General features: G+C 34.7%; 54 protein-coding genes and 1 other annotated feature (2 of these 55 cut by a window edge). Of the genes, 6 read left to right on the top strand and 48 right to left on the bottom strand.

Translation table 11 applies throughout. From position 1 onward, the window contains the following. The 4 genes from pheT to CW357_RS00510 form a co-directional block, all read right to left on the bottom strand. Nucleotides 1–681, bottom strand: the beginning of a protein-coding gene (gene pheT, locus CW357_RS00525) for a phenylalanine--tRNA ligase subunit beta (RefSeq protein WP_124217068.1). The gene continues 1,725 nt to the left of window position 1, outside the view; only the first 681 of its 2,406 coding nucleotides appear in the window; the start codon lies at nt 679–681; its stop codon lies beyond the left edge, outside the window. 12 nt (nt 682–693) lie between these two features. After that, the gene (pheS, locus tag CW357_RS00520; protein WP_124217200.1) at nt 694–1,731 is read right to left on the bottom strand and encodes a phenylalanine--tRNA ligase subunit alpha; all 1,038 of its coding nucleotides are present in this window, start codon (nt 1,729–1,731) and stop codon (nt 694–696) included. A gap of 125 nt (nt 1,732–1,856) precedes the next feature. Continuing rightward, nucleotides 1,857–2,089: a binding site (T-box leader), on the bottom strand. 51 nt (nt 2,090–2,140) lie between these two features. After that, nucleotides 2,141–2,911 carry a TrmH family RNA methyltransferase gene (locus CW357_RS00515; RefSeq protein WP_119415580.1) on the bottom strand — a complete coding sequence of 257 codons (771 nt, stop codon included), beginning with the start codon at nt 2,909–2,911 and terminating at the stop codon, nt 2,141–2,143. A 21-nt stretch (nt 2,912–2,932) separates the two neighbouring features. Then, nucleotides 2,933–3,913, bottom strand: coding sequence for a zinc-binding dehydrogenase (locus tag CW357_RS00510; RefSeq protein WP_124217067.1), 981 nt, complete (start codon nt 3,911–3,913; stop codon nt 2,933–2,935). A 117-nt stretch (nt 3,914–4,030) separates the two neighbouring features. Here CW357_RS00510 and sspI point away from each other — a divergent pair, with 117 nt between their 5' ends. Further along, nucleotides 4,031–4,237 (top strand): small acid-soluble spore protein SspI, encoded by a 207-nt coding sequence (gene sspI, locus CW357_RS00505; RefSeq protein WP_119415582.1) that lies wholly within the window; start codon nt 4,031–4,033, stop codon nt 4,235–4,237. Nucleotides 4,238–4,384: 147 nt separating this feature from the next. After that, complete coding sequence (locus CW357_RS00500; protein ID WP_124217066.1) at nt 4,385–5,767, top strand: FAD-binding oxidoreductase; 1,383 nt, start codon at nt 4,385–4,387, stop codon at nt 5,765–5,767. A gap of 98 nt (nt 5,768–5,865) precedes the next feature. Here the strand turns inward: CW357_RS00500 and CW357_RS00495 are convergent, their stop codons facing one another. The 16 genes from CW357_RS00495 to hmpA all read right to left on the bottom strand — a co-directional run bounded on the left by CW357_RS00495 (nt 5,866) and on the right by hmpA (nt 21,563). Beyond that, nucleotides 5,866–6,588: an ABC transporter ATP-binding protein gene (locus CW357_RS00495; protein ID WP_124217199.1), complete on the bottom strand. Its 723-nt coding sequence runs from the start codon at nt 6,586–6,588 to the stop codon at nt 5,866–5,868. Further along, nucleotides 6,581–7,354, bottom strand: a complete 774-nt coding sequence (locus tag CW357_RS00490) for an ABC transporter ATP-binding protein (RefSeq protein WP_119415585.1) — start codon at nt 7,352–7,354, stop codon at nt 6,581–6,583. The genes CW357_RS00495 and CW357_RS00490 overlap by 8 nt, the downstream gene beginning before the upstream one ends. Continuing rightward, a complete protein-coding gene (locus tag CW357_RS00485) occupies nt 7,344–8,297 on the bottom strand; it encodes a branched-chain amino acid ABC transporter permease (protein ID WP_119415586.1) in 954 nt (317 codons plus the stop codon). Before CW357_RS00485 ends, CW357_RS00490 begins: the two co-directional genes overlap by 11 nt. A 4-nt stretch (nt 8,298–8,301) precedes the next feature. Next, entirely contained in the window at nt 8,302–9,186 is an 885-nt protein-coding gene (locus CW357_RS00480) for a branched-chain amino acid ABC transporter permease (RefSeq protein ID WP_124217065.1), read from the bottom strand. 83 nt (nt 9,187–9,269) lie between these two features. Beyond that, nucleotides 9,270–10,421: an ABC transporter substrate-binding protein gene (locus tag CW357_RS00475; protein ID WP_124217064.1), complete on the bottom strand. Its 1,152-nt coding sequence runs from the start codon at nt 10,419–10,421 to the stop codon at nt 9,270–9,272. Between the two features lie 364 nt (nt 10,422–10,785). Then, nucleotides 10,786–11,754, bottom strand: coding sequence for an ornithine carbamoyltransferase (argF, locus tag CW357_RS00470; protein WP_119417168.1), 969 nt, complete (start codon nt 11,752–11,754; stop codon nt 10,786–10,788). A gap of 195 nt (nt 11,755–11,949) precedes the next feature. Then, nucleotides 11,950–12,270, bottom strand: coding sequence for a heme oxygenase (locus CW357_RS00465; RefSeq protein ID WP_119417167.1), 321 nt, complete (start codon nt 12,268–12,270; stop codon nt 11,950–11,952). Between the two features lie 81 nt (nt 12,271–12,351). After that, nucleotides 12,352–13,029, bottom strand: a complete 678-nt coding sequence (locus tag CW357_RS00460; RefSeq protein ID WP_119417166.1) for an ABC transporter ATP-binding protein — start codon at nt 13,027–13,029, stop codon at nt 12,352–12,354. Beyond that, a complete protein-coding gene (locus CW357_RS00455; RefSeq protein ID WP_119417165.1) occupies nt 13,030–14,145 on the bottom strand; it encodes an ABC transporter permease in 1,116 nt (371 codons plus the stop codon). Between the two features lie 99 nt (nt 14,146–14,244). Beyond that, complete coding sequence (locus CW357_RS00450) at nt 14,245–14,820, bottom strand: TetR/AcrR family transcriptional regulator (protein ID WP_124217063.1); 576 nt, start codon at nt 14,818–14,820, stop codon at nt 14,245–14,247. Nucleotides 14,821–15,200: 380 nt separating this feature from the next. Then, complete coding sequence (locus tag CW357_RS00445; protein WP_119417163.1) at nt 15,201–16,289, bottom strand: M42 family metallopeptidase; 1,089 nt, start codon at nt 16,287–16,289, stop codon at nt 15,201–15,203. A gap of 68 nt (nt 16,290–16,357) precedes the next feature. Next, a complete protein-coding gene (gene dut / locus CW357_RS00440) occupies nt 16,358–16,795 on the bottom strand; it encodes a dUTP diphosphatase (RefSeq protein WP_119417162.1) in 438 nt (145 codons plus the stop codon). Nucleotides 16,796–16,892: 97 nt separating this feature from the next. Next, a complete protein-coding gene (locus CW357_RS00435; protein WP_119417161.1) occupies nt 16,893–17,162 on the bottom strand; it encodes a DUF1294 domain-containing protein in 270 nt (89 codons plus the stop codon). Between the two features lie 80 nt (nt 17,163–17,242). Then, entirely contained in the window at nt 17,243–18,691 is a 1,449-nt protein-coding gene (locus tag CW357_RS00430; protein WP_119417160.1) for a DUF5776 domain-containing protein, read from the bottom strand. Nucleotides 18,692–18,898: 207 nt separating this feature from the next. Continuing rightward, nucleotides 18,899–20,182: a DUF5776 domain-containing protein gene (locus CW357_RS00425; RefSeq protein WP_119417159.1), complete on the bottom strand. Its 1,284-nt coding sequence runs from the start codon at nt 20,180–20,182 to the stop codon at nt 18,899–18,901. A gap of 193 nt (nt 20,183–20,375) precedes the next feature. Beyond that, nucleotides 20,376–21,563, bottom strand: coding sequence for an NO-inducible flavohemoprotein (hmpA, locus tag CW357_RS00420; RefSeq protein WP_124217062.1), 1,188 nt, complete (start codon nt 21,561–21,563; stop codon nt 20,376–20,378). Between the two features lie 169 nt (nt 21,564–21,732). Between hmpA and CW357_RS00415 the strand changes: the two genes are divergently transcribed. Next, nucleotides 21,733–22,173 (top strand): Rrf2 family transcriptional regulator, encoded by a 441-nt coding sequence (locus tag CW357_RS00415; RefSeq protein WP_124217061.1) that lies wholly within the window; start codon nt 21,733–21,735, stop codon nt 22,171–22,173. Between the two features lie 96 nt (nt 22,174–22,269). Here CW357_RS00415 and CW357_RS00410 read toward each other — a convergent pair whose 3' ends face one another. The 22 genes from CW357_RS00410 to parE form a co-directional block, all read right to left on the bottom strand. Further along, nucleotides 22,270–23,316, bottom strand: coding sequence for a serine hydrolase (locus CW357_RS00410; RefSeq protein ID WP_233548156.1), 1,047 nt, complete (start codon nt 23,314–23,316; stop codon nt 22,270–22,272). A gap of 320 nt (nt 23,317–23,636) precedes the next feature. After that, nucleotides 23,637–23,996 (bottom strand): 50S ribosomal protein L20, encoded by a 360-nt coding sequence (gene rplT / locus CW357_RS00405; RefSeq protein WP_119417019.1) that lies wholly within the window; start codon nt 23,994–23,996, stop codon nt 23,637–23,639. A gap of 50 nt (nt 23,997–24,046) precedes the next feature. After that, a complete protein-coding gene (rpmI, locus tag CW357_RS00400) occupies nt 24,047–24,247 on the bottom strand; it encodes a 50S ribosomal protein L35 (RefSeq protein WP_119417020.1) in 201 nt (66 codons plus the stop codon). 33 nt (nt 24,248–24,280) lie between these two features. Beyond that, nucleotides 24,281–24,787 (bottom strand): translation initiation factor IF-3, encoded by a 507-nt coding sequence (gene infC, locus CW357_RS00395; protein ID WP_119417021.1) that lies wholly within the window; start codon nt 24,785–24,787, stop codon nt 24,281–24,283. 374 nt (nt 24,788–25,161) lie between these two features. After that, nucleotides 25,162–26,298 (bottom strand): ISL3 family transposase, encoded by a 1,137-nt coding sequence (locus tag CW357_RS00390; RefSeq protein ID WP_124217060.1) that lies wholly within the window; start codon nt 26,296–26,298, stop codon nt 25,162–25,164. Between the two features lie 189 nt (nt 26,299–26,487). After that, nucleotides 26,488–27,210, bottom strand: coding sequence for an amino acid ABC transporter ATP-binding protein (locus tag CW357_RS00385; protein WP_119415866.1), 723 nt, complete (start codon nt 27,208–27,210; stop codon nt 26,488–26,490). Beyond that, on the bottom strand, nt 27,203–27,865 hold the full coding sequence (locus CW357_RS00380; RefSeq protein ID WP_119415865.1) for an amino acid ABC transporter permease: 663 nt from the start codon (nt 27,863–27,865) through the stop codon (nt 27,203–27,205). The genes CW357_RS00385 and CW357_RS00380 overlap by 8 nt, the downstream gene beginning before the upstream one ends. 21 nt (nt 27,866–27,886) lie before the next feature. Then, nucleotides 27,887–28,675, bottom strand: coding sequence for a transporter substrate-binding domain-containing protein (locus CW357_RS00375; protein ID WP_119415864.1), 789 nt, complete (start codon nt 28,673–28,675; stop codon nt 27,887–27,889). 331 nt (nt 28,676–29,006) lie between these two features. Then, nucleotides 29,007–30,071, bottom strand: a complete 1,065-nt coding sequence (locus tag CW357_RS00370) for an SLAC1 family transporter (protein WP_369973786.1) — start codon at nt 30,069–30,071, stop codon at nt 29,007–29,009. Nucleotides 30,072–30,218: 147 nt separating this feature from the next. Beyond that, nucleotides 30,219–31,001 carry a transporter substrate-binding domain-containing protein gene (locus CW357_RS00365; RefSeq protein WP_124217198.1) on the bottom strand — a complete coding sequence of 261 codons (783 nt, stop codon included), beginning with the start codon at nt 30,999–31,001 and terminating at the stop codon, nt 30,219–30,221. 19 nt (nt 31,002–31,020) lie between these two features. Continuing rightward, nucleotides 31,021–32,328, bottom strand: coding sequence for an aspartate aminotransferase family protein (locus tag CW357_RS00360; RefSeq protein WP_124217059.1), 1,308 nt, complete (start codon nt 32,326–32,328; stop codon nt 31,021–31,023). A 332-nt stretch (nt 32,329–32,660) separates the two neighbouring features. Beyond that, nucleotides 32,661–33,521 (bottom strand): agmatinase, encoded by an 861-nt coding sequence (gene speB / locus CW357_RS00355; RefSeq protein ID WP_124217058.1) that lies wholly within the window; start codon nt 33,519–33,521, stop codon nt 32,661–32,663. A gap of 46 nt (nt 33,522–33,567) precedes the next feature. Further along, complete coding sequence (locus tag CW357_RS00350; RefSeq protein ID WP_124217057.1) at nt 33,568–35,055, bottom strand: aminotransferase class I/II-fold pyridoxal phosphate-dependent enzyme; 1,488 nt, start codon at nt 35,053–35,055, stop codon at nt 33,568–33,570. A gap of 737 nt (nt 35,056–35,792) precedes the next feature. Continuing rightward, complete coding sequence (locus CW357_RS00345) at nt 35,793–36,494, bottom strand: arginase (RefSeq protein ID WP_119415859.1); 702 nt, start codon at nt 36,492–36,494, stop codon at nt 35,793–35,795. A 197-nt stretch (nt 36,495–36,691) separates the two neighbouring features. After that, a complete protein-coding gene (locus CW357_RS00340) occupies nt 36,692–36,940 on the bottom strand; it encodes a hypothetical protein (RefSeq protein ID WP_124217056.1) in 249 nt (82 codons plus the stop codon). A 270-nt stretch (nt 36,941–37,210) separates the two neighbouring features. Next, nucleotides 37,211–37,933: an exonuclease domain-containing protein gene (locus CW357_RS00335; protein ID WP_119415744.1), complete on the bottom strand. Its 723-nt coding sequence runs from the start codon at nt 37,931–37,933 to the stop codon at nt 37,211–37,213. A 2-nt stretch (nt 37,934–37,935) separates the two neighbouring features. After that, the gene (locus CW357_RS00330) at nt 37,936–38,919 is read right to left on the bottom strand and encodes a DUF294 nucleotidyltransferase-like domain-containing protein (RefSeq protein WP_371683562.1); all 984 of its coding nucleotides are present in this window, start codon (nt 38,917–38,919) and stop codon (nt 37,936–37,938) included. A 38-nt stretch (nt 38,920–38,957) separates the two neighbouring features. Continuing rightward, nucleotides 38,958–40,256 (bottom strand): ammonium transporter, encoded by a 1,299-nt coding sequence (locus CW357_RS00325; protein WP_124217055.1) that lies wholly within the window; start codon nt 40,254–40,256, stop codon nt 38,958–38,960. A gap of 397 nt (nt 40,257–40,653) precedes the next feature. Further along, a complete protein-coding gene (locus tag CW357_RS00320) occupies nt 40,654–42,231 on the bottom strand; it encodes an ABC transporter substrate-binding protein (RefSeq protein WP_124217054.1) in 1,578 nt (525 codons plus the stop codon). A gap of 97 nt (nt 42,232–42,328) precedes the next feature. After that, nucleotides 42,329–43,540, bottom strand: a complete 1,212-nt coding sequence (locus CW357_RS00315; RefSeq protein WP_119415741.1) for an MFS transporter — start codon at nt 43,538–43,540, stop codon at nt 42,329–42,331. A 98-nt stretch (nt 43,541–43,638) separates the two neighbouring features. Next, nucleotides 43,639–46,077, bottom strand: a complete 2,439-nt coding sequence (gene parC, locus CW357_RS00310) for a DNA topoisomerase IV subunit A (protein ID WP_124217053.1) — start codon at nt 46,075–46,077, stop codon at nt 43,639–43,641. Then, the gene (gene parE, locus CW357_RS00305; RefSeq protein ID WP_124217052.1) at nt 46,074–48,050 is read right to left on the bottom strand and encodes a DNA topoisomerase IV subunit B; all 1,977 of its coding nucleotides are present in this window, start codon (nt 48,048–48,050) and stop codon (nt 46,074–46,076) included. Before parE ends, parC begins: the two co-directional genes overlap by 4 nt. A 248-nt stretch (nt 48,051–48,298) precedes the next feature. Here parE and plsY point away from each other — a divergent pair, with 248 nt between their 5' ends. Beyond that, on the top strand, nt 48,299–48,901 hold the full coding sequence (gene plsY / locus CW357_RS00300; protein ID WP_119415738.1) for a glycerol-3-phosphate 1-O-acyltransferase PlsY: 603 nt from the start codon (nt 48,299–48,301) through the stop codon (nt 48,899–48,901). Nucleotides 48,902–48,925: 24 nt separating this feature from the next. After that, nucleotides 48,926–49,216 carry a HesB/YadR/YfhF family protein gene (locus CW357_RS00295; RefSeq protein ID WP_119415737.1) on the top strand — a complete coding sequence of 97 codons (291 nt, stop codon included), beginning with the start codon at nt 48,926–48,928 and terminating at the stop codon, nt 49,214–49,216. Between the two features lie 44 nt (nt 49,217–49,260). Here CW357_RS00295 and CW357_RS00290 read toward each other — a convergent pair whose 3' ends face one another. After that, the gene (locus CW357_RS00290) at nt 49,261–49,686 is read right to left on the bottom strand and encodes an acyl-CoA thioesterase (RefSeq protein WP_119415736.1); all 426 of its coding nucleotides are present in this window, start codon (nt 49,684–49,686) and stop codon (nt 49,261–49,263) included. Nucleotides 49,687–49,875: 189 nt separating this feature from the next. Between CW357_RS00290 and CW357_RS00285 the strand changes: the two genes are divergently transcribed. Beyond that, on the top strand, nt 49,876–50,256 hold the full coding sequence (locus CW357_RS00285; protein WP_119415735.1) for a VOC family protein: 381 nt from the start codon (nt 49,876–49,878) through the stop codon (nt 50,254–50,256). Between the two features lie 164 nt (nt 50,257–50,420). On the opposite strand, the gene CW357_RS00280 is transcribed toward CW357_RS00285, so the two are convergent. The 5 genes from CW357_RS00280 to CW357_RS00260 form a co-directional block, all read right to left on the bottom strand. Further along, nucleotides 50,421–52,328: a M14 family zinc carboxypeptidase gene (locus CW357_RS00280; RefSeq protein ID WP_124217051.1), complete on the bottom strand. Its 1,908-nt coding sequence runs from the start codon at nt 52,326–52,328 to the stop codon at nt 50,421–50,423. 124 nt (nt 52,329–52,452) lie between these two features. Continuing rightward, nucleotides 52,453–55,158: an aconitate hydratase AcnA gene (gene acnA, locus CW357_RS00275; RefSeq protein ID WP_124217050.1), complete on the bottom strand. Its 2,706-nt coding sequence runs from the start codon at nt 55,156–55,158 to the stop codon at nt 52,453–52,455. A gap of 140 nt (nt 55,159–55,298) precedes the next feature. After that, a complete protein-coding gene (locus tag CW357_RS00270) occupies nt 55,299–55,688 on the bottom strand; it encodes a thiol-disulfide oxidoreductase DCC family protein (protein WP_124217049.1) in 390 nt (129 codons plus the stop codon). A 178-nt stretch (nt 55,689–55,866) separates the two neighbouring features. After that, entirely contained in the window at nt 55,867–56,577 is a 711-nt protein-coding gene (locus CW357_RS00265) for a LutC/YkgG family protein (RefSeq protein WP_124217048.1), read from the bottom strand. Further along, on the bottom strand, nt 56,574–57,671 hold the 3' portion of the coding sequence (locus CW357_RS00260; RefSeq protein ID WP_119415730.1) for a LutB/LldF family L-lactate oxidation iron-sulfur protein. The gene runs 339 nt beyond the window's last position; only the last 1,098 of its 1,437 coding nucleotides appear in the window; its start codon lies off the right edge, out of view; it ends in the stop codon at nt 56,574–56,576. Before CW357_RS00260 ends, CW357_RS00265 begins: the two co-directional genes overlap by 4 nt.

Below are 57,671 nucleotides of genomic sequence, written 5' to 3'. Positions count from 1 at the left end.
TTTAGCAGTGTACATTGGGTTGACATCTTTTGCTTCTACACGAACTTTTAAAACTTCTTCAGCTTTTTGGGCTGATTCCTCATGAGCTGTTTCTGGGAGTTTAATCTCTTCTGAAAGAATAGCTGCAACTTCATATGCAACCCCTAACATACTCATGGCATCTGAACGGTTTGGTGTTAAACCTAATTCTAAAATGACATCATCTAAACCTAAAGCTTCGATTGCATCCATTCCTACTGGAGTTTCTTCAGGTAAAACATAAATGCCATCTGCATATTTTTTCGGAACAACTTTACCTTCAATACCTAATTCTTGTAAGGAACAAATCATACCATTAGATACTTCACCGCGAAGTTTCCCTTTTTTAATTTTTTTGCCGCCTACATATCCATTCGGACGAACAGCAACAATTTTTTGACCTTCTGCAACATTTGGAGCACCACATACAATTTGTGAAAGCTCATCTTCACCGAAATCTACTTGGCAAATATTTAAATGATCAGAATCAGGATGTTTTTTAATTTCCTTGATTTGACCAACCATAATTTTTTTAATACCTTTTGATAGGTGATGTACACCTTCAACTTCAATCCCTGAACGGGTAATCTTTTCTGCTAAATCTTCAGCTTCTAAACCTTGTAAATCGACATATTGTGATAACCATTTTAAAGATACTAACATGCCTTCCCCTCCCTACTCTTCTGTGCGATGGAATTGTGATAAGAATCTTACATCATTTGTATAGAAATGACGGATATCATCCACCCCATATTTCAACATTGCAATACGTTCTGGTCCCATTCCAAATGCGAATCCAGAAACTTTTTTAGGATCATAGCCAGCCATTGAAAGTACATTTGGGTGGACCATACCAGCACCAAGAATTTCAATCCAGCCTGTATGTTTACATACGTTACAGCCTTCACCACCACATTTGAAGCAAGAAATATCCATTTCAACTGAAGGTTCTGTGAATGGGAAGAAGCTTGGACGTAAACGGATTTCACGGTCTTCACCGAACATTTTCTTAGCGAAGATGTCTAATGTGCCCTTTAAGTCACTCATACGAATGTTCTCACCAACTACTAAACCTTCGATTTGAGTGAATTGGTGTGAGTGAGTTGCGTCATCATTGTCACGACGGAATACTTTCCCTGGACAAATAATTTTAAATGAGGCACCTTGTTTTTTCTCCATTGTACGTGCTTGTACTGGAGATGTATGTGTACGCATTAGGATTTCTTCTGAAATATAGAAAGTATCTTGCATATCACGTGCAGGGTGACCTTTTGGTAAGTTTAATGCTTCAAAGTTATAGTAGTCTTTTTCAACTTCAGGACCTTCAGCAACTTCATACCCCATAGAGATGAATAAATCTTCAATTTCTTCAATGACACGAGTTAAAGGATGTGCATTTGCTACTTTTACAGGACGACCTGGAAGTGTCACATCAATTGCTTCTTTTTCTAATTGTTCTTGGATTGCTTGTTCTTCTAATGTAGCTTTGCGTATATCGTGAATATGTTGAACTTCTGCGCGAACTTCATTAACTAAAGCACCCATTTTAGGACGTTCCTCTGCAGGAAGTTTCCCCATACCTTTTAATAGATCTGTAATTGGACCTTTTTTACCTAAATAAGCAACACGGACTTCATTTAATTGTTTAATATTCTCTGTTGCCGTGATTTTTTCTATAACTTCTTCTTTTAGTTGAGTTAGTTGCTCGATCATTGCCATTTGTAAATTCCTCCTTCCAAGATTGAAACAAATAGTAGGTGAAACCATTAAGATAGGGCGTTTTGCTATATTAGTTTCTACAAAATACATAGAAAAAATAAAAAAATCCTCGCCCCCTAAAAAGGGACGAGGTTATATTCGCGTTACCACCCTAGTTATTGCAAGAAAAAACTTACAATCACTCATTACTTAACGGCGTTTCACCGGCCATCCTTTACAGTAATTATACTGGTCCCGGTGGCTGCTAACGGGGTGAACTTCCATCCATCAACACAATATGCACGCTTTCAGTCTATGACATGCACTCCCTAAAAAGGTCAAACAATGTACTTTTCCCGCTCATTGCATTTTATTTATTATTTACTCTAAATCATTATACGCAATTCAAGTCTTTACTTCAAGTTTAGAATTCATCTGTTGAGAAATAATAAAGTACAATTCCTGTTGCAACAGCAACGTTTAATGATTCAGCTTCACCCATTATAGGAATAATTACATTGGCATCTGTTTTCGCTAAAATATCTGAATCAATGCCACTGCCTTCATTTCCCATTATGAGTGCAAACTTACCTTCTTTTTTCACTTGATGATAAAGCACTGCATTTTCTAATGCAGTACCGTAAACAGGAATGGCTTTTTCTTTTAATGAATCAATCCATTCACTTAAATCCCCTCGTACTACAGGTATATGGAAAATGGAACCTTGTGTTGATCGTACTGTTTTTGGATTATAAGGATCAGCACAGCCTTTTCCTAAAATAACAGCATCAATTCCAGCAGCATCGGCAGTTCGAATCATTGTACCAATATTACCTGGGTCTTGAACGGCATCAACTAGTAAAAGTTTCTTCCACTTAGTTTGCTCCTCTTTTGATACTGTAGGTTGTTTAACTTGAGCGAAAATACCTTGTGAATGTTCAGTTTCTGCAAATTCATTTGCAACTTGAGCAGTAACTTCTACAACATAGATATTATCGATATTCCAGTTTGATGGTATATCTACATCTTCACGCACAATTATATTTAGTATTTCGCTTTTATTTTTTATAGCTTCTTCCACTAAGTGGAAACCTTCTATTAGAAATTCGCCAGAGCGATCACGTTCTTTACGAGTAGTCGCTAGTTTTTTCCAATACTTCACAAGGGAATTTTGTGGAGATTCGATTCTTTTCATGTATTCTTTACCGCCTTTATATTATGAAATCGTTAAGACAATTTTGCCAAATTGACGATTTTCCTTTAAATAATCTAGTGCATTTTGTGCTTCATCCATTGAAAAACTACGATCTAAAATTGGGTGCGTATCATACTTTTCCAAGTGATCGATGCAAGCTCTAAATTCTTCACGACTTCCCATTGTCGTACCTAGCAATGTATATTGACCATAGAAAAATTGACGTAAGTCAAAGTCTACTACATCCTCAGTTGTTGCACCAAATACCACTATTTTACCACCCTTTTTCAAAACCGACAAAGAACGGTTGAACGTTGCACGGCCAACACTTTCAATGACTAAATCGATTGTTTCATTTTCAAGCTCTTTTAACCAATCACCATTTGTATCAACTGCAAGATCTGCACCGATTTTCAATGCAGCTTGTCGCTTTTCTTCTGAGCGTGATGAAACGATTACTCGTGCACCTACGTTTTTGGCCATTTGAATAAGGAATGTTGCAACGCCGCTACCTGCTCCAGGGATAAAGACAGTTTGCCCTGCTTGAATTTGTCCTTTTGTAAATAATGCCCGATAGCCTGTTAATGGTGAAATACCAATTACTGCAGCTTCTTCAAGCGTTAGATGAGATGGCTTTTTTTCTAATTGTTCTGCAGGAATTGCAATCTTCTCTGCAAATGTTCCGTTATCTGGTAAACTTAAAATCTCAAAGCCTTCAGGCGGAAAATCAGATTGCTCATACCAACGTAATGATGGGTTAATAATTACCTCATCACCTATTTTCCAATCTGTTACACCTTCACCAATTGCCTCGACTACACCTGCTGCATCTGAACCAAGGATTAATGCTTCACTGTTATTTCCTAAACGGTCAGGCGTGTATAGATCCCGTCGATTTAAACCTGCTGCTTTAATAGCTACTAATACTTCACCAGATTTTAGTTTTGGTGTTGGAACATCTTTCACTAACAATTGACCTTTTTCAAAAACAACTGCTTTCATAAAAACATTTCCCCCTTGTATGTAATTGTTTATCACAAAATTATTCTTTTTTAAGTGTACCAAATGTATGTATAACAATCGAGCTGTGGGTAAAAATATCTTTAGGAGGGATGCTAAATGAATTTCAAAATTCGCGATGCCATCAAACAAAATGTTACAGGAAATAGTCCAGATCAGTTAAAAGATATTGTGGAAGACGCGATTAGTCGCGGTGAAGAACATTTACTTCCTGGACTAGGTGTATTCTTTGAAACTTGGTGGCAACAAGCTGACAAGAAAGAACAAGACAGTTTTATGAACGAGCTATCAAAAGCTTTGGCTTAGAAAATGCATGTAGTCCCTTTGAGACTACATGTATTTTTTATTTTTTTCTATATATTCGAGCGTCTAAAAACCATATGGAAGTTTCGATCTATCTACTATATAATTATTAGAAAATACAGATTTTTCAAAGAAAGAGGCGATTCAAATATGATTACTACAGAAACAGTCGTGTCTACATTAAAAAGCTTTTTAAAAGATGAACAAGTTTCGATAAATGAAACCATTCGAGAATTACATAGTAAAGATGAATCTTATCACGAAGGTCAGTTACCAGATGTGGTTGTTTTCCCTTCTTCTACAAAGGAAGTCAGTGACATTCTAAAAGTTGCAAATGATTTTGAAATCGCTGTCATTCCATTTGGAAGAGGTTCAAGCTTAGAAGGACATATTGTTCCCGTAAAGAAAAGTATTACAATCGATTTTTCTTTAATGGATCAAATAATCGAAGTTCGCCCGGAGGACTTACTAGTACGTGTTCAACCTGGTGTCACAAGAACTCAGTTAAACAAAGAACTAAAAAAATATGGTCTTTTCTTCTCGGTAGATCCTGGTGCCGATGCATCATTAGGCGGCATGGCAGCGACAAATGCAAGTGGTACTACTGCCGTTCGTTACGGAGTTATGCGTGACCAAGTACGTGATTTAGAAGTTGTTCTTGCTGATGGTCGTATTATTCATACTGGCAACCTTGCTGCTAAATCATCTTCAGGCTACCATTTAAATGGACTTTTTGTAGGTTCTGAAGGAACGCTTGGCTGTTTTACAGAGCTAACATTACAAGTTTACGGAATTCCTGAATTTGAAACAGCTGCTCGTGCTGTATTTCCAACTGTTAAATCTGCTGTTGATGCGGTTACCTCTATTTTACAAGCTGGAATTCCAATTGCACGTGTAGAACTTGTTGATGAACAATCTATTGAGCAAGTAAATCACTATAGTGAAACAAATTACCCACTTAAACCAACACTCTTTTTAGAGTTTCATGGGAATGAGGCAGGACTTGCACAAGACGTTGAGTTTACAAAGGAAATTATGAATGATCATGGCTGTTTAGAAATTGAATTTGAAACTGATACCGCCGCTCGCAACAAGTTATGGGATGCTCGCCATAACTTAGCCTATGCATTTATCCATGGCTACAAAGGGAAAAAGTTAATGAGTACAGATGTATGCGTTTCAATTACTGACTTAGCAGATGCTGTTCTTTTCGCACGTACTGAATTAGAAAAAGCAGGTTTGCCAGGTGGCGTGGTAGGTCATGTCGGAGATGGAAACTTCCATGCTTTAGTAATGATTGATATGAACAATGCTGAAGAAGTCGAAAGAGCAAAGCAATTTAATGCCGCATTAGTTGAATTCGGTTTACAACGGAACGGAACGTGTACTGGAGAACATGGTGTTGGTATAGGCAAAATGCAATATCAAGAAAAAGAACACGGTACATCCCTGGATGTGATGAAAACTATTAAGCTAGCCCTAGATCCAAAGAATATTATGAATCCTGGTAAATTAATAGATATTAAAAACTAATCCAACAAACTTCAAGTAAGGAAGGAATTTTTCTATTACACTATAAAAAATTGCTCTTCACATTTTAATATGAAGAGCAATTTTTTCCTTTTTTCAAGTTAAGCAGATGTAGAAGTCGATTTTCTTCCTAGGTATGCTTCTACAATCCTTGGGTCTTCCAATAAATTTGATGCTTTTCCTTCTATAATAATCTTACCGGTTTCCATAACATAACCATAATCAGCAATTTTCAATGCTTGTTTCGCATTTTGTTCTACAAGAAGGACAGTTGTTCCAGCATCCTTTATTTCTCGAATGATTTTAAAGATGTCCGCTACAATCAGTGGTGCAAGCCCCATTGATGGTTCATCTAACAATAAAAGCTTAGGCTTAGATAACAAAGCACGAGCAATGGCTAACATTTGCTGTTGTCCACCCGATAATGTACCTGCTAACTGTGATTGTCGCTCTTTCAGTATAGGAAAACGTTCCATTACTTCTTCTATATCTCTCTCAATATTTTTGCCCTTTCGATGATAGGCACCCATATCTAGATTTTCAATTACAGACATACTAGATAAAATAGCACGACCTTCAGGAACTAAAGCCACACCTTTTCGAAGTAATTGATCAGGACGTAATCCGGTTACGTTCTCTCCTAAAAAATCAACCGAGCCTTTTTTAGGTTTAAGAAGTCCTACAATGGTTTTCATCGTTGTTGATTTTCCTGCACCATTTGCACCGAGAAGAGTGACAATTTTACCTTCTTCAACATTTAAACTTATCCCTTTTAACGCTTGGATTTGCCCATAAAATGTTTCAATATTGGATACTTTAAGCAATGTCATCTTCCTCCTCTTTCCCAAGATAGGCTTCAATAACTGCTTCATTGTTTTGAATTTCAAGTGGTGTACCTTCTGCTAATTTTTCCCCGAAGTTTAATACGGTAATTCTGTCACATAATTTCATCACAAGTGGCATATCATGTTCAATTATTAAGACAGTAATCCCTCTCGCTTGTACTTGTTTGATCAAGTCAAACAAACTATCTGTTTCATTTTCATTCATACCGGCAGCCGGTTCGTCTAATAGTAGTAAACTTGGATCACTCGCTAATGCACGTGCTATTTCTAATCTTCTTTGTTGACCATATGCTAAATTTTCTGCCAAGACATCTTTATATTTGATCAATCCAACAATTTCTAAAAGTTCTTCAGCATTTTCTTTTAATGTCTTCTCTTCTGAACGTTGATACCTTGTACGAAAAACACTTCTCATAACACCTGATTCACTTCGACAGTGCCCACCCACCATTACATTTTCTAAAGCAGACATTTGTGAGAAAAGGCGTATATTCTGGTAGGTTCTACAGATTCCTTTTTCTGTAATCTTATGCGGTTTAATCCCTGTGATATTATCTTCTTTAAAAATTATTTCACCAGAGGAAGGAGAGAAGATATTTGTTATTAAATTAAACATCGTTGTTTTACCTGCACCATTTGGACCGATTAAACCGTAAATTTCTCCTTCATTTATAGAAAACGAAACATCTGTCAATGCAGAGATTCCTCCAAAGTTTTTAGAGATATGATTAATCTTAAGAACCATGAACGTCTCCCCCTTTCGACCGTTTCAACCTTTTCAGTATATTTGCATCAATGATTCCTTGAGGGCGTACAGCCATTAAAATTACTAGAAGTACACCATAGATAATATACCGGTATTCACTAATAAAACGTAAAACTTCAGGCATCAATGTTAAGAAAGCAGCACCAAATACCGAACCCACAATCACTTCGCTACCACCAAATACTGTAAAGATCAAAATCTCTACCGCACGATGATAGGCAAAATCAGATGGCGAAATATATCCCATTACATGGGCGAACAATGCACCTGCAAGCCCCGCTAAAACTGCACCTTGGGCAAATGATAAAACCTTATAGTATGTAACATTGATCCCCATAGATTCAGCTGCCTTTTCATCTAATTGAATGGCAGAAAAAGCTCTACCAACACGCGAATTCTTTTGTCTTACGATAAACCAGATGATAAAAATATTTAAAACAAATAAGATTAAAAAGACACTTAAACTTGCAAACTGGTTATTTTGCAATCCTAATGACGTCGCATTAAAACCTAAATCTCTAGTCGTAAAAACAATTTCTCTACCAATCTGAGGTATATTCGAAATGCCAACAGCACCATTTGTTAGAGACTCCCAATTAACAAAAATCACACGAATAACTTCACCTAAACCTAAAGTGGCAATAGCCAAATATACACCCGATAAGCGCAAAGCAGGAATGCCGATTAAAATTCCAAGAATACCAGCCACCACAGCTCCTACCAATACACCTACAATAATTGGAAACTCAAAATGAATGGTTACTAATGCAGATGTATATGCACCAATCCCCATAAACCCAGCACTTCCCAGTGATAATTGCCCAGAAGACAATGTAACATACACACTGATTGCTAGAATAATATTAATCAGTACAAATGAAGCTATTTGCAATTGATATGGATTTAACAATTCTCCTAGCATATGATCACCTTCCTTCCTGGACAGCTTTTGACCCGAAAATCCCTTGAGGTTTTAATAGAAGAATAATAATAATCATAATAAAGGCAATTGCATCTCGATAGCCTGAATCTCCATATGCAACAAGGAAGGTTTCAGCTAATCCAAGTATTAAACCACCAACCATTGCGCCTTTTACATTCCCCATACCACCTAGGATGATAATTGCTAAACCTTTTAAACCAATTGCTAGTCCCATTTGAGGACTTACGGAGTTAAATGCCATCCCTACTAAAACGCCAGCAATACCACCCATAGCAGATGCAATGACAACAGTCATAATGATGGTGCGCTTCGTATCAACACCTAATATACTTGCTGTTTCTAAATTTTCTGCGGTTGCACGCAAAGCTTTTCCCGCTTTTGTCTTTGATAACCAGATGGATAACCCCATCATTAAAAGAATAGAAATAACAAAAATAATGATTTGTACTACATAAATGGTAACTGATCCAATTTCAATGCTAAGTTGTGCAAAAGGTGTTCTAAAAGGTTTGTTTCCTGCACCAAATAAATGATGTGTCATATTCTCCAAAAATATCGAAACCCCTATCGTACTTATTAGAGGAGCTAAATGTGAAACCCCTTTTTTACCACGAAGAGGCCTTAATGTAAGACTTTCCAACAGATATCCTAAAAATGCTGTAACAAGTATCGCCGCGATAAATCCTAACCATAACGGCCATCCAAGTACACCTGTGGTCATGACGCCTACATAAGCACCTACCATAAAAATTTCACCATGCGCCATATTGATAATGCCTAATACGCCAAATACAAGGGTAAAACCCAGTGCCACAATCGCATAAATACTTCCTAACGTAATTCCATTTACTAATTGCTCAAGCAGCAAATTTAATCACCCTTTTCTTTTATGTTTTTCAGTTATGAGACTACAAGCTTTGACTTAAAAATAGCCAAAGCTTGCAATTCTAATTACTTAAATTCAACGAATTTTCCGTCTTTAATTTCTACAACTGTAGGGTCCATGACAACGTCACCTTCTTTGTCAAATGAAAACTTACCTAAAATCCCTTCATAGTCTTTTGTTTCAGCTAAAGCTTTATGGAATGCTTCACGATCTGCTTCACCAGCTCTTTCCAAAGCGTCTGCATAAATATATAAAGCATCATAAGCCTGTGCAGCAAACTGATCTGGCAACTTACCGTAAGCTTCTTTATATTTGTTGTTAAAATCAACAACTTTTTGTTCTTGTGAATCACCAAACCAAGGTGTTGCTACAACTAACCCATTTGCAGCATCTCCTGCAATTTCAATCACTTGTGGCGAGTTAAAACCATTACCACCTACAAATGGTACATCAATACCCATTTTTCGTGCTTGATCCATAATTACCGCACCTTCGTTATATAAAGCAGAAGCTAAGATAAAATCAGGTTTTTTACTTTTGATCTTCGTTAACTGTGCGTTGTAATCGCTTTGTCCTTTTTGGAATGTCTCTGTTGTAACAACTTCTAAGCCCATTTTTTCAGCTTCTTTTTTCATCGTGTCATAGCCAGACTTTGTGAATACATCATCATTTCCATAAATAATTGCTACTTTTTTTCCGTTTGTTTTTGCAACCACTTTTTCCATTGCAGCTGGAATAGCTAGTGCTTCAGGTATTGAATTTCTAAAAACATAGTCGCCAATTTGTGGAATACCTTCTGCAGTAGTGGATGTTCCCATAATTGGTATTCCATTTAATTCGGCTTCTGGAGCAACTACTTTAAATTCGGTACTTAATGTCGGTCCGATAATTGCAAGAATATCATTATCAGCCATAATTTTTTGACCAGCAGATAATGCTTGTTCTTGTTTCCCTGCAGAGTCCTCTGTAACCAGTTCGATGTTAACATCGCCCTTTGCATTAATCTCTTTTTGTGCTAGTTTAAGCCCATTTGTAATGGCTTCACCATAAGCAGCTCCAGCACCAGTCATATAAGCAATTACCCCTATTTTTGCTTCAACCTTACCACCGGACTTTCCAGATGATTTTTTGTCAGAGTCAGAACTACCACATCCCGCTAGAAAAATCAACATAAATACTGATAATAGCGTAAATATTCTCTTTGTAATCGTATTCATAAAAATCCCCCTTGAAGTTATTAAGTTGATACAAGTTCTATTAAATTACATTTACATTGATATGTAAATAGAAATTTCTAAATTATTAGTATTTTCTGATATTTTTTATTAATATTCTTTTAGTAGTGTTCTTTATAAATTTATTATTCTTTAACTTTTTTATGCATAGATTTAATAGGTATATTTTTAGATTGGGAAATTCTAAGTAGTAAAAAAAGAGCAGTAGAATTACTCTGCTCTTGGAACACGATTTTTTAATAAAATTACCGTATTTCAATTGAATACAATGAAATACGGCACTTTATTTATATAATGGAACTTTTATTAGTTAGCATCTTACCGACCTTTATATTACATGTACTTTTTATTCCCCTAAAATAGAGGCAAGAACTGCTTTTTGTGCATGAAGGCGATTTTCTGCTTGTTGGAAGATGAAAGAGTTCGGTCCATCAATAACAGATGTTGCAACTTCTTCTTCACGATGGGCAGGTAAGCAGTGAAGGAACATGTAATCTTTTTTAGCATGCGCTACAAGTTCATCATTAATTTGATATCCTTTGAAATCTTCTAAACGTTTTGCTGCTTCTTCTTCTTGGCCCATTGATGTCCACACATCTGCATAAATAACATCAGCATCTTTTGCAGCTTCTACAGGATCATAAGTATGTGCAACAGTGCTTCCGTTTTTCGATGCAATTTCTGATGCTTTTTTCATGATTGCTTCATTAGGTTCGTAATTTTTCGGAGTTGCAACAACAACGTCAATTCCAACATGTGCACATGCAACTACAAGAGAGTGAGCTACATTATTGCCATCACCAACATAAGCTAATTTCAAACCTTTCAATTCGCCTTTTTCTTCAGCGATTGTTTCTAAATCTGCTAAAGCTTGGCAAGGATGAGCAAGATCTGTTAAGCCATTGATAACAGGAATTGAAGCATGTTCTGCTAGTTCTTCTACCATTTCATGTGAGTTTGCACGAATCATAATTCCGTCTAGGTAGCCTGATAATACGTGACCTGTATCATGAATAGATTCACCACGACCGATTTGCAAGTCGCGTGCATTCATATACATCCCTTTACCACCTAGTTGATTCATCCCAACTTCAAATGAAATACGTGTACGAGTTGAATTTTTTTCGAAAATCATTCCTAATGTTTTGCCTTCTAATAACGGAGGACAACTGCCTTCTTTTGTAATCACTTTTAGCTTCATAGCAAGATCAAGTAAACCTTTTACTTCCTCGCTTGTGTAGTCTGCAAGTGCTAGTAAATCTTTATCTTTTAAAGAAGTCACCAATTTAAGTTGAACAAGTTCTAATAATTTCATCAAAATCGCTCCTTACATTTCTTGTGATAAAAACCATTATACATATGAATAAATATTAAATCAATTGTATTTTTATAATTTTTTCAAAAAATTAAAATCCTTTACGATATAACGTAAAGGATTTTAAAGGAATGCTATTTTAAAGTAACATATACATTCAATTTCTAAATTTGTTAACTCTTACAAATAATTTACTTATTTGTTTTCAGTAGAAGAAGCAATTTCAGAAATTACAATTTGGCTACCAAGTAAAGGTGATTCTTTTGCAGCATCACTAGGTGATTGTTTGTGTGCATTTTTGAAAGCATCACTTTCACGCCAAGCATTAAAGTTTTCTAAATTATCCCAATACATATTAACATCCATTTCATCGAATTCTTCATTAGATGTGCAAACTAAAACTTCAGTTTTGATAAATCCTTTGAATTCCCCGATTTGTTTATCAGCTGTGAAAGCTGGTGCCATACGACTAGCGAATCCTTTTTTAGTTTTAATACGGTTTGTAATAACGAACATGTTAAATCTCTCCTTAATTTTCGTATTTTTTATCTATTTTAGTGTATTACAATCATGAAAAAACATGTAACACAGTTAAAATTATTTTTGTAAAGTTAAAGTACCGTCTTCCATTTTATACACTTTATCGCAGTATGCTAACATACGTTCATCATGGGTTACCATGATGGCTGCTTTGTTGCGTTTTTTTACTTCATCCGCGATTAATTTTACGACTTCGTGTGCACGTTTAGAATCTAAACTAGCAGTTGGTTCATCAGCTAGAATAACATTAGAGTCATTCATCAATGAACGAGCGATTGCAACACGTTGACGTTCCCCACCGGAAAGTTCATTTGGATACTTTTTCAATTTATCGCCTAATCCAAGTTCAGTCAATAATTTTTTAGCTTTTTCTTGATCTTCTTTTGTTACTTTACCTGTCATTTTCTTCACTAAAATTAGTTGATCTACTACGCTTAAATAAGGGATTAAATTTGAGCTTTGTAGGATAAAACCAATTTCTTGTAAACGGAATTTTGACAACGCTTTTGAAGATAGATTAGTAACTTCTTTATCATTGATATTAACAGTTCCTGAAGTTGGTTTTAATAATGCGCCAACAATAGATAAAAGTGTACTTTTACCAGAACCTGATGGTCCAACAATAGCTACAAATTCTCCTGGTTTTACATCCATAGAAGCATGATTTAATGCTGTAATAGAAGAATTTCCTTCTTTATAGGTTTTTGTAACATTTTTAATCTGCAATCCATTCATTTATTCCACTCTCCCTAATGCAGTTAATGGATCAATCTTGGCGATTTGACGGACTGAAATAAGTGAGCTTAACAAGCTAATAACAAGTAAGGCGATACCATATAAAACAACTAGTTTGCCGTCTAGATCAAATGGCATATTCTCTGGGAAGATAAGAGCTGTTAAGTAGGTTAATGCAACCCCTATCAAAATACCAATAACTGATAAAACGAATACTTGTGATACGATGGCTTTTGTGATGAATCCGCTACTTGCACCAATAGCTTTCATTACACCAAATTGTTGTGTTTTTTGAATTGTAATAACATAGAAGAATACTGCGATAACAAAAGCAGAAATAACGATTAAGAATGCAAGCATCATTAAAATCGTTCCGTTTTCTTCCATGTAACCTGGCATACCGTTAATTGCCGCACTTTTTGTTACAGTTTCAATACCATTAATAGATTTATCTAATTGTGCTGGGTCTAAATCTGGTGCTTGTACAACAATTGCATTTACCACATCTTTGATTCCGTTGTTTGATCCTGGTGCAGCAAATGCATAATCTCTCCATTGATCAACGTTTGAGAACAATACTGGTAAATGGTTATAAGTTTCTCCTTCTACGAAACCAATAATTTTTAGTTTAATAGTAGAGCTATCTACTTGAACTTCGTCACCAATTTTATATCCTTTATCTTTTAAAGTATCGTTAGCAAGTACTCCATTTTTTACATCTGGATCTAATTGTTTACCTTCAATTACTTTAGGTTCGATAAATTCACCTGGATTAATACCTAATACAGCGATATCTGTTTTTTCCTCATCTTTTTTACCATGAGAAATGGCAGCCATAGATGCACCAAATGGTGTTGCATCTTTGACGTCTTTATTTTTCTTAACATCGTCTACTAACGAATTAGATATTAACGATTTACTAAATGTTGCTTTGGCACCATCTTCATATACTACATAATCTGCATCTAAATTCTTTACTGCAGCTGCACTTAGTGTAGATAAACCATTACCAAGTCCAGATAAAATAAAGACTAACCATGCGATTAATACGATGATGATACTCATCAATGTATAGCGCAGTTTTGCGTGTTTTAACTCTTTTAATGCTAAAAACATGGATTTATTTCCTCCTTATAAGTTACACTCATGTCACTTTTGACTTTAAAAAAATCAAAAATACTTACAAATCTATTATACACATAAGTTACACTTGTGTCACTTATTTTCTCCGCATACGCCGTGTAATATTAATCGTTTAATATATTGAAGTTGTTCTTCTGTAGATAAATTAGGTTGTTTAGGGATATCAATGGTTTGAAAAATAAATCCCAATACTAGTGAGTCAGGAATTGTTGAATCGATATTCTTTTCTCTTTTACCATTTGTAACAATCCTTAATAAAGGCTCATACAAATCCTTATGCATAGATGATAGTTTTGCTTTTTTTTGAATAATTTCCTCAGATACATCTTGAATAAGTGCAACCATCCCTAGAATTTGATGTAACTCATTGAAATGAGCCATACGATTCAACAAATCCTCAAGCTGTTGTTCAAATGTACCTTCTTGTCTTACTTGTTTTAAATCGCCTACACTTTTATCCATCTCATACAACATAAAATCCATTAATAATTCGTCTTTGTTTATATATTGTTTATAAATGGCTGCTCGTGATACCTCTAAAGTCTCTGCTAAATGGCTGATCGTAAAGCCATCGTAGCCAACTTGAAGAATTTGTTTCTTTGTAGCTATGAAAATATCAATTGTTGAAAACTTACGGTCCCTACCCAATCTGCCACCTCATTTCTTCTATTTGTTTAATCGTATCACTTATCAGTATTAGACGACAACAATTATTATCTAAAAAGACTGAGGATACTGAAGAAGTCCTTTCTAATTCTTATTGTGAGTATTAGAACGAATTAATTGTTCTCGTACTCGCTTTTTTCATTTAAAGCCGCGGATTTCCGTTCCAGACAGACGCTTTCCGCGAGCACGTCCTCAGCTTCTTCCTCGCTACGCTCAGTCTCCATTCATCACTATTTCACTACGCAAAAGAAAAAAACTACCCCCTAACAATTTTAGTTAGGAGGTAGTTAATAACTAAGTTTTATTTGAATTCGTAGAAGCGAAAGAAATCAAATAATTTATACTCGTTCATTCTTTTTCTTTTATTCAAAAGTAATCTTATTTACTGTTTCACGGTCTAATTTTTTAATAACTTCAATCACTAATTTGACTGTATTTTCAAAGTCATCGCGGTGTAAAATTCCTGCATGTGAGTGAATATAACGTGTTGCAATACCAATCGATAATGCAGGTACACCGTTTGCTGTTAAGTGAATGGAACCTGCATCTGTTCCTCCGCCAGGGATTGCTTCAAATTGGTAAGGAATATTATTCTCCTCTGCTGTATCCACAACAAGATCTCGCAAACCTTTATGAGCCACCATCGAGCCATCATAAATAATGATTTGTGGACCGGCACCCATTTTACTATTCGATTCTTTTGAGGTGATTCCAGGAGTATCACCAGCAATACCGACATCAACAGCAAAACCAATATCAGGATTAATCTTGTTTGCAGCTGTTTTAGAGCCACGAAGTCCAACTTCTTCTTGAACAACCCCGCAACCATATACGATATTCGGGTGTTGTGTATTCTTTAAACCCTTTAAGACTTCAATGGCAATTGCACAACCGATTCGGTTATCCCATGCTTTTGCGAGTAAGTGTTTTTCGTTTTTCATCACCGTAAATTCAAAATAAGGTGTTACCATATCACCTGGTTTAATGCCCCAGCTTTCTACTTCTTCTTTTGAAGTTGCACCGATATCGATGAACATATCTTTAATTTCATACGGCTTTTTACGTGCAGCTGCAGGCAGAATATGCGGAGGTTTTGAACCTATGACACCGACTATTGTTTCACCTTTACGGGTAACAACTTGCACTCGTTGAGCAAGCATTACTTGTGACCACCAGCCACCAACTGTTTGAAATTTCAAGAAACCTTTTTCATCAATTTGAGTTACCATAAAACCGACTTCATCAAGGTGTCCTGCAACCATAATTTTAGGTCCGTTTGGATCGCCGACTTTTTTAGCAATAACAGCACCTAAGTTATCGTTTTCCACTTGATCTGCATAGGGTGTTATATATTTAGTCATGACATCACGAGACTCTTTTTCATTTCCTGCAATGGCACGAGCATCTGTTAACTCTTTTAACATCGTTAATGTTTCATCATATTGAACCATTATTTCGGCCCCCTAAGTATTTGTTCATGTCCATTATAATACCATTTGTCTCTATTTTCAAAAAATAATTAAAATTTGCCTGAAGACCCAAACCCTTGTGCAGAACGAGTTGAATCTGAAACTTGTTCGACTTGTTCGACTTGAACTTGAAGTACGGGTGCTATAACCATTTGAGCAATTCGCATATGCTTTTCTACTAAGAAATCCTTTTTACCATGATTTATTAATATGACTCTTATTTCCCCTCGATAACCTTCGTCAATAGTACCAGGACTATTTAGTACGGTAATGGAATGTTTTAGTGCTAGCCCACTTCTAGGACGAACTTGTGCTTCCGTTCCTTGTGGTAGTTCAATTACAATCCCAGTAGGAATTAATGCAGACTCTCCTGGTTTAATAATTTGATCTTCAACTGCATATAAGTCTAATCCTGCATCCCCTGGATTAGCTCGAAATGGCATTTTCGCATCTTTATGAATAAGTTGTACTTTTAATGTGTATTCCATCGTTTAGCCTACCTTTTTTCTTAAATAATATAATCCTCACTCATCGTATAGGAAAAACTAGATGTTGAAAAGAAATATAACAGAAATCATGAATATTCTAAATAACATAAAGAATAAAGACTTCAATAATAGTCAGCATTGTAAAACCATACACAAAATGATTATGACGAATTTTGTGACGAAAGATAATCATTCCTAGCCACGTACCAGCTGCTCCACCAATACATGCTATTAACCATAGCTGTCTTTCCGGAATGCGCCATCGACTATTTATAGCTTTCCACTTATCAATACCCATAAAGGTAAATCCGACGATAAACATGATTAAAAAGTAACTATTTACCAAATCCAATAGATTAGTGGACATAAATTCTCCTTTTTAAAACTAAGTTATTGATAAAAAAAGCATATAGAGAAACTTTCTCTATATGCAGATATACAACTATCTTATTTTGCTACTACATAAGATTTATTAGCAGTTATATACTTACCATTTGCTAATTTTAATCGCGGAATCCCGTTAGAGTTAAATACAATAGATTTAACTGTATACGTCTTTCCTTTAGCAAGTGCTGTTTTTCTTGCTGCGGATGTAAAGGTAGTGCTGGTATATTGATAAACCTTTTTCTTTAATTGTACTTTACCTGGATTTACATATATATAATTTGTAATGTTAGGTGTCACGACTCTTACATAATCCTTACTTGCCGTAATATATGATCCAGATGCTGTTTTAAGCCGAGGCGTACCACCTGTTGAATAACCAAGGTCTTTAATCGTCAATATTGTATTTTTCTTTACACCAACAAGTTTCTTTTCTAAATTGACATTATTGTATGCATACAAATAGGATTTAACGAGAACTTTACTTGGTGTTGTTGTGTAATATTGATCAATTGAAGATGTAACTTTCACGACATAATCTCGATTAGCAGTTACATATTGTCCATTTGTTAGTTTTAATCTTGGTGTACCAGCAGATGTTTTTTCAATACCTGTTATATTTAACAAAGTATTTTTTGCAATAGATTTACCTTTTGTGGCTTCAGTGAAACTTGTAGATGAGTATTGATTCAATTTTATCTTAGTTGCTATTTTTACTGGATTTGTCGTATAGTATCTTGGCTTACTTGCAGTTGTGATACCACTTGTCCCAGTTAGATAGCTCAAACTAACTTTTGGATTTAGACGGTTTAAATCTACATATGTGCTAATTCCTGAAACTGTACCTTGGTCTGTATATTGCCATAAGTCATAGGGATGAGATGGCGCTGCAGTACTGTTGTTATATCTTGGAATCCATACAAAATCAAATTTAGACGTATCTAAATTAAATGAATCATATAAGTGATTGGCTATATACAGCCCAATTTTCTTATCTGTTTTCGTACGTAATTGTTTTACATATGCATTAATAATCGTTCGCATACTTTCGCCGGATTTACTTGTGTTTTCTTCTACATCAAGTACATAAAATTTTGTATTCTTACTTGCTCTATTATAAAAATTATTCGCCTCTGTCTTAGCATCACTTGAGGATTCAGCTAAACTATATGCATAGACACCAAATGGTACTCCATATTTCTTTGCACCTGCTTCATATGTCGCATGCTTTGGATCTTCAAAGGTACTACCATATTGAGTTCGGATAATTACTAAATCCAAAACTTTACTCGCTTTACTCCAATCGATATCCTTTTGATAATAAGAGATATCTGCAATAGTCGGCTCTGAAGAAGCTTTTCTTAATAGATTTTCTGTAATTGGCTCTGTTTCCCACTTTTCTGTATGGTCAGGGTTCGCAGGTGCTAGTTCTTCTGCAGATACAGTATGTAAGGTTACAAGACTTGCTATCAACATTGTTACGATAAACGCTAATTTCCTCAGTACTTTCACTTCTCTTTTCTCCTTTAATATTTTTCTAACAAATTCTTATATGTATAAGTTTCTGCTAATTTTAAGAATAACAAACTATTACTAGAAAATATAAAACATCTTGCCTTCAAATACATTGCAAAAGTTACATTTCTATTAAAAATCGTTAACTTTTCCAGAAAAAAAGCACAGATTTCCTTTTGGAAACCTGCGCTAAATATTAGGATCTTAGTATGCTATCAAACTATTTTTATTGGCAGTTATATAATTACCATTTGTGAGTTGAAGGCGAGGAGTACCTGCAGCTGTATAACTAATTCCCTTTATATTAAGAGTCACTCCTTTTTTTAGGACAGACACTTTTGATGAATTCGTAAATGAAATATTGCTATACTGATTAACATTTTTTATTAATTTTACATAGTTAGGTTTTGTTATAACATAATTTTTATACTTTGATGTTAGTCCAATGACATACGATTTGTTCGCTGTAATATAGCTACCTGAAATTGTTTTTAACCTTGGATACCCAGTTGAACTATATTCGATACCTTGTATTGTTAAAATCGTATTCTTTTTAACATTGCCAATCTTAGTTTGGTTATTAAATGTCGTAGAAGAATAGGCACCAACAGCTGTTTTTGTAATAATAAATGCAGGTTTTACAGAATAATATTCGGTATGGACACTTGCTGGTTCTGTTACAGGTTGCTCATTTTCTTTTGTATCCGTTTTTGTATCCTCTATCGATTTAACAGGAGCTAATAATTCAGCCAATGTTAGATTTGGATTTAATCGATTTAGATCTACATTTGCGTTAATCCCATCAATTCTACCTTTATCTGTATATTGCCATAAATCATAAGCAAAATCGGGTTTAGATGTACTATATCGTGGAATCCATACAAAATCTGCTTTTGATGTATCTAGATTAAAGCTTTTATATAGATGATGGGCAATATATAATCCAATTTTCTTATCTGTTTTTTTTCGTAGTTGTTGAATATATGCATTAGTTATCTTTCGCATACTTTCGCCAGATTTACTAGTGTTTTTTTCTACATCAATGACATAAAACTGTGCATCTTTGTCTGCTCGATTATAAAAATTATTTGCTTCAACTTTTGCATCACTTGTAGATTCAGCTAAACTAAATGCATAGACACCAAATGGTACTCCATATTTTTTAGCACCAGCCTCATTTTTCTTATGATATGTATCTTCTTCAGTACTGCCATGTTGTGTACGAATAATAACCAAATCTAGTTTTTGACTAGCTTTTGACCAATTTATATTCCCTTGCCATTTTGATATATCTGCAATAAGTGGTTCGGATTTCAATAATCTAAGTTTATCAGTTTTCTTCGTATCGACGATAATTGGCGTTGTCTCCCATTTTGTCGTGCTATCCGGGTTAGCAGGACCAAATTCTTGAGCATGCGCACGATGGATACTAATTGTACAGACAATCATAGCAACCAATATCGCGGTTAACAATTTCACATTCTTCATCCTTATAGTCTCCTTTTTTTAATTATTCTATGTATTTAACTCTATAGTAATAGAATAACAAATTTTTTATAGGTATAAGGATTCATTAATAGAAAATTAAGGTTATACATCCATTAATAATTAAAAAAGTAGTCAGAAAATTTTTTCTGACTACTTGAGCTCTTTACTATATGTTTATTTACGAATTTTTATATTAAGCATTTGTTTGTACTTTTAATTGTTGTGATGGTCCGAAGAATTCAAAATGAATTTGAGATTCTTTAAACCCAATTGCGTATAAGTGATTAATGATTGCTTCCATAAATACGGATGGACCGCAAACATATACGTCATAATCTAAACTTACGTTTTCTTGTAAAAATTCTTTTGTGATGTAACCAACTTCATCTGTATTTAAAGCAATATAACTAGCATTTGACATTTTTTCTAAATTCGCAGAAATTTCTTTGTCAAATACATGTAATTTTGCTGTACGTGCACTATGAATAAGAGTTGTTTTTCTATTTGGATCAAGTGCAGCTAAAGTATCAAACATTGCCATTAATGGTGTAATTCCAACTCCGCCTGCGATAAATGCAACTGGTGCTTTTGATGCTAAATCTAATTGGAAGTCACCTGCTGGAGCACTTACTTCAATACGATCTCCAACTTTTGCTTGTTCATGTAAGTAAACAGATACTTTACCTTCTGGATTGCTTAAATCTTCGCGTTTTACAGAAATACGGAATGCATCTTTGTTTGTAGCTCTTGATAGACTATATTGACGACGATGCGTAAATTTTTCACCCGGAATATCAATTTTCACTGTAATATATTGTCCTGGTTTGTATTCAGGTAAAACTTTACCATCAACTGGTTTTAAGTAGAATGATGTAATTTCTTCGTTTTCAACTACTTTATCAGCAATTTCAAATTCTTTGAAGAATCTCCAACCGCCTTCTTTATTTTCTGCTTCTTGATACATATTTTCTTCTGTTGACATAAATGCATCAGCGATTACCCCATATGCTTCAGCCCACGCATTTATAATATCATCAGTTGCTGCATCTCCAAGAACTTCTTTAATAGCTCCTAATAAAAACTCACCAACAATTGGGTAATGTTCAGGTTTTATACCTAAACTACGATGCTTTTGAGCAATTTGGTGTACAACTGGCATAATGGCTCCAAGATTTTCGATATGAACAGCAGCTGCATAAACTGTATTTGCTAATGCTGCTTGTTGGCGTCCTTTTGCTTGGTTAGCATGATTGAAAATATTTAATAATTCTGGATGTGCAGCAAACATATTTTTATAGAAAGTTTTAGTGATTTCATTTCCGTGTACTTCTAATACTGGTGCAGTAGATTTTACAATATCCATTGTTTGTTGAGATAACATGTTCAACACTCCTTTTCTTTTAACAATTTAAAGATACACCTTCATTTTCTTTAAAGCAATATTCAAAATACATCTTTAACAGAAAAGACACATTTAAAATATATCTTTTGAAATCGCCTTGATTTTTACTTTACATGCTATAATAGTAATTGAAATGGTGGTGGATTGGATGCGATTAACATTATATACCGATTATTCTTTGCGTGTCCTTCTCTATCTTGGCTCTATGAATCCCGAGAAACTAGCCACGATTAAAGAAATATCGGATGCATATGGAATTTCAAAGAATCATTTGATGAAAGTAACGCATGAGCTTGGTAAGCTTGGATATATAGAAACAATTCGAGGTCGTGGTGGCGGTATTCGTCTTGCTATGAAGCCTCAAGACATTATTATTGGTCAAGTAATTAGACGAACAGAGGAAGATTTCTACTTGGTGGATTGTTTTAATCCTGAATCAGTTGGATGTATTATCTCTCCAGTTTGTAATTTAAAAGGTGCTTTAAATAAGGCACTACAAGCCTATTTGGCTGTTCTAGATGAATACTCTTTAGGGGATTTTCTACATTCAAAAGAAGAACTAGCCTCATTACTTTTTAATGAAGAGTAACATAACAATCAATCAAAAAACCTTTCATCCAGTAAAGTTTCTGGACGAAAGGTTTTTTCTCGCAAGAATTTCTTGTTTATTACAAAAGCAGAATAATCAGATAATTTCTTTGATTTCTGCCCGGAATTTTTCATCTTTTAAAAATTTTAATTGAAATGCATTAAGATTTTGTGAGAGCTTTTTTTGCTCTAATATACTTAAATCATTTGAAAAGAATACAATCTCTGTCTTATTTTTTTCTTTATCTGTTGCATACATTGCAATTGTAAGAACGAATGCAGTAGAACCACCCTTTTGTCCCGCATGGGTAAGCCACTCCCGATTTTTAGGGTTTTTCATTAATTGCTCCATTACAGGATCAAGATATTTATACACCTCTTTTTTAAAATAGGTTTTACCATTCAATTTATTCATGATCGATACATAATCTCTTGTAGTAGAGTGAGGCAATCGATCAGACCAAATTTTTTGGAAATCCATATCTAAAGTCTTTAATAATTGTTTTTTTTCTTGATTAGAGAGTGGTTGTTTTACCCATTTATTATGAATATCAATCGCTCTTCTACGATATTCAGCCATATCCATTTCTTTCATCATTTTTAGTATTTCTTGTTTTGACAATCCTATTTTTTCATTTTTCAATTGAGTAGGGATGTATAATGCACTTGCAGTTGGATACATAGGGTCATGATTTAAGATTCCTAGACTCTTTGGAACACAATTGATATTTTGAAGACCAAGTACCTCAATTAAGTATTCTGTATTTGCATTAGAGCTATAAGCTATCATTCCATTGGCTACTTCATATAATGGAACACTATCTATCTTATTTCCTTTCAATTGTTTAATCCATTCTTCATGTGCTCCCCCATCTGTCTTCGGAATATAGAATTTATCTAGCTCTTTTAGTTTTACTTTCTCATTTGGATCAATTTTCCCTTCTGCTGCTTGTTTTGCATATTCAATTGCTAGGATAATTTTGACTGTACTTGCTAGAGGAAGTGGCTTATTTGGGTTAATATCTATCCAAGTTTGATCATTGTGTCTTATGGACAAAGCAACATTCCCACTATTTAATTTTTCTTTGATAAAATGAGGGATGTATTTAGGATTTGTTTTTCCATTTTCCCTTTGTAATATCAAGTCCCCTATTGCTCTCATTAAAAATGCAATTACTATGGCCCCAATAAACCAAAATGCAAACTTTACTATCGTGACTCCCCCTTTTAACAATCATTTATTTTAAATCTTATCATGTAAATTACTATAAAGGTATATTAAGGATTATTTTCCGATTAACCAGTTAACGATTTAAATCTTCATATCTACTTTTATAGGGCATAATTGCACGAAAAAAAGCCTATGAATATTAAATATTCATAGGCTTTAATTAAGCATAACAAATATATAAGGAATAGTGTCTCTAATCATACGATAGAAACATTACGTTATCTATTGTTATACTATTTTGCGATTGCTTTTTTAGCAGCGTCTGCTAATTGAGCGAATGCAGCTGCATCATTTACAGCAAGATCAGCTAACATTTTACGGTTAACTTCGATTTCAGCAAGTTTTAAACCGTGCATTAAACGGCTGTAAGAAAGACCGTTGATGCGAGCAGCTGCGTTGATACGAGTGATCCATAATTTACGGAAATCACGTTTCTTTTGACGACGGTCACGATATGCATATTGACCTGATTTCATAACTGCTTGGTTAGCAACTTTATATAATGTATGTTTAGAACCAAAGTAACCTTTAGCTAATTTTAAAACTTTTTTACGACGTGCGCGTGTTACAGTACCGCCTTTTACGCGTGGCATACTAATTACCTCCTGCTATTCAATTACATGAATATTAATGTATTTTCGTATTATTTAATGTTCGCAAGTAAAGATTTGATGCGTTTGAAGTCACCTGAAGATACGATATTTGCTTTACGTAAGTGACGTTTTGCTTTAGTAGATTTGTTTGCGAATAAGTGGCTACCGTAAGCACGGTCATATTTTAATTTACCAGTACCCGTTTTTTTGAAACGTTTAGCTGCGCCACGGTGAGTTTTCATTTTTGGCATTTCGAATTCCTCCTAAACTGTTCGACTAAAAACTTATTTTTTTTCGTTCTTAGGTTGTAATACTAAGAACATGCTTCTGCCTTCCATTTTCGGTTTTTGTTCAACCGTTGCAACTTCAGCACAAGCTTCTGCAAAGCGATCTAACACTTTTTGACCAATCTCTTTATGAGTAATAGCACGGCCTTTAAAACGAATAGATGCTTTTACTTTGTCCCCTTTTTCAAGGAACTTGATCCCGTTACGCAATTTTGTTTGGAAATCGTGTTCATCGATAGTAGGACTTAGTCTTACTTCTTTCATCACGATAACTTTTTGGTTTTTGCGTACTTCGCGATCTTTCTTTTGTTGCTCGAATTTAAATTTACCATAGTCCATGATACGAGCGACTGGTGGCTTGGCTTGAGGAGCCACAAGGACAAGATCCAAATTTGCACGTTCTGCAATTGATAAGGCTTCATTGCGTGATTTAACTCCAAGCTGATCACCATTATGATCGATTAGACGAAGTTCACGAGCGCGAATGCCTTCGTTTACATACATGTCTTTGCTAATAACAATCCACCTCCAAGTAGTGTCGCGAATACATGGTTTGGGCTAGTTGCCCGATGATCGGTACGGGTATTTCGATGTCCACTAAAAAAGGGCGGACATAGTCGAAATGTCCGCCCGCAAGATATATGTACACGCCGAAATGCGTGATCCGTTCTATCATGTAACCTGTCAACACTAATTTCTTAGATCAATCAGGTGAGAAGCGGGCAGCCTCTACTTCAACCACAAACTTTGTATTCATTAACCTTTTATACTTTATCATGTAAGAAATAATTTGTCAACATTTTTTATAAAATATATATTGTAATCATAAGATAATGGCTCTTTGTAAATAGTTGGGGTGGGGACACAATTCTCCGCCCTTATCCTATTGTGTTACCTATATCTTTATATTGATGTGTTAATAATATTTTGGCTCGTAATCGATCAAACCGTCGAAAGCCAAATGCATTTCGTTTTAATACTTTTGTTAAATTATTTAATCCTTCGACAAAACCATTTGAATAGCCAAAAGAAAAAGAATTTAAGATTTCTGTCTCCCAGTTTTTGAAGGTTTGAATCGTACGAATAAACTCTGGAATCCTTGATCTTTCAACCTTTTTATAAAACCTCTGTAATCCCTTTTTCGTTTGTTTCATTTTTTCTTTTCCATTCACTTTTGCAGCCTCGAACCAGCGATAAAAATGTTCTTTTAACTCATAAGCCAATTTCAATTCATCTGAAAAAGTACAATAACGGGCTAAATACCATTGATCATAATCCGTTAAATTTTGTGATTTTTTTAGAAAAACAAAGCGTTTCCTCTTTATCTTTTTTCGATCATAATCATTCCATTCCGATTGAACTCGGATTCTTACTCTTTCTATTGCCCAGTTGATATAGCGTACAAAATGAAAACGATCTGCAATAATAATTGGCTTTCCTAATGATTTAGTAACAGCGGCTTTAAAGCTATGACTCATATCCATTACCACTGTTTGTACATTCTCTCCATACTGGTGTAAATAAGCTTCAATCGTTTCCTTTTTCCGATTTGGGAGAATATCTATCGGTTCCCTTGTTACTGCGTTAGCGATAATCAGTTGAAACTTTTCTTTATCGGCATTCCCTTTAAACTCATCAATCGCAATTACCGGCGGTAATTCTTTCATTTCTTTGATTGTTTTCCCTTTTACTGCACGGACTTGCGCCATTTGATTCCATTCTTTAGAAAACCTTTGATAGCGCTCTACAATAGGATTTTGTTCTGCAAAGCGTTTCCCACATGTGCATCTATATCTTCGTTTTCTATAAAATAAAATTGTTTTTCTTTCTGAGAATTTTAGATGTTTAATTTTCGTTAAACGGTAATCATGTATATGTGAAGTCAATTTTCCACATTCAGGGCATTTATGCGGTTTAATAGGCATTTCAAAGTGAATGATATATTGACCTTCTATTTCTTGAGCTTTTAAAATTGTTACTTCTTCAAATCCCGGTAATATTATGTTAGAATTCATGTAACACGTAACTCCTATCTTAACTTTTGTTTTGGTAACTTTAGTATAAGATATTTGGAGCTTACGTGTATTTTTTTACCCTAAATTGTTTGACAACCCCAACAATTAGTATAGAACCGAATTTCTTAATGAAAACGCAAAAAAACACCTAATCATCATCACTGACAATTAGGTGTTTCGAGTATTAGATTATAAAACTTTCTCTAAGAAGTCTCTTGCACGTTGTGTTGATGGGTTTTTGAAGAATTCTTGAGGAGCTGCATCTTCGATTAAATGGCCTCCATCTAAGAAGAATACACGGTCCGCTACTTCACGGGCAAAGCCCATTTCATGTGTAACGATTAGCATCGTCATACCTGTTTTTGTTAATGATTTCATAACATCTAGAACTTCTTTAACCATTTCTGGGTCAAGTGCTGATGTTGGTTCATCAAATAACATAATATTTGGTTCCATTGCTAACGCTCTTGCGATGGCAACACGTTGTTTTTGACCACCTGATAGACGGTTTGGATATTCGTCTTTTTTATCAAATAAGCCAACTTGTTTTAACAGTTCTCCACCACGTTTTTCAGCTTCAGCTTTAGATAATTTACTTACTTTCATAGGAGCATATGTCAAGTTTTCCATCACGGTTTTATGCGGGAACAAATGGAAGTGTTGAAAAACCATACCGACTTTTTCGCGAACTTTCATCAAATTCGTTTTTTTCTCCGTGATATCTTGTCCGTTAATAATTATCTTACCGCTCGTTGGCATTTCTAGTAAGTTGATACATCTTAAAAAGGTAGATTTACCAGAACCAGAAGGACCAATGATTGCAATAACTTCGCCATCTTGAATTGTTGTTGAAATGCCTTTTAGCACATCGTTTTTGCCGTACGACTTGTGCAAATCTTGTACATTAATCACTGACTCTCATCCTTTTCTCAACTAATTTACCAGCATAAGATAAAATTAGTACGATAATATAGTAGATTACCCCTGCAATTAGCAATGGTTCTATATAGTGGAATGTTGCACCACCGACAATGTAGGCACGACGCATGACATCAAGTGCACCGATTACTGTTACAATTGCAGACTCTTTTGTTAATGAAATAAATTCATTCATAAGAGCTGGAATAATATTTTTTAATGCTTGTGGTAAGATAATATCTTTCATCATGCTAGCATAAGAGACACCTAGAGCTTGAGCTGCTTCGCTTTGCCCTTTATCAACTGCCATGATACCACCACGGATAATTTCTGAGATATAAGCTGCTGAATTTAATGAGAATGCTAGAATTGCAGCAGGCATAGGTTGAATATCAACATTTGGGAACATTTGTGGAATTCCCATGTAAATAATGATTAATTGTAAAACAAGTGGTGTACCACGGAATACGGAAGTATAAAAGTCAGCTAGCCATTTAAGTGGCTTAATGCCACTTAATTTGACTAGTGATAGTAAAACTCCAAGAATAAAACCGAGGACACACGCAATTGCAGCAATTTCTAATGTAACGACGATCCCTTTAAGAATATAGGGAATCGAAGGTATAATTGGCGTGAAATCCAAATTCATTTATAGAACCTCTTTCCCTTATTAATCGACTTTGAACCATTTAGCTTTCATTTTATCAATTTCTCCAGCGTCATCTAATTCTTTAACAGCTTTGTTGAATTCGTCAACTAATTTACTGTCTTTAGAGAAAGCAGCTGCTTTCTTTTGATTTTCAACGCCTTCAATGTTTGAGTATTTTAAATCATTATTTTGTTTCACATAGTTTTTAGCGACGATATCTTCAAGGACAATTGCATCAAGTCGACCAAGTTTTACTTCTTGGATTAGCTCAGGTACACGGTCACGAGTTTCAACTTTTACGCCATTCACTTTATCTTTAATAGCATTAGCTGTGTCTTCTTCAATAGAAGATACTTGAGCGCCAATTTTTTTACCTTTTAAATCGTCAATGCTTTTAAAAGTTGTGTCTTTTTTAGTAATGATAAAATCTTGTGTATCATAGTAAGAATCAGTAAAGTCTACTACTTTTGCACGTTCTTCGTTTGGTGTAATACCAGCCATTGCAAAGTCTATTTTTTTAGCTTGTACTGCTGGGATTAAACTGTTGAATTCCATATCTTGAATTTTTAGTTGGTATCCCATTTTCTTTGTGACTGCATTTGCTAAGTCTACATCAAAACCAATAATTTCATCTGATTTAGCAGAATCAATGTATTCAAATGGGGCAAAGTCTGCTGATGTTCCCATTACTAATACTTTTTTGTTTTGATTATCATTGTTATCTGTTGCAGTTTTATCAGAATTAGATCCACATCCAGCTAGTGAAAGTGATAATACAGCTGCTGCTGCAAATAACCATTTCTTTTTCATGTTGAAAAACTCCATTCTATTGTTGTTATATATATTCTTTCATTTGAGTGTTTTAAGTATCTGATTTTCATACGGGTATACTACAAATAATGAATATATATTAATTTAGTTTTATAAATATAATAACATAAATATTTTAAAACTAAAGTCCTTTTCATAATAATGTGCAATTTTTTTTGATTTATGTTTCACAAAAGTATAATTTATGTCGAAAAAATATCGTCTTTTATGAGATTTTTGTCGCATTTTCTTATTCCTCGGGTAATATTTTTAAAATATTTCCTGTACTTTTATCTCTTTTTATAGGTTAATACTTACATCTAAAGTAATGCTAGTCCCATCGTTTACGCAATTTATACTGTGCTAGCAAACATACCTCAATTATAAATAAACTGACAACAATATAATTTCCACCCTCAATAACAATTGTTCTTGCATTTCCCAATAAACTTATTGCCGGTAAATGAATGGTAAAGTTTACATACATACCAAAAGTAAAATTCCGAACCCATTGAGTTGGATGATAAATGAACAGAGCGTCCTTTATACCAAATTGTTGAATACGAAAAATACTGCGGACTCCTTCTATACTTTCTACAATGCAAAATACGACCGTCACGATTACCCAATAATAAATGAGCCATTTCTCTAAAAAACTAAATGTAACGATTAACGCTAATCCAGTAATTGATAATGCACCATGTATCGTGCAATTAGTCGTTTTCCAATTTAATATTGCAGTCTTTAGCGTATTTTTCATCAAATAGAGACTGCGCCCGATCAATGTCAAACTAATGATATAAAATATGGCACCAACAACGATCAATAAGAACGCAAATTCAATAGGAAATTCCGCTTTGAATATTGTTTCTCCACCTATTACTAAAGATTGCGTTGATACACATGATAAAATGATCACGCCATTTAATTTTTCTATAAATTTTGGTTTTCTTATATAAATTGAATAATTCCGTATAATAATTCCTAAATAAAACAACCAAATTAGAAAATCGATGATATAAAGTCCAATGCTTACAGTCGTTAAATGTGGAAAATGATAAGTTATATTCAATATGATGACGGATGTTGCTGCAACCCAAGTTCCTATTGTGAAACTGTTAATCGGATCTTTTAGATGATTGTTATAAAAAGTCCCCTTTTTTATATCCATTAATAATAACGAAATAATACATCCATAAGCACCAAATAATAGTATTGCCAATAAAGTTTCAATTCGCTCATTATAAAAAGCGAATTTTTGAATTAAACCAATCTGCATAATTCCAAATGCCATTATGATTGCACCTGAATTTGTTGGAATTGAATGAACTCCTTTACGTATAAAAAGTTGTATCAATATCCAGATATACAGAATGAAAAAAACGAAATAATACATTTAAACACGACCTTTTAAAAGTTACATCATTCATTATAGCGAAATATAATCATTTGTTAATCAGAAATTAAATATGCATAAAAAAACCCCTATTTCTCAATGTATTTCACATTAAGAAATAGGGGTTTGGGATTGTTACCTTCAGAATTATTTTACTTTAAACCATTTAGCTTTCAATTCGTCAACTTTTCCTTCTTTCGTAAGTTCATCCAATGCTTTGTTAAATTCAGCAGTTAACTTACTGTTTTCTGGGAATGCAGCTGCTTTTGATTGGTCTTCTTGGTTTTCAATCACATAGTAACCAAGTTCCTTATTTTGTTTCAAGTAGTTTTCAGCAACAATATCTTCTGTTACTAATGCATCGATACGACCTAATTTAACTTCTTGTATTAATTCTGGGACACGGTCACGACTTTCAAGTTTCACGCCTTTAATCTCTTTAGCTAATGATTTAGCTAAATCTTCTTGGATAGAAGAAGTTTGTGCGCCAATTTTTTTCCCTACTAAATCGGCATCTGATTTGATACCACTATCCTTTTTGACAACCATGTACTCTTTTGTATCGTAGTAAGATTTAGAGAAATCAACTACTTTATCACGATCTTTATTAGGTGTCATACCAGCTAATACGAAGTCCACTTTATCAGCTTGTAATGCCGGGATTAAACTATTAAATTCCATATCTTTTACTTGTAATTTATAACCCATTTTTTTAGTTGCTGCTTTGGCAAGGTCAATATCAAAACCGATAATATCGTCAGATACTTTTGCATCAATGTATTCAAATGGTGCATAATCTGCTGCTGTACCCATTACTAATACTTTTTCTTCTTTTGTATTATCTGCTGATTTGTCGGAACTGTTTGAACCACATCCTGCTAATGATAGTGATAATACTGCTGCTGCTGCGAATAACCATTTTTTCTTCATTTTCATGTTAAAAACTCCCTTATTTCAATTCTTCTTTGTATTTTTGTATAGCTTTATCTAACATTGTTAGTCCATCATCAATTTGTTCTTTTGTAACAGTAAGTGGTGGAATCATTCGGATTACTTCCCCTTCGTTCCCGCAAAGGTAGAAAAGCACCCCTTCTTCTAATGCTAAATCTAGGATTCTTTTTAAAGCTTTTCCGTCTCCAAGTCCAGTTTCTGGATCAATGACGTCAATTCCTATCATTAAACCTGTTGCACGAACTTCTCCGATACAATCGTATTTATCTTGGATTTTCTTAAGTTGTTCAACCGCATATGCTCCAACTTCTTTAGAGTTTTCAACAAGATGTTCTTCTTTGAAAACTTCGAGTGTAGTAAGTGCTACTGAACAAGCAATTGGATTTCCTCCAAATGTAGTACCATGAGAACCGATTGGCCATTTTTTCATTAGTTTGTGACTTGCGACTGTTGCGCTTAGTGGTAGACCTGAGGCAATACCTTTTGCGATAGCCATAATATCTGGTGTTACGCTAAATGTTTGGGCTGCAAACCATTCACCAGTTCGTCCAAAACCTGTTTGCACTTCATCGAAAATCAATAATATTCCATGTTGATCACATATTTCACGGATTTTTTGTAACCATTCTTTTGGTGGAATTACATAACCACCTTCACCAAGAACAGGTTCTACAATTACCGCTGCCACTTCTTCTGGTGTTACTTGATGTTTGAACAATTGGTTAAAATCGTGTTCTAGCTTGTCCACTACATATTGAATTGGGTCTTGACCCATTGGTGCTTCTTTCACATTTGCATATGGTATTTGATAAGACAGATGTGATGGTTGCATAAATTTACGATATTTTGCTTTCGAAGTGGTTACACCAAGTGCACCCATTGAGCGTCCGTGGAAACAACCTGTAAAGGAAATCACATATGGACGTTGCGTTGTGAATTTAGCAAGTTTTAAAGCACCTTCAACGGCTTCCGTTCCACTATTTCCATAAAAGAAACAATCTAAATCTCCTGGAAGAATTTCACCAAGTTGTTTGGAAAGTTCTAAAATTGATTCATACATGATGACCCCAGATGGTCCATGGATCAATTGATCAGCAGCGTCTTTAATGCTTTGCACGATCTTAGGATGACGGTGTCCTGTATTAGCAACTGCAATTCCTGATGTAAAGTCTAAATATTTTTTACCGTCTGCCCCGTAGTAGTAACAACCTTCCTCTTTTACTACAGGTAAATTTGGGTGATCTTTAGCCATACTTGGTGCTAAATAATTCCCCATATTGTCATATAAATCGAGCCAACTTTCCATCGTAATTCCTCCAATAATTTTTTGAAAATAATTAATTTAATATTTATACATATATTATCATAAATATTAAAAAGGTAAATAGGTTTTTAAAAATAAATATATAAATTTCTTTGTTTTTTATAATTTTTAGGTATTTATATACCTTATTTTTCACTAAATAGAAATATTTAGTTTAAATAAAGTGTGGATATTTGACACTTCCGAATACTTTCTATATTAAACACATATTCATTGTGAATTTTTATACAAAAAAACAGGATTGCTGATAATCTCAACAGTCCTGTCTTGTGAATTTTTCTTTGAAATTAAAATAAAAGTTACACATTATTTGTTTATTTCCCTACAGTGAGTAACATTTCACGGATTGTTTTACATGCAACTGCAGTGGAAGCGCCAGATGGATCATAGGATGGTGATAGTTCAACAACATCGGCTGCAACGATATTGTTTAGTTTTTGCAATTGCTGAATTGCGTTTAATAATTCGTTATACGTAATCCCCCCTGGTTCTGGTGTTCCTGTACCAGGAAATGTTCCAGGATCAAGTACATCTAAATCAATTGTTATATATATAGGAAGATTCTCTAATTTTTCTACAATTTTTCCCAATGTATCAATTGTAAATCGCTCCATATAAGTATGCTCTTTCGCCCATTCGAATTCTTCTTTTAGCCCTGAACGGATACCAAACTGAAAGATTCGTCCATCCCCTAGGAACTCATGACAACGTCGAATAATTGAGGCGTGAGATAACTTTTCACCCATATAGTCTTGACGTAAATCAGTATGTGCATCTATATGAATTACATGTAAATCTGGATACTTTTCATAGACTGCTTGAATGGTTGGATAACTTACTAAATGTTCTCCTCCAACCATGACGAATTTTTTGTCATCCGCAACAATTGAACGTGTATAAGATAAAATTGCATCCATTGTTTTTTGTGTATTTCCGAGCGGAAGTTCTACATCTCCACTATCATAAATCGCCATATCTTCTAAATCTCGATCAAGATATGGAGAATATGTTTCTAAACCATATGAGTCTGGTCGAATTGCTTGCATGGCAAAACGTGTGCCTGGTCTAAAACTTGTCGTACCATCAAACGGAATACCGAAAAGTACAAGGTCTGATTCTTCATACTGATTGTCGCATCCTATGAATGTTGAAACATTTAATGATTTATGTTGCATTTATAATTTACTCCTTCATTTGCTTGATGGTATTCTTCTACTTTTCTTATTCTTTTACTACAGTTATATGATGTTCAAGTGCGGATTCCGTCAAAACATTTCCAAAAGTCTGAGAATAATAATGATACTGCTGAATGACATCCTCAGATATCAATTCCCCAGGAATAACAAGCGGAATGCCTGGAGGATAAATCATTAACAAATCAGCACTTATTTTACCAAGCGCCCTATCAATAGGCATTAGTTCATGCTCAGCATAATGGGCTTCTCTTGGACTTAACAATAGTATATTGGCATGTGTTGGCGTGACACTTGTAGAATAGATAGGTGTTTTTCTGTTATATAGTCGCTCTATCTCTCGCAAAGCCCATACTAATTTTTTTAAAGAATTTTCATCATCTGCTGTTGTGATGACTGCCATAACGACATATCCTTCAGCAAGTTCCATTTGAATCTTGTATTTTTCTTTTAATAATGTGTAAACCTCAAAACCAGTTAATCCACTATCATTGACACGTATAACAAGTTTCGTCCAATCATAGGACTGCATATTATGCTTTCTCACAAAATCTTTTTTTAGTACTTCAAAACAAGTATGCTCTTCAATTTCGTAAATTGTTTTCTCAACTAGTGGTTTTAATGCTTGATAGCGTTCATATCCATAAAGTGCAAGTTCATGTCTTGCAACATCTAAAGAACTCATAAGCAAATAATTCGCACTAGTTGTTTGGATCATGTTCAATGTTTTTTGCATAGTTTTCGCTGAAATACGCCCTTCATTTAAAAGCAAAATTGAACTTTGGGTTAATGAACCACCTGTTTTATGCATACTCATGGTGACGATATCAGCACCAGCAGTGATTGGATCTATTAGCTCCGGCATAAATGGTAAATGTGCCCCGTGTGCACTATCTACGATAACAGCTATATTGCGATCGTGTGCTAACTTGCAAATTGTTCGTAATTCGTTCATGGAGCCAAAATAGGTTGGATATGTAACTAAAATTGCTTTTGCCTCCGGATATGCAGAAAGTGTTTTTATGACATTTTTAACTGAAATGCCATGTGAAATGCCGAAATGTACATCCACTTCAGGTTCGATAAATACAGGTTTAGCCCCACTCAATATTAAGCCATTCATAACTGATTTATGACAATTTCGCGGTACGATTAATACATCATCTGGTTTACAAGTAGCTAATATCATCGCCAATATCCCTGATGTTGTACCATTTACTAAAAAGTATGCGTGGTCTGCACCGAAAGCATCTGCCGCAAGTTGTTGTGCTTCTTTTATGACTGATTGTGGATGGCTAAGAAGATCTAACTCTTTCATAGAGTTGACATCCATTTTCATCGTCATTTCACCAAGTATATTTTTTAAAGGACTAGCCTGTGCGCCCATTTTGTGTCCTGGAACATCAAAAGGTATTGTATTTCTATTGGCATAATGGACAAGCGCATCAAATAATGGCATTTTTTCTTGATCTTTCGGTAACTCACTCATACGTAGCTGTTCTTGGATGCTGTTCATTATTCAATACCCTCCTCAAATGATTTTTGAAGTAATCTTGAATAATGTACATTCGTTAGCTTTTTTATAGAATAATGCAATTTTTGAGTAGACCCTTTTTCAATAAAATGATTCCTTGGTAAATTAAAAACAGTCAATATTTATCACTCCTACTAAAAAATGTCATTTTTAGCATAGAAAAAAGCTCTCCAACCATTAGAAGGAAAGCTTCGATATAATATCAACTGCTTATCCTCTTATCGTTCACAAAACTTTGTACATTTTGCGCTCAGGTTGAGCCCCAACGTCTGATAAAATAATCAGACAGGTTTGCCACCGTATCCTAGACCCCTCGTCTCAACGGTTACTAATAAGAGCAACTTTATTTATGCTGAAGCTAATATTAATGGAATTTATACAAACTGTCAAACCCTTTTTATAAAAATTTCAAAAATTCTATTATTAATTATTTTATTTTTTCGCAATTTTTTAGAAACCTCTAAAACTGTATTATAAATATTCTGTTTGATGTTTCAATATATAACATCCCACGTTTTTAATGTAAAATCATCTTTTAAAATAATACAGTATAAATCATCTTTCAATCTCTGTACTATATGCAAGAAAGTGTTAAAAGTTTTCTTGAATAAATTACAAAAAGATGCAAATTCAATGGCACTGAATCTGCATCTTTTTAGATTTATAACTTTATATAATTGGACAAATAATCCATTTCATAAAATTTGTAAGAAATTTTTTTATTCCATCAAATATTGTACTTGATCTGCATAGGTTAAGTCAGATGGATTCCATTTTCTTAATTGGCAATCGACAACTGTATAAGGAATGCCCATTTTTTGAATAAATTCAGCAAATTTTTCATCTAACCATGGCGGAGTCCAAGCTCCAGAACGGCAAATATGAATTGCTGAAATCTTCTCCTTAGGATGTAAATCATTTAGCTTTGGATATTCGATATGAAAGCGCTTATTCATTTGTTTAAAGTACTCAGGTTTTTCAGCAGTGTACGGTCCATAAACAATATGTGCCTCATCTACTTCATTGTTTTTTAACAATTTTCCGAGCCAGTTTGCGCAATTTAGTTCAAAATCAAGTGATGGTAATCCTCCGTAGCCCAAATCTGAATGAGCATCGAAAAGGTAAACATCATCACAGTTAAACTCATGCGCGATTTTATAAGATAGTGCATGTGAGTCCGATACATATACATGTATATGAGAGTCGAACTCAAAAATTTCTTTCATCTCGCGCCAAAAGTTGTCAACCTCATTAGAAAGCTCATATCGTTCTTGAATGTCTTTACCTTGTGCTTTCAATTGAAAGTAACGCTTATACCATAAATCGTTTATTGTTCTTTCATTTTCAATACATGATGAACCGTTTTGATTGTCTAAAGAAATAAAATAATCCCAATCTATTGATAATAAACTGTTTCCCATTATGACCACCTCTATTAAGTTAAATCACAGTTTATCTTAAAGTGTTCATAACATAATTGTAGTTCTGCATAAATTTTATGTCAATTTATCCATTTACTATCGAAACAGAGGAAAACAAAACAGATGACCTAAATCTTTTTAGATCATCTGTTTATAATATGAAATGGGTATAAATTTTTAGATTAAGTAGGATGGGATTAGTCGTTGATGGTAATTTTATGTTCATAAAGCTCTCCTGGGAATTCAATGGATAGGAACGATAACAATGATCGGCTTAAATCACGTGGAATGCAAAAGTGGACATTATTGATATGGATATGTCTTCCCAGCTTATAAATACTTTCATAAAGAGAATCTTTAGAATGATGGTCTACCTGTTGCCCCATCTTAGAAACAGACTCCACAACATAATGCATATTATCCTTATAGATGTTGAGTTTTAACAAAGAACCACTTCCTTTTCAAATTTTCTATTTAAATTAAATTAAATAGTAATTATATTATATCATAAAGCAGCATAATTATGACACAAATAAGATTTTTGCATTATAACGTTCAAAATTAATTTGAAAGTAATCCTACAACTTTTACTTATAGGTATATCCAAATAAAGCAGGGAATCCCACCTTTAGCTTTTTAAAACATAGTAAGAAAAATTAAATCTACAGATACAAAGAGTACAAATCCACCATACTGGTTTGTACTTTTACTTTTGGCTATAATCGCGCATATCGTTCATAGACATCCTGCAAATTTTCACAACCAATTTTTTTGGCCTTTTCAATATAGAGACTCCAAAGTTCAGCCGTTAAGCGAGCGTCACCTAATGCATGGTGACGATTCATGATTGGAATATCATTATATGCACAAAAATCTTCTAGTTTAATCATATTTAGGTCACGCTCCACTATTTTAAACAAAAATGCTGTATCAACAATTCTATATTTAAAAGGTGTTCTAAAATAATGATTGCTTGCATATTTCATAAAACTTCTTTCATGATTCGCATGGTGAGCAACTAGTGTAGAATCTTTTACAAATTCGAGGAATTCAAGTAATACATTAGAAGCTGGAGGAGCAGCTTTAATGGCTTCGTCTGTAATTCCCGTTAGTTTCACGATTTCAGGTGGAATTTCTTTTTCTGTATACATGAGTGAATAGTATGTTTCATCTAGGAGAATTTGCGATCCATTCATCTTTACTGCACCGATGGATAATATTTCATCTCCCTTTTCGGGATAAAAGCCTGTTGTTTCGATATCGAAAACAACTACCTTTAGTTCAGTTAAAGGGATTCCTAACGCTTCTTCTGGCTGTATTTCTTTTTGCAATCCTCTTAAAAAGGCAATTTGTTGAGCGTTTTGCACTTCCCCTAATCCACCTGTATTACGTTTTCCTTGTATAGATCTTAGTAATTGCTGAAATGGTTCAAAAACCATATTTAACACCCTTTTTCAATAAGTTCGATTACTTCATCATGAATTCGAATTCCCGTTTTAAGAATTTGTTTAATCTGTTTTTTCTCCGCTTTACTAAGTCCTGCAATTTTTAGATAGTGCGTATCAAAATAATCATCGACTTTAAATAGTGAGAGTCGATACTTTAAAAGAAGTTCAAAATTGTCATTGCAGTTTCTTAATAAATTAGTATACTTTTCTTTTTTTACTAGTTCGGAAATACGTGATAATGTTGAAGTTTCGTAAATGCCTTCTTTAATCGCCAATATTCGAATGGCATTAACGTATGGTACAAAGGCAGAGTACTTTAAATCTATGCACCCTTGATATGGACCGTAACGTTCTACTAATATTTGCCCCAAAGGTCCAATTGTATTTTTTAGATGCATAATATTTGCCATAAACCGTTTTAAAAGATTAGGTTGTTCTAATTGATATTTGTAAACAACATTTTTCAACTGATTAATATATAGTGTTTCACCTACAAGAACTCTAGCATCATAAAAGATTTGCAAATACCGAATAGCTTCCCAACTTTCTGATTCCATCCATGTTAGTAATTGTTCTTTCCAACTTTTCAAAGATTTACACCAAAGCGGGTTTGAACTCATGATATAGCCTTTACAATACGGATAGCCAACCAACGCAAGACCATCTGAAAGTTCTTCTCCAAGAGCTTTAAAATAGGTATGACATTCTTCAGTATCTTCCACATAAATCATACCGTGATCTTGATCACTGATAAAACCTTGTTCGAGCCTTCCCCCACTTCCAGTTATAAACCACGAAAAAGCACAAGGCGGCAATCCCTTTTTTAAATTGACGATTGCCACCTCTAATACTTTTCTCATAATCTGATCATGAAAAGCGTTCAGACCAGAAAGATCTTCCTTGTATTTAGAAATATTTTGTTCTTTCCAAATCTTAATCGATTTGTATGTTAACACCCCAGTGTCCAACAATAGCACTTCCTTTTGGCGAGTAGCCTACCTATTAGGCTTTTTACTTATGAACTTACATGAGTTTTACTAGCAACAACATTTGCTTCTTTTGCTAATTTATCCATTTGTTCTGGATAGCCATAGCTACCATGTTCACTAATATCTAACCCCATGATTTCTTCTTCTTCAGATACACGAATTCCTCCCATAACTTTCTTCATAACCCAAAGAATAGCGAATGAAACGACAAATGCGTAGATTCCAGAAACTGCTACACCCATAAATTGAACACCTAGTTGGTCAAAACCACCGCCGTAGAACAGTCCTGGTTTACCAACTGAAGCAAGTTCTTTTGTCGCAAAGAATCCTGTTGATAATGTACCCCAGATACCAGGAATACCATGAACTGAAACAGCGAAAATTGGATCGTCGATTTTTCTTTTTTCTAAGAAACGAGCACCATAGAATGTTAAAATACCAGCAACAAAACCAATTACGACTGAAGCCCATACATCAACAAATGCACATGACGCTGTAATTGCAACTAATCCTGCTAATGCACCATTTAAAATCGTTGGAATATCAGGTTTACCTAATACAAACCAAGAGATTAAAGTTGCTGCTACCGCACCTGCTCCTGCAGCTAAGTTCGTGTTAAGAGCTACAAATCCGAAGAATGCACCATCTACTGATACAGTACTACCAGCGTTAAATCCAAACCAACCTACCCAAAGAATTAGAACTGCTAATGCAGTATATACTTGGTTATGACCTGCAATGTTATTTGAAGAACCATCTTTGTTGAATTTACCAATACGTGGTTTTAATAAAATTGTTGCAGCAAGAGCCGCCATTGCACCTGTTAAGTGAACTACTGTAGAACCGGCAAAATCTTGTTTACCGTGTTCTGCTAACCAACCGCCACCCCAGATCCAGTGAGCAATAACGGGATAAACTAAAATTCCAAAAAGAATGGTAAAGACTACATAAGCTGAAAACTTCGCACGTTCTGCAAATCCACCAAGAGCTATTGTTACGGAAATAGCTGCAAATGCTAATTGGAATACGAAGAATACTGTTGTAGCAAGACCTCCTTCTTCTGGTTCAGCTAAATCACCTGAGTAGAAAAAGTCTGTCATACCTACTAAGAAGTTCGCGTTACCGCCAAATATTAAACCGTAACTGAGTGCCCAAAATACTATTGACGCCAAACCAAAAGTGAAAATTGTTTTACCAGCTACGTGCCCCGCATTTTTCATTCTTGTGGAACCGGCTTCTAATAATATAAATCCACCAATCATAAAAATAACTAAAATTGCCGCTACCATCGTCCACAAGCTATTCATCAGATACATTGCATCCATGAACATCAACTCCATTTCTTATGTTATTTTTATAAACAAATGCATGTTAGGTTTTATAACATGTTTGCTATTAATCTTAATTTTACACATAAATGATTAATAGTCAATACAATTTTCTGAATTTTTTAAAATAATGTAATGTTTTCTAACGCAATATTGCATAAAACGCTTTCATTATAAATTTTCAATATTTTGTATTTTATCTTTGCCATTCGCCTCAAATTTTGAATATATCTTTAAAGGTTTAGTGAATCGATAGTCATCTTATTATATATTTTAGAAGAAGACTAACTCTCTTTTTTCCTCATTAGAAGTCACATCTTTACGTTGGAATCAAAAGCACCTATTAGTTAAATAGGTGCTTTATAACATATTGCTGACAATCCGTACGCTTTTTTTATTTCACAATTACACTTTTCAAATCATCTGCTTCAGTAGGATGCGGCTTGTAATTTTCCACGTTACTTCTTGCACCTACTATAGGCGTTGAATGAACCAGCGGTAAAACAGGCACAATTTCACGTAAACGATTTTGTATTTCTCCATAAATTTCTTCTCGTTTCGTTTCATCTGTCGTAGAACGTGCTTCTGCTAACCAGTTTTGTATCTTCACATCATTTAGTTGGGAATTATTCAAAGATCCTGATTCATCAAAGAATAAGGATAGCAAATTATCCGGATCCCCATTATCACTTGTACCTCCAAGTAAAAATAACTGTGCTTCACCTTTTCTCGTTTTTTCTAAATAAGTTGCCCATTCATACGTAACAATCTTTGTTTTCATCCCAATAGTTTCTAAATTCTTTTGGATTGCTTCTGCAACTTTTTGTCCATCAGGCATGTATGGACGTGGTACCGGCATTGCCCATAATTCTACTACTTTACCGTCATACGAAGATTCTTTTAATAATCCTTTTGCCTTCTCTACATCGAAAGTATATGGCTCTGTATTTTCGTTATAGCCAAGAGAAGTCGGTTGTAAGGGGTTTTTTGCTTCTGTCGCTAATCCCTCAAAAAAGCTACTTACAATTGCTTGACGATCAATTGCTAAACTAACAGCTTGCCTTATTTTTGAATCATTAAGCGGTTTTTGAGTCATCGTCATTCCTAAATACCCCACATTAAACGAAGGCCTTTTTAGTAATTGTAGATTTGAATCTTCTTCAATACGCTTATGATCACTTGGACTTAAGCCATCTGCAATATCAATTTCACCTGTTACCAAACTATTTAATCTAGCAGCGTTGTCTGGCAATGTACGGTAGATTAACTTTGTCACTTTTGGATATCCATTTTGCCAGTAATCTTCATTCTTTGTAAGTTCAATTGAATCATTTCGCTTCCAACTTTTAAATTTAAATGGTCCAGTTCCAACAGGATTTTCACCGAATTTATCTCCTTCTTTTTCAATAGCCGATGGACTTGCAATTGAAAATGCTGTCATTGCCAAATTATTTAATAATGCTGCAGAAGGTTTTTTTAACTTTATTTCGAAGGTATGTTCATCTAATGCTTTCACCGTATCAATAATATGGTTTTTATCATCTACAAAACCCCCAAACATATCACCGTAATATGGAAATTGATCAACAGTGCCATTCATCCAACGCTCAAAGTTTTTGACAACTGCTTCTGCATTAAAAACTGTTCCGTCGTGAAATTTAACACCTTCTTGCAGGGTGAATGTATAGGTCAACTGATCTTCAGATATTTCCCATTCTTTCGCTAAGCTTGGTTTAATCGATGTATCATCTTCCCCAAATTGTACGAGCGTTTCATAAATATTACGAGCTACCTTAAACGATTCACCGTCTGTAATCGTAATTGGATCAAGAGAAACTGAATCGGTGCCCCGGCCATAAACAAGAGAACTTTCTTTCGAATCTGCGCCTTTGTTTCCGGTATCTTTATTCCCACAAGCACTCAAAACAATAACCCCTAACACCATAAAAATGTACAATAACACTTTCTTCATACTATTCCCCCTTTTAAAATACTGAAATTTCAGAATATAATATCTATTATACATAATAGAATTATAGATAGAAATCTCTAAACCAAAAAAGCAGCTATTAGGCAGCTGCTTTTTGTCCTGTTTCTATTTGAATTTTATCTTTCTTCATTTTCCATAAATAATATAAAGTTATCAAAAGACTACAAGCTCCAAAACACATTACCATATTTTCAAGTCCTATGAGATCTAATAATGCACCTGTTGACAATAAAACGATTTGAAATGAAGTGCGATCTAACATATTGCGAAAAGAGAAGAAACGACCATGAAACTCTTTTGGCACTTGTTGTTGGAATATCGTCATGACAGTTGGGTAGAAACACCCTACTGAGAAACCTACTAAACCAAATGTTATAAGGGATAAAATAGGAAGATGCGCGAAATGCAGCAATAATTCAGCGGCTCCAACGATAAACAATGCAAAGAATAATATGTGATTTGTTTTCCACTTTAAACCGATATATTTAATAACAAACGATCCAATCATAAAACAAACCCCTTCGACTGTATAAATAAGCCCTTTAATCGAAGATGAATCTTGAATTTCACTAATAGAAATAACGAGTAAATTAAATGACCCTAAAAATAAAACAGGGATAAAAGACAAAATAAGTGTATATTTAATGCCCGGATCACGTTTTAATAATGGGAATACTTCTTTAAAATTACGTTTAGCATCCTTCTTAGCCGTTTTTTGAAGACTTTCTTGCGTGTTGGGTAGTTTCAGCATAAAAGTAAATAACAACATGACAGAATACGCTACCATCGATATTACGTACAGTGCACTAAGTGGTGCATATACAAGAACTAAGCCTGCAAGTGCAGTACCTGCTACCCTTGCAATTGTTGAGATATTCATATCCCAGCCGTTAAGTTGCAATAAATCTTTTTCCTCTACAATAAGCGGTAAACACGCTTGTAAGGCTGGAAAATAAAATGCAACTGCAATTTGTATAGTGATTAGAAAAATAACCATCCACATAATAGAATCTGTTGCTAACGCTATAAACATAAACACTATACTTACTATACGGGCAGCACTTGAATAAATCATTACTGTTTTTTTGTTAGATTGATCAATAATTCTTCCTGCCATTGGCCCTACTAAAATCCCTGCAAATAATCCACTTGCTAAAATAAGAGATTTCATAAAATCAGACGGTACTTTTTCCTGCATAAATTCTAAGTTTCCAATGATTCCTGCCCATAATCCTAAACCTGCAATCAACTCACCGCTCAAAATAATCCAAACATTGCGATTTTTCAGCATACTTTCACCTCCAAAAAAGAAAGGAACTGATACCAGTTCCTTTCATAACTCATAATGATATTGTAACTTAAATCGAATATTTAGACTACCTAATGTTTTTATGATTTTTTTGCATCAATCGCAGGAAGTTTTTGAACGTGAATAATTTCGCCGTCTGTATCAACATCCACTGCATAGGAACCATTTGAAAATCTGTCGGCCAATCGATAGTGACCTTCTCGAAGTTCTTCTTGAATTCCTTTTTCAGTAGTAAGTTGAATTCCTTCCCCTTCTTCAACATAAACAACAGCACAAACTCTATGTGGATTTTTCTTTAATTCACGTAAAGTAAGAACGCCTCGTAATGCGCGATTACCTGTTTCTACTTCATCTAATGCCATCTTCTTCACTGCTCCGCGTTGAGTCACAATCATTACTTTTCCTTTGTGATGTTCAGGGATAGCATTAGCCGCTTGAATATAATCATCATCTTTTAAATTCATCGCTTTAACACCAGCAGTTTTAATGCCAGTAACTTGTACTTCGTCTAATTTGAAACGAATAGCATAACTACAATAAGTTGTTAGATAAACTTCAATTGTTGGTTCTACGATGTCAGCAAAAATAACTAAATCGTCTTTCTTAACCTTCATCATTTTCAATGGTTTTGTATATCTTTGGACAAAGAAATCAGCTAATGCTGTGCGCTTAATTTGCCCATTTTTTGTAATTGTTAGAACGTATTGATCTGCTTTAAAGTCTGTTACACCACATGCATTGATAATATTTTCATCTGCATCAAGTGGCACAATACTAGAAATATGCTGTCCTAGGTCTTTCCAACGAATGTCTGGTAACTCATGCACCGGTTGGAAAATATAATGCCCTTTATCAGTGAATAACAATATGTGTTGTTGTGTATTTAACGTAGATTCATATAATAAATAATCTGATTCCTTCATGGCAATGTCCTTACCATTTGAAGCATTATACGAGCGGATACTTGTACGTTTGATATAACCATCTTGCGTAACTGTAACGACTACTTCTTCACTTGGAATAAGGGCTTCCATATCTAACTTGATATCTTCAATTTCTTCTTGAATAATTGAACGTCTAGGTTCAGCAAATCTTTTCTTAATATCTTGCAATTCTTTTTGAAGTACTTTTACTAATTTTGCATCACTATCTAAAATGCTTTGTAATTCAAGTACTTTCTTGTTTAGTTCATCTTGTTCTTCTTGCAATTCAGTAATATCAGTATTAGTTAAGCGATACAATTGTAACGAAACGATTGCTTCGGCTTGAACTTCCGTAAAGGCAAATTTTTGTATTAAATTGTTTTTTGCGTCTTTTTTATCTTTGGAAGAACGGATGGTGGCAATAACCTCATCCAAAATCGATAATGCTTTCATCAGACCTTCAACAATATGTAAACGATCTTTTGCCTTTTTTAAGTCGAATTTCGAACGTCTAATAACTACTTCTTTTTGATGATCGATATATGCATCTAAAAGAAGTGGTAAAGTCATCATCGTTGGACGACGATTGTAAATGGCAATCATGTTGAAGTTATAAGTTACTTGAAGATCTGTGTTTTTCAATAAATATTTTAGAATTGGTGCACCGCTAATATCCTTTTTCAGTTCAACAACGATACGTAATCCTGTACGGTCAGATTCATCACGAACTTCTGCAATTCCCTCTAAACGTTTATCAAGGCGCATTTCATCCATTTTCTTAACAAGGTTAGCCTTATTCACATCGTAAGGTATTTCAGTGATAACAATTTGTTCTTTCGATCCTTTTAATTGTTCAATTTCTGTTTTAGCTCGAACAATTATTTTTCCTCTACCTGTTTCGTATGCCTTTTTAATGCCCTCGATACCTTGAATAATAGCACCAGTAGGGAAATCTGGACCTTTAATCACAGTCATTAACTCATCAATTGTTACATTTGGGTTTTTCAAACGCATTAAAACTGCATCTAATACTTCAGCTAAGTTGTGTGGAGGAATATCGGTAGCATAACCAGCAGATATCCCAGTAGAACCATTCACTAATAGATTCGGGAAACGTGATGGTAATACAGTTGGTTCCATGTCTTGGTCATCGAAGTTAGGCACTAAGTCAACTGTTTCTTTTTGAATATCACGTAACATTTCAGCAGAAATAGTAGAAAGTCTTGCCTCTGTATAACGCATTGCTGCTGGTGGGTCACCATCTAAAGAACCATTATTACCATGCATTTCGATCAGTACATGGCGTGCTTTCCAATCTTGGCTCATACGAACCATGGCTTCGTATACGGAGCTATCACCATGTGGATGATAGTTACCAATTACATTACCTACTGTTTTAGCAGATTTACGGAATGGTTTTTCATGTGTATTTCCTTCCATGAACATCGCATATAAAATACGACGTTGCACGGGTTTAAGTCCATCTCTTGCATCTGGAAGAGCACGGTCTTGAATAATATATTTACTATATCGACCGAAACGATCACCGATGACTTCTTCTAAAGGCAAGTCTTGATATTTCTCTGACTGTGTCATTTAAGCTCTTCCTCCTCTTGTTGAATAAAATCACTTTCTAAAATGTTGTTATCTTCTTCTAAACCAAAATCTACATGTGATTCAATCCATTTACGACGAGGTTCAACCTTGTCCCCCATCAATGTCGCTACGCCTTTTTCTGCGCGTTCTACATCATTAATCTTAACACGTACTAATGTACGAGTTTCTGGATTCATCGTAGTTTCCCAAAGTTGGTCGGCATTCATCTCACCAAGACCTTTATAGCGTTGTAAGATATAACCTTTACCGATTTTTTTAATGGCTTTTTGTAAGTCTTTTTCTGTCCAAGCATATTCCACAACTTCTTTTCGTCCAGTACCTTTTGATACTTTATAAAGCGGTGGTAGTGCAATATACACTTTCCCTGCTTCTACAAGCGGTCTCATGTAACGGAAGAAGAATGTTAATAATAATACTTGGATATGCGCACCATCGGTATCAGCATCGGTCATGATAATGACTTTATCGTAAGCTGAGTCTTCTACATTAAAATCAGAACCAACACCCGCACCTATTGCATGTATAATCGTTGAAATTTCTTCGTTTTTCATAATGTCTTGCAATTTAGCTTTTTCCGTATTGATAACTTTACCTCGAAGCGGCAAGATTGCTTGGAACGTACGGTCGCGTCCTTGTTTTGCAGATCCACCGGCAGAGTCACCTTCGACAAGGTACAATTCGTTCTTCGCAGCATTTTTAGATTGTGCTGGTGTTAACTTTCCAGATAAAATTGTACTTTGTTTTTTTGACTTTTTACCGTTTCGGGCATCTTCTCTTGCTTTACGTGCTGCTTCACGAACTTGTTGTGCACGAATAGCTTTGCGGACAAGTGAAGCACTTAACTCAGCATTTTCCTCTAAAATGTACATTAACTTTTGAGAAATTACAGCATCAACTGCTCCACGTGCTTCTGAAGTACCTAGTTTTCCTTTTGTTTGACCTTCAAATTGTAATAGATTTTCAGGAATACGAACGGAAATTATGGCAGATAGGCCTTCTCGAATATCTGAACCGTCTAAGTTTTTATCTTTTTCTTTTAATAGACCAATTTTTCTTGCGTAATCATTGAATACTCGAGTCATTGCTGATTTTGTACCAGTTTCGTGTGTTCCGCCATCACGAGTTCGAACATTATTGACGAATGACAAAATGGTTTCAGAATAGCCATCGTTGAATTGGAATGCAAATTCTACTTCAATATCATCCTGTGTACCTTCTACGTATTTAACCGGATGAAGAACATCTTTTTCCTCATTCAAATATGCTACAAACGCTTCTATACCATTTTCGTAATGATATACTTCATGACGTTCTGTAGCTTCTTCGATTAACTCTATTTTTAAATTTTTCAATAAGAATGCGGATTCGCGTAGTCGTTCTGCTAATGTGTCAAAATTATAATTTGTTGTAGAAAATATCATAGCATCTGGTTTGAAATGTATAAATGTACCTGTTTCTTTTGTAGAACCTATTTTCTCTAATGTTGTTACGGGCTTTCCACCATTTTCGAAACGCATACGATATTTACTTCCATCACGATGGATAATTACTTCTAACCATGATGATAATGCATTCACGACGGATGCACCTACACCATGTAATCCACCACTTGTTTTGTAGCCACCTTGTCCAAATTTCCCACCTGCATGTAATATGGTGAAAATTACTTCTGGAGTTGGTTTACCTGTTTTATGCATACCTGTTGGCATACCTCGTCCATAGTCACGTACACTAATGCTTTGATCAGCGTGTATTTTTACAATGATATGATTACCAAAACCAGCTAGTACTTCATCCACAGCATTATCGACGATTTCATACACTAGATGGTGTAAACCTCTACCATCTGTTGAACCGATATACATACCTGGACGTTTTCTAACTGCTTCTAATCCTTCTAGTACTTGAATATCATCTTCATTGTAAGACGTGATTGTCTGTTTACTTGTCAAAAAAATTCCCCCTAAACACAAACACCCGTTCTACTTCTATTCATATTAAACACAAACTTTAGAACTGTCAACTTCTTGCATTTTTATTTACATACAGCATTTATTGTATCAAACGTTGAAACGAAAAGAAAATAAGAATATTATTATAAAGAAGAAATAAAGTTGTTGTATTGTGTATTCTAGCGAATTCATGATAAACTATTAGTACATTATAATAGTACCAACTACTAAGTAAGAAGGAGTTTTTTATGATTATTTTTCTAGTTTTGGTTTTAGCCTATTTAATAGGATCTATTCCTTCTGCGCTATGGATCGGACAAATATTTTATAAAACAGATATTCGTAAACATGGCAGTGGCAATCTAGGTGCAACAAATACCTTCCGTGTGTTAGGAAAAAAAGCGGGTATTGTTGTAATGGTTATGGATATTTTAAAAGGAACAGTTGCTACCCTTTTACCAACATTAGCTATTTTCGCAGACAGTGGCTTGCATCCTCTTGTCGCTGGACTTGTAGCAGTATTCGGTCATATGTTTCCGATTTTCGCCGGTTTTAGAGGTGGTAAAGCAGTTGCAACTTCAGGCGGTATGCTATTAGGTTATCACTGGCCACTCTTTATTTTACTAGTCATTGCCTTTTTAATTTGTTTAAAATTATTTAAAATGGTTAGTCTTGCATCTATTTTTGCAGCTGTTGTTGCATTTATCTACGCACTTATCTTTGCTATTTTGGAAAAAGAATATTTGCTATTATTTATTGTTACAATACTAGCTGTCTTTATATTTTATCGTCATCGTTCCAATATTTCACGTATAAAAGATGGTACAGAACCAAAAGTAAATTGGTTATAACAAGTTTTCCAGAGGAGAGCTCACATGAAAATTGTCATTACAGAACAAGCTTTAAAGTGGTTTTATGATGAAATGAATGCGCAATCGGGTGATTACATTCGCTTTTACGCACGTTATGGGGGCTCTAATCCTTTTCATACAGGGTTTTCACTTGGTATGAGTAAAGATGATCCTCTTACCCCATCCATTGTTTTACAAAGAAATGGAATAACATTCTTTATCGAAAAAGATGATGAATGGTTTTTTAATGACCATGATTTGATCGTAGATTTTGATGAAGAGATCGATGAATTGAAGTACGAATATAAACAATAACAAACAAAAGCATGCTAATAGCATGCTTTTTGTTTTGGACAATATTATTGTTGGATTTCTGCAATTTCTTTATATTTATTAAACCATACTTCATCCACACGATTAAAAGGAACGGGTCGAAAACTTTCTTTTTTTACAACTATATGTTCAGAAGTTGCAGTTGCAGCAACAGTTCCATCAGTATGTAGGATTTCATAAGCATATACGGTACGTAAACGATCTTGTGATTTAACCCAAGTACGTATAATGGCTTTTTCTCCATATCGCATCGCTGCCTTATAACTAACATTGATATTCATAACTGGAGAAAGATAACCATCCTCTTCAAATTTTGTAACAGAAAATCCAAGATCGTGAATCAACTGTGTTCTTCCTAATTCCAACCAAATGACATAGTTCGCATGATATACTACCCCCATTTGGTCCGTTTCTGCATATCGAATTTCTATTTCTTTTTCACTTACAAACATTTCTTTCACCTCTTCTTCAGTATAGCGGACTTTCTATAAAAAATCTTATTGTTTACACTGATATGCCAGGAATCTCAAAGAGAATATTATCGGTAATTGTTAATTAAACTAAGTTAGTTTAATCGAAGAAGGTTTTAACAGATGATTTCTCGAAGTTAGTATTATGTTGTACACAGGAGGTTATATGATATGACAAATGCACTTTTAAAAGGTGTTGAGGGAGTTTTTATCCCCGTTAAAGATCCTGCAAATTCAGCAATATGGTATGAGGATATTCTTGGATTCAAACTAATTTATATAGAAGAAGAGGCTGCAGTAATGAGGATTGGCGAACACTCTCAGACGGTAGTATGCCTGGTTAGAACGCTAAATCACCAACCAATGAATTTTCCAGAAAATAAGTTTGGAGTAAGTAAATATTATAACTTTATTCCCGATGATGACATAGAAGAAATTCATAAACATTTAGTCTCAAAGAAAGTAAAAGTAAACCAAATAAGTGGAGACGAGAATACTAAATTTTTCACCTTTTACGACCCAGACGATAATCCTTTGGGCGTTTGTCAATAGTACGAGCCTTTCATTAATGGGATGATGTTAAATGACATGGGGTGGAACATCCTTTTTGTTGCCCTACCACATTTTTACTCCATACAAAAAACAAAGACAGGAATTTTTCTCCTGCCTTTGTTTTTAATCTAGCTTTTAACTACCTTGAGTTTTTCAATTCAATTTTATTTACTTGCCTCTTTCGCTCCAAATAGACCGATAGATTTGTTTTTGTTCCAAACACTAGTCCAGTAGCGATGCGGAACTGGTCCATTCCCTGCGTATGGTGCAATTTCGATTGTTAAACCTGGTTTCTTTTGATTTAAAATAAACCAATCGGCAGAAGAACCTGATCCTCGATAATACATTGGTGGAACTACTGAATATCCTGTTATTCTAGCTACATTTCTTGCTAATTTTAAATCTCGTTTGTAGTTAGAGCCTTTTTGGAAGTTAAACCAATAAACAATTTGTCCTGATGAATGGTATGATAAGTCCATTTTAAAATGATGACGTTGTACAAATGCTTTTAAAGCTTGTGCTTCGGGTTCTGAGAATGCACTTGGCCCTTTATAATTCATGAATGATTTCGGTGTGTATGCTAAGTATTTCCACAAACCATCGAAGTTGCGGTTCAAATCAACCCCACGGCCATTTGCTTTCCAGCGATTGAAATTATTGCTGCCATGATTATATTTTTTCAAAGTAGATTTATATTTCGAATCCATAGAATTGATGCCTTTTTGAACTAAGGTTACACCATCTGGGTTCATCATTGGCACAAACCAAATACTTGTCTTATTTAATGTACTTTTTACATTATACCCAGCGAAATGTGCTCCTTTACGGTACGCTACTGTATAATTATCTATCATTTCCATTAAAACGTTTGTTGTCATATGTTCTCTAGCATGTATGGCACCATCCATTAAAATTTCCTTTTTACCATTCCCAACTCGTAGTGCATAAATAGATCTACCTTGTACTGATTTTCCTATTTTTTCAATCTCAGTGAATTCGGGGTATAACTGTGCTATAACACGAAGGTAATAATTGTACCTACCATACGTAATACTTTTCTTAGGGTTTACCATATTTGAATGGTTATAGTACTTAAGATTTACATAACCTGATTTACCCATGAAATTGATAATACCCTTATTCTCTTTTAAGCCTTTAAGGGTAATTGATTGTCCTTTTAAAATAGTCCCGATTTTATTTCCCTTAGAAGAATAAACATAATTCGTTGAGCTTACCTTTAATGTGACTGGGTACACTTCTTTTACTAATTTACCTAGAGAAGCAGACTTTTCAGTAGGTATTGTTCCTTTTTTAGGTATTGCATATCTTTGTGAGCCAATTTGGATTTGATGGTAATTCGTTGTCGATTTAGTAACCTTTACAACCGCACCACTTTTTAGTGTACCAATTGTTTTGTATTTACCCTTGATGCTCTTATAGACTTTGATAGATTTAGTGGCAACTTCAACATTGCTATTTTTTTTATAATTGAGATTCACTTGACTGATTGGAATATATCCTTTTACACCAGCAACTTCAACTACATAATAGTCATTAACTATATCTAAAACATGGAATTTTGAAGCTGTTGTTCCTTCTAGTAGAACGTCTGATTGGTTATTATTTGATGCATAAACAGTAAATTTACTTTTTGTTTTAATCGTTAAATGACGCTTTTCTTCCAATTTTTTTGGTTGTTCTTCGGAAGCTGTTAAATTGTCGATTTTAACCCAATATGTATTCCCGCCAATCTGTACTTCAGCATAATCCTTGTTGCTCGATTGCTTTACATTGTATGTATATTGGCTTACAGGTAAAGATAGATGAGTGAATTCTAGTGTTTCTGGCGTGACAAGCTCAACAGATGATAATACTTTAGCAAATTGAAGTTCTTGTTGCTGTTCGTTTGTTTCATCTGTAATGGTAGTATCATTTTCATTAATAGTATTTAATGATGTACTTGTTCCATCGTTATGATCCTCTGCGTTTGCATTAACAGAAAATAAAGTCATACCTAAAATGAAACTTGCAGAGTATAATACCTTTCGTTTGTTCAGTTTTATTTTTCTCATTTAAAATATCGCCTCATTTTTATTTATATAGTAATAATATATCATAAAAACATTACATTTTTACTAAAAAAATACACGTGCACAAAATTTTGTGCACGTGTAAGGAGTATTACCTATGATTAACTTATTTAGCTAATTTGTTACGTAATACCATTTGTAGGATACCGCCGTTACGGTAGTAATCTACTTCCACTTCTGAGTCGAAACGAGCAAGTGCTTTGAATTGTTTTGTAGAACCATCTTTAGCAGTTGCTGTTACAGTTAAGATATCACGAGGTTTAACACCTTCAGCGATGTTAACTGCAAATGTTTCTTCACCAGTAAGGCCTAGAGATTCAGCGTTTTGACCATCAACAAATTGTAATGGAAGAACACCCATCATTACTAGGTTAGAACGGTGGATACGTTCGTAAGATTCAGCGATAACTGTTTTAACACCTAGAAGGTTAGTACCTTTAGCTGCCCAGTCACGTGAAGAACCCATACCGTAATCTTTACCAGCAAGTACTACTAAACCTGTGTGGTTTTTAGCGTATTTCATTGCTGCATCATAGATGTATTCCACTTCGCCTGTTGGCCAGTAAGTAGTGAAGCCACCTTCTGTACCTGGAGCGATTTGGTTACGAATACGGATGTTTGCAAATGTACCACGCATCATTACTTCGTGGTTACCACGACGAGAACCGTAAGAGTTGAAGTTACGTGGTTCTACACCGTTTTCACGTAAGTATTTACCAGCAGGAGTATCTTTACCAATTGCACCTGCAGGAGAAATGTGGTCAGTTGTAATAGAATCACCAAATTTAGCTAACACACGTAAGCCAGAAAGTGTTTGGATATCTTCTGGTTTAGCAGATAAGTGTTGGAAGAATGGTGGGTTTTGGATGTAAGTTGATTTGTCATCAAATTCATATAATGAGTCAGATGAAATTTCAATTGCATTCCATTTTTCGTTTGCGTTGAATACTGTTTCATATTCTTTTTGGAATAATTCACGAGTAACAACTTTAGAAAGTACTGCGTTTACTTCGTCAGCTGATGGCCAGATATCATCGAAGAATACGTCTTTACCATCTTTGTCTTTACCGAATGAATCTTTACGTAGGTCAACATCTACAGTACCAGCTAATGCATAAGCAACAACCAATGGAGGTGAAGCTAAGTAGTTAGCTTTTACTAATGGGTGTACACGACCTTCGAAGTTACGGTTACCAGAAAGTACAGATGTTACGAATAAATCGTTAGATCTGATTGCATCTTCGATTTCAGGAAGTAATGGACCTGAGTTACCGATACATGTAGTACAGCCGTAACCTACGATGTTGAAACCAAGTTGATCAAGGTATGGTTGTAAACCAGCGTCTTTTAAGTAACCAGTAACAACTTTTGATCCTGGTGCCAATGAAGTTTTAACCCATTTAGGAACTTCTAAGCCTTTTTCAACAGCTTTTTTCGCAACAAGACCTGCAGCGATTAAAACGTAAGGGTTTGAAGTATTTGTACAAGAAGTGATTGCAGCAATACCAACAGCACCTGCTGGGATTTCTACATCGCCATCTGCAAATTTAGCAGTTGCAGTTTTAGTGAATTCTTCTTCAGTTAAACCGAAGCCTTGAACACCAGCTGGAGCAACTACTACTTCGTGGTAGCGTTTTTTCATTTCAGAAAGTGGAATCAAGTCTTGTGGACGTTTTGGACCTGAAAGGTTTGATTCGATATCTGCTAAGTTGATTTCTACAACGTCAGTGTAAGTTGGTTCTAATTCTGGGTCAAAGAACATGTTGTTTGCTTTTAAGTAAGCTTCAACAACTTTGATATGTTCTTCGTCACGACCTGTTAAACGCATGTAATCAAGTGATACATTGTCAATTGCGAAGTAACCACAAGTTGCGCCGTATTCAGGAGCCATATTAGAGATTGTTGCACGGTCAGCTAAAGGAAGTTCAGGTACGCCAGGTCCGAAGAACTCAACGAATTTACCTACAACACCTTTTTTACGAAGTTCTTGTGTAACTTTAAGAGCTAAGTCAGTAGCTGTAGAACCACTTGGAAGTTTACCAGTTAGTTTTACACCAATAACTTCTGGAATTGGGAAGTATGAAGGTTGTCCAAGCATACCTGCTTCGGCTTCGATACCACCAACGCCCCAACCAAGAACGCCTAGACCGTTAATCATTGTAGTATGAGAGTCAGTACCTACAACTGAATCTGGGAAAGTTTCGAATGTACCATCAGCATTTTCGTTTACATGTACAACTGGAGCTAAATACTCTAAGTTTACTTGGTGAACGATACCAGTTGCTGGTGGAACAGCACGGAAATTATCATATGCAGTTTGAGCCCATTTAAGGAAGTTGTAACGTTCTGCATTACGTTCAAATTCAAGATCCATGTTAGCTTGTAAAGCTGAAGAGTTACCGTATTTATCAACTTGAACTGAGTGGTCGATAACTAAATCAACTGGAATTGCAGGGTTGATTTCGTTAGGGTCGCCGCCCATTTCTTTCATAGCTGTACGTAGTGATGTTAAGTCAACTACTACTGGTACACCAGTGAAATCTTGAAGTACAACACGAGATGGTTTGAAAGGTACTTCAGCATTTGCATCTGAATCTTTACCCCATTTAGCCAAATTGTCTACGTGTTCTTCTTTGATTACGTAACCATCATATTGACGTAATACTGATTCTAATAATACTTTGATTGAATAAGGAAGGCGTGATACTTTTGCAACGCCTGCTTCTTCGATGGCAGCTAAACGATAAAAGTTATAAGTTTTACCGTTAACTTCAAATGAAGAGCGACTGTTATGCAAGTTTTTGTTTGCCATTGTTCGGTTCCCCCTCTAATTAACTTATGAAAAGGCTTAAATAATTGAGCTACTTTTCTCCACACACAATAATAAGCGATTATTATACATAAGTAAATAACATTAAAATTATACTTTGTTATAAATTTTTTGAATGACCTTTAGTTAAGAAAGCGTTTTCGATGAATTTCATCGGGAATTTTACACATTTTACTTAATCCTGTAAATTTATAACGATTTCTTGCAACTAATTGGTAAAAATAATTGCGAATTGAAACCGGCACTAATTTAAAAATAAGAAGAATGATAAAAGGAAATTTTAATTTCCTTACTATTAAAAGTATTGCATCGGATTCAGTTAACACTTTTCCATTTTGATAAACAACGACAGAATCCAGATTTTGTGTTAAATCTTGTGGCAATAATTTTGCAGCTACTTCCCCTTGTAAGGAGGCGAAACTCAAAGAATGTTTCCGCTCATGTTTTAAAACAAATTGAACGGATTGTTGACAAAATCCACAGTCTCCATCATAGAAAAGAATTGAATTCATAACATCCTCCCTTCTTTCTATAGTAAAAACATTCCTTCTTTCTAATCGTGCATCTCTAGAGGATTAGTGTGGATATAAAATTCCGTTTGGGTCATTCTAATGATTACACAGACAGAGATGCTTAAAACGTTTTAAAATATCCAACTTAGGCTTAGCAATTTCCGAGAATTTATTCACATTATTGGTCGGTTAAAACAATATATGTCGCGTGTATTGGTCCGTGAACACCGACAACTAATTTCATCTCTATATCAGCAGAATTACTTGGTCCTGAAACAAAATCAATTGCAGATGGTAAAACTTCTCCATTTTCTACACGCTTCGTTAAGTCTTCGGAAACTTGAGTCATGCGTGGAACGATTGTACTTTTTTTCACAATAGCTACAAAATTAGTCGGTAATAGCCCAACTGATTTACCATGATGTTGGTTAGAATATAATACAACTGTACCAGATTCAGCTAAAACGTTCTCTGCAAAAGTGATACCGATATTCGCTTTCTCTGCATTTTGAATGTTTTGCTCTGCTAGTTCTTCTTTCCAAAGATGCACGTCGTAACCTTTTTCAATCCACTGATCATTATAAAGGTTTTGTAATTGGTATTGTTCAAATCGTGGATCTTGCCACATCGATATGGAACCACCATTATAATTTTCAACTACTTGATCTAATATTTGTGGTAATTGACTCGCTGTTGTTTTGATAACATTCGTATGAATGTTCTTGCATTGTACTTCAAGAATTGCAAGTAGTTCATCATTTGTTAATCCTTCATATCCCTTTTTTTGAGGAGCATATTTCCAATTTCTTTCTGGCTTTTTGGATGTATTAACAGGACGGCCAAGTGATTGCCCAATAGCTGTTAAAAATTCTTCACGGTTTTGAATCATTTTTTGTCACTTCCCTTTTCATGTTCTTTAAACCAGTCTCTTAATCGTTCTTTTTTAGGCGCTGGGAAGTCACGTATTTCGGTCCAAGCTTTTAACGGTCCTGGCCCTTTTGAAATTTTACCATTTTTTGCAATTGGCGAGATAACTCTAGAAGCGATTTTAGCACCCGTTGCGTATATAGAACTTGAAGAGCCGCCTAAACTAAATGCTTTCATCAACATCGCTTCTGAAATTGGTGCTTTCCCTTCAATTTCAACAATTCTTTCGCGATGTTTTAAAAGTAACTCGTGTAGTGGGATTTTAACAGGACATGCTTCCGAACAAGCTCCACAAAGAGATGATGCATATGGTAATTCTTTATGTTGATCATAACCGTCAAGTAACGGTGTTAGAACTGCTCCGATTGGTCCAGAATAGATTGAGTTATAGGAATGTCCGCCAATGTGTCGATAGACTGGGCATACATTAACACAAGCAGCACAGCGAATACATTGTAAAATGGATTGGAAGTCGGTTCCTAAAATATCTGAACGACCATTATCTACAATGACTAAATGAAAATCTTCTGGTCCATCCGTTTCACCTGATTTACGTGGACCAGTAATGACATTGACATAACTAGGTAATTTTTGACCTACTGCACTTCTAGTAAGCATATTGACTAAAACTTCTAATTCTTCAAATGTAGGTACGATTCTTTCCATACCCATAACTGTTATTTGCGTTTTTGGAATAGTCGTTACCATCCCTGCATTTCCTTCGTTTGTCACAAGACTAATCGAACCAGATTCTGCAACGGCAAAGTTACATCCTGTAATACCAACATCAGCTGTTAAAAAGTCGTTTCTTAGTATAGAACGAACGTGTCTTGCTAGATCTGCTGCTTCAGCAGGTTTTTCTGGATCGTACCCTAACTTGTCAACAAATACATCTTTTACTTGATGCGCATTTTTATGTAATGCTGGTGCTACAATATGTGAAGGCTTATCATGATTATCAGTTTGTAGAATATATTCGCCTAAATCCGTTTCAACAACATTACATCCTATATCTTCAAGTGCTTCGTTTAAGCTAATTTCTTCTGTTACCATCGA

Source organism: Rummeliibacillus sp. TYF005 (assembly GCF_003844195.1).
In the GTDB taxonomy this organism is placed as follows: domain Bacteria; phylum Bacillota; class Bacilli; order Bacillales_A; family Planococcaceae; genus Rummeliibacillus.
This window is presented reverse-complemented; position numbering and strand designations above follow the sequence as displayed.

Bases quoted from the DNA above. Each gene is read 5' to 3' on its own strand.
- pheS (WP_124217200.1), bottom strand. From the start codon at position 1,731: ATGATCGAGCAACTAACTCAACTAAAAGAAGAAGTTATAGAAAAAATC.
- CW357_RS00515 (WP_119415580.1), bottom strand. From the start codon at position 2,911: ATGAAAAGAATCGAATCTCCACAAAATTCCCTTGTGAAGTATTGGAAA.
- CW357_RS00510 (WP_124217067.1), bottom strand. From the start codon at position 3,913: ATGAAAGCAGTTGTTTTTGAAAAAGGTCAATTGTTAGTGAAAGATGTT.
- sspI (WP_119415582.1), top strand. From the start codon at position 4,031: ATGAATTTCAAAATTCGCGATGCCATCAAACAAAATGTTACAGGAAAT.
- CW357_RS00500 (WP_124217066.1), top strand. From the start codon at position 4,385: ATGATTACTACAGAAACAGTCGTGTCTACATTAAAAAGCTTTTTAAAA.
- CW357_RS00490 (WP_119415585.1), bottom strand. From the start codon at position 7,354: ATGGTTCTTAAGATTAATCATATCTCTAAAAACTTTGGAGGAATCTCT.
- CW357_RS00485 (WP_119415586.1), bottom strand. From the start codon at position 8,297: ATGCTAGGAGAATTGTTAAATCCATATCAATTGCAAATAGCTTCATTT.
- CW357_RS00475 (WP_124217064.1), bottom strand. From the start codon at position 10,421: ATGAATACGATTACAAAGAGAATATTTACGCTATTATCAGTATTTATG.
- argF (WP_119417168.1), bottom strand. From the start codon at position 11,754: ATGAAATTATTAGAACTTGTTCAACTTAAATTGGTGACTTCTTTAAAA.
- CW357_RS00465 (WP_119417167.1), bottom strand. From the start codon at position 12,270: ATGTTCGTTATTACAAACCGTATTAAAACTAAAAAAGGATTCGCTAGT.
- CW357_RS00460 (WP_119417166.1), bottom strand. From the start codon at position 13,029: ATGAATGGATTGCAGATTAAAAATGTTACAAAAACCTATAAAGAAGGA.
- CW357_RS00455 (WP_119417165.1), bottom strand. From the start codon at position 14,145: ATGTTTTTAGCATTAAAAGAGTTAAAACACGCAAAACTGCGCTATACA.
- CW357_RS00445 (WP_119417163.1), bottom strand. From the start codon at position 16,289: ATGGTTCAATATGATGAAACATTAACGATGTTAAAAGAGTTAACAGAT.
- dut (WP_119417162.1), bottom strand. From the start codon at position 16,795: ATGGAATACACATTAAAAGTACAACTTATTCATAAAGATGCGAAAATG.
- CW357_RS00435 (WP_119417161.1), bottom strand. From the start codon at position 17,162: ATGTCCACTAATCTATTGGATTTGGTAAATAGTTACTTTTTAATCATG.
- CW357_RS00425 (WP_119417159.1), bottom strand. From the start codon at position 20,182: ATGAAGAATGTGAAATTGTTAACCGCGATATTGGTTGCTATGATTGTC.
- hmpA (WP_124217062.1), bottom strand. From the start codon at position 21,563: ATGTTATCTCAACAAACAATGGATATTGTAAAATCTACTGCACCAGTA.
- CW357_RS00415 (WP_124217061.1), top strand. From the start codon at position 21,733: ATGCGATTAACATTATATACCGATTATTCTTTGCGTGTCCTTCTCTAT.
- rplT (WP_119417019.1), bottom strand. From the start codon at position 23,996: ATGCCACGCGTAAAAGGCGGTACTGTAACACGCGCACGTCGTAAAAAA.
- rpmI (WP_119417020.1), bottom strand. From the start codon at position 24,247: ATGCCAAAAATGAAAACTCACCGTGGCGCAGCTAAACGTTTCAAAAAA.
- infC (WP_119417021.1), bottom strand. From the start codon at position 24,787: ATGTATGTAAACGAAGGCATTCGCGCTCGTGAACTTCGTCTAATCGAT.
- CW357_RS00390 (WP_124217060.1), bottom strand. From the start codon at position 26,298: ATGAATTCTAACATAATATTACCGGGATTTGAAGAAGTAACAATTTTA.
- CW357_RS00380 (WP_119415865.1), bottom strand. From the start codon at position 27,865: ATGAATTTGGATTTCACGCCAATTATACCTTCGATTCCCTATATTCTT.
- CW357_RS00375 (WP_119415864.1), bottom strand. From the start codon at position 28,675: ATGAAAAAGAAATGGTTATTTGCAGCAGCAGCTGTATTATCACTTTCA.
- CW357_RS00370 (WP_369973786.1), bottom strand. From the start codon at position 30,071: ATGTATTATTTCGTTTTTTTCATTCTGTATATCTGGATATTGATACAA.
- CW357_RS00365 (WP_124217198.1), bottom strand. From the start codon at position 31,001: ATGAAGAAAAAATGGTTATTCGCAGCAGCAGCAGTATTATCACTATCA.
- CW357_RS00360 (WP_124217059.1), bottom strand. From the start codon at position 32,328: ATGGAAAGTTGGCTCGATTTATATGACAATATGGGGAATTATTTAGCA.
- speB (WP_124217058.1), bottom strand. From the start codon at position 33,521: ATGCAACATAAATCATTAAATGTTTCAACATTCATAGGATGCGACAAT.
- CW357_RS00350 (WP_124217057.1), bottom strand. From the start codon at position 35,055: ATGAACAGCATCCAAGAACAGCTACGTATGAGTGAGTTACCGAAAGAT.
- CW357_RS00345 (WP_119415859.1), bottom strand. From the start codon at position 36,494: ATGGGAAACAGTTTATTATCAATAGATTGGGATTATTTTATTTCTTTA.
- CW357_RS00335 (WP_119415744.1), bottom strand. From the start codon at position 37,933: ATGGTTTTTGAACCATTTCAGCAATTACTAAGATCTATACAAGGAAAA.
- CW357_RS00325 (WP_124217055.1), bottom strand. From the start codon at position 40,256: ATGGATGCAATGTATCTGATGAATAGCTTGTGGACGATGGTAGCGGCA.
- CW357_RS00320 (WP_124217054.1), bottom strand. From the start codon at position 42,231: ATGAAGAAAGTGTTATTGTACATTTTTATGGTGTTAGGGGTTATTGTT.
- CW357_RS00315 (WP_119415741.1), bottom strand. From the start codon at position 43,540: ATGCTGAAAAATCGCAATGTTTGGATTATTTTGAGCGGTGAGTTGATT.
- parC (WP_124217053.1), bottom strand. From the start codon at position 46,077: ATGACACAGTCAGAGAAATATCAAGACTTGCCTTTAGAAGAAGTCATC.
- plsY (WP_119415738.1), top strand. From the start codon at position 48,299: ATGATTATTTTTCTAGTTTTGGTTTTAGCCTATTTAATAGGATCTATT.
- CW357_RS00295 (WP_119415737.1), top strand. From the start codon at position 48,926: ATGAAAATTGTCATTACAGAACAAGCTTTAAAGTGGTTTTATGATGAA.
- CW357_RS00290 (WP_119415736.1), bottom strand. From the start codon at position 49,686: ATGTTTGTAAGTGAAAAAGAAATAGAAATTCGATATGCAGAAACGGAC.
- CW357_RS00285 (WP_119415735.1), top strand. From the start codon at position 49,876: ATGACAAATGCACTTTTAAAAGGTGTTGAGGGAGTTTTTATCCCCGTT.
- CW357_RS00280 (WP_124217051.1), bottom strand. From the start codon at position 52,328: ATGAGAAAAATAAAACTGAACAAACGAAAGGTATTATACTCTGCAAGT.
- acnA (WP_124217050.1), bottom strand. From the start codon at position 55,158: ATGGCAAACAAAAACTTGCATAACAGTCGCTCTTCATTTGAAGTTAAC.
- CW357_RS00270 (WP_124217049.1), bottom strand. From the start codon at position 55,688: ATGAATTCAATTCTTTTCTATGATGGAGACTGTGGATTTTGTCAACAA.
- CW357_RS00265 (WP_124217048.1), bottom strand. From the start codon at position 56,577: ATGATTCAAAACCGTGAAGAATTTTTAACAGCTATTGGGCAATCACTT.